This window comes from Streptomyces sp. NPDC020681, from assembly GCF_044334895.1.
GTDB lineage: Bacteria > Actinomycetota > Actinomycetes > Streptomycetales > Streptomycetaceae > Streptomyces.
Genome location: NZ_JBIRTX010000001.1, coordinates 400,070 through 457,740 on the forward strand (window position 1 = coordinate 400,070; position 57,671 = coordinate 457,740).

At 70.2% G+C, this 57,671-nt stretch carries 40 protein-coding genes and 1 riboswitch (2 of these 41 running past the window's edge); of the genes, 20 read left to right on the top strand and 20 right to left on the bottom strand.

Going from position 1 to position 57,671, the window contains the following annotated elements; genetic code table 11:
* Both scpA and meaB read left to right on the top strand, forming a co-directional pair.
* Positions 1-1,084, top strand: partial view of a methylmalonyl-CoA mutase gene (gene scpA / locus ACH4YL_RS01610; protein ID WP_398503687.1) — the end only. 1,103 nt of this gene lie to the left of the window's left edge; 1,084 of the gene's 2,187 nt are visible here — the last part of the coding sequence; its start codon lies off the left edge, out of view; the stop codon is at positions 1,082-1,084.
* A gap of 4 nt (positions 1,085-1,088) precedes the next feature.
* Positions 1,089-2,084, top strand: a complete 996-nt coding sequence (gene meaB, locus ACH4YL_RS01615; protein ID WP_398503689.1) for a methylmalonyl Co-A mutase-associated GTPase MeaB — start codon at positions 1,089-1,091, stop codon at positions 2,082-2,084.
* Positions 2,085-2,149: 65 nt separating this feature from the next.
* Here meaB and metE read toward each other — a convergent pair whose 3' ends face one another.
* A complete protein-coding gene (gene metE / locus ACH4YL_RS01620; RefSeq protein WP_398503691.1) occupies positions 2,150-4,462 on the bottom strand; it encodes a 5-methyltetrahydropteroyltriglutamate--homocysteine S-methyltransferase in 2,313 nt (770 codons plus the stop codon).
* Positions 4,463-4,585: 123 nt separating this feature from the next.
* A riboswitch (cobalamin riboswitch) is annotated at positions 4,586-4,821 on the bottom strand.
* Between the two features lie 76 nt (positions 4,822-4,897).
* Between metE and ACH4YL_RS01625 the strand changes: the two genes are divergently transcribed.
* Positions 4,898-5,650, top strand: a complete 753-nt coding sequence (locus tag ACH4YL_RS01625; protein ID WP_398503693.1) for an ArsR/SmtB family transcription factor — start codon at positions 4,898-4,900, stop codon at positions 5,648-5,650.
* A gap of 86 nt (positions 5,651-5,736) precedes the next feature.
* On the opposite strand, the gene ACH4YL_RS01630 is transcribed toward ACH4YL_RS01625, so the two are convergent.
* Positions 5,737-6,963, bottom strand: a complete 1,227-nt coding sequence (locus ACH4YL_RS01630; RefSeq protein ID WP_398503695.1) for a DUF2993 domain-containing protein — start codon at positions 6,961-6,963, stop codon at positions 5,737-5,739.
* A gap of 136 nt (positions 6,964-7,099) precedes the next feature.
* On the opposite strand from ACH4YL_RS01630, the gene ACH4YL_RS01635 reads away from it, so the two are divergent.
* On the top strand, positions 7,100-7,681 hold the full coding sequence (locus ACH4YL_RS01635; protein ID WP_398503697.1) for a putative glycolipid-binding domain-containing protein: 582 nt from the start codon (positions 7,100-7,102) through the stop codon (positions 7,679-7,681).
* A 22-nt stretch (positions 7,682-7,703) separates the two neighbouring features.
* Here the strand turns inward: ACH4YL_RS01635 and ACH4YL_RS01640 are convergent, their stop codons facing one another.
* Positions 7,704-7,973, bottom strand: a complete 270-nt coding sequence (locus ACH4YL_RS01640; RefSeq protein ID WP_398503699.1) for a hypothetical protein — start codon at positions 7,971-7,973, stop codon at positions 7,704-7,706.
* Positions 7,970-8,752 (bottom strand): phytanoyl-CoA dioxygenase family protein, encoded by a 783-nt coding sequence (locus ACH4YL_RS01645; RefSeq protein WP_398504366.1) that lies wholly within the window; start codon positions 8,750-8,752, stop codon positions 7,970-7,972. The genes ACH4YL_RS01640 and ACH4YL_RS01645 overlap by 4 nt, the downstream gene beginning before the upstream one ends.
* Before the next feature lie 160 nt (positions 8,753-8,912).
* Here ACH4YL_RS01645 and ACH4YL_RS01650 point away from each other — a divergent pair, with 160 nt between their 5' ends.
* A complete protein-coding gene (locus tag ACH4YL_RS01650) occupies positions 8,913-9,698 on the top strand; it encodes a helix-turn-helix domain-containing protein (RefSeq protein ID WP_398503701.1) in 786 nt (261 codons plus the stop codon).
* Here ACH4YL_RS01650 and ACH4YL_RS01655 read toward each other — a convergent pair.
* Genes ACH4YL_RS01655 through ACH4YL_RS01675 form a run of 5 tightly spaced genes read right to left on the bottom strand, consistent with a single transcriptional unit; the run spans position 9,686 to position 16,749 of the window.
* Positions 9,686-12,595, bottom strand: coding sequence for a glycoside hydrolase family 2 TIM barrel-domain containing protein (locus ACH4YL_RS01655; RefSeq protein ID WP_398503703.1), 2,910 nt, complete (start codon positions 12,593-12,595; stop codon positions 9,686-9,688). The genes ACH4YL_RS01650 and ACH4YL_RS01655 overlap by 13 nt on opposite strands.
* Entirely contained in the window at positions 12,595-13,440 is an 846-nt protein-coding gene (locus ACH4YL_RS01660; RefSeq protein WP_398503705.1) for a carbohydrate ABC transporter permease, read from the bottom strand. The genes ACH4YL_RS01655 and ACH4YL_RS01660 overlap by 1 nt, the downstream gene beginning before the upstream one ends.
* A gap of 10 nt (positions 13,441-13,450) precedes the next feature.
* Complete coding sequence (locus ACH4YL_RS01665; protein ID WP_398503706.1) at positions 13,451-14,410, bottom strand: carbohydrate ABC transporter permease; 960 nt, start codon at positions 14,408-14,410, stop codon at positions 13,451-13,453.
* A 1-nt stretch (position 14,411) separates the two neighbouring features.
* The gene (locus ACH4YL_RS01670) at positions 14,412-15,692 is read right to left on the bottom strand and encodes an extracellular solute-binding protein (RefSeq protein ID WP_398504367.1); all 1,281 of its coding nucleotides are present in this window, start codon (positions 15,690-15,692) and stop codon (positions 14,412-14,414) included.
* Between the two features lie 37 nt (positions 15,693-15,729).
* Positions 15,730-16,749 carry a carbohydrate kinase family protein gene (locus ACH4YL_RS01675; RefSeq protein ID WP_398503708.1) on the bottom strand — a complete coding sequence of 340 codons (1,020 nt, stop codon included), beginning with the start codon at positions 16,747-16,749 and terminating at the stop codon, positions 15,730-15,732.
* A gap of 136 nt (positions 16,750-16,885) precedes the next feature.
* On the opposite strand from ACH4YL_RS01675, the gene ACH4YL_RS01680 reads away from it, so the two are divergent.
* From ACH4YL_RS01680 to ACH4YL_RS01715, 8 genes are all read left to right on the top strand, one after another.
* Positions 16,886-17,635, top strand: coding sequence for a DeoR/GlpR family DNA-binding transcription regulator (locus ACH4YL_RS01680; RefSeq protein WP_398503710.1), 750 nt, complete (start codon positions 16,886-16,888; stop codon positions 17,633-17,635).
* Complete coding sequence (locus tag ACH4YL_RS01685; RefSeq protein ID WP_398503712.1) at positions 17,632-18,972, top strand: 6-phospho-beta-glucosidase; 1,341 nt, start codon at positions 17,632-17,634, stop codon at positions 18,970-18,972. The genes ACH4YL_RS01680 and ACH4YL_RS01685 overlap by 4 nt, the downstream gene beginning before the upstream one ends.
* A 10-nt stretch (positions 18,973-18,982) precedes the next feature.
* A complete protein-coding gene (locus ACH4YL_RS01690; RefSeq protein WP_398503714.1) occupies positions 18,983-22,081 on the top strand; it encodes an alpha-mannosidase in 3,099 nt (1,032 codons plus the stop codon).
* Between the two features lie 87 nt (positions 22,082-22,168).
* Positions 22,169-22,297: a hypothetical protein gene (locus ACH4YL_RS01695; RefSeq protein ID WP_398503715.1), complete on the top strand. Its 129-nt coding sequence runs from the start codon at positions 22,169-22,171 to the stop codon at positions 22,295-22,297.
* A gap of 167 nt (positions 22,298-22,464) precedes the next feature.
* Positions 22,465-23,319: a hypothetical protein gene (locus tag ACH4YL_RS01700; RefSeq protein ID WP_398503717.1), complete on the top strand. Its 855-nt coding sequence runs from the start codon at positions 22,465-22,467 to the stop codon at positions 23,317-23,319.
* A 9-nt stretch (positions 23,320-23,328) separates the two neighbouring features.
* Positions 23,329-25,797, top strand: coding sequence for an FHA domain-containing protein (locus ACH4YL_RS01705; protein ID WP_398503718.1), 2,469 nt, complete (start codon positions 23,329-23,331; stop codon positions 25,795-25,797).
* Between the two features lie 5 nt (positions 25,798-25,802).
* On the top strand, positions 25,803-26,411 hold the full coding sequence (locus ACH4YL_RS01710; protein ID WP_398503720.1) for a hypothetical protein: 609 nt from the start codon (positions 25,803-25,805) through the stop codon (positions 26,409-26,411).
* On the top strand, positions 26,411-27,424 hold the full coding sequence (locus tag ACH4YL_RS01715; RefSeq protein WP_398503722.1) for a serine/threonine-protein kinase: 1,014 nt from the start codon (positions 26,411-26,413) through the stop codon (positions 27,422-27,424). The genes ACH4YL_RS01710 and ACH4YL_RS01715 overlap by 1 nt, the downstream gene beginning before the upstream one ends.
* Here the strand turns inward: ACH4YL_RS01715 and ACH4YL_RS01720 are convergent.
* Positions 27,421-28,719 (bottom strand): streptophobe family protein, encoded by a 1,299-nt coding sequence (locus ACH4YL_RS01720; protein WP_398503724.1) that lies wholly within the window; start codon positions 28,717-28,719, stop codon positions 27,421-27,423. The two genes, ACH4YL_RS01715 and ACH4YL_RS01720, sit on opposite strands and share 4 nt — an antisense overlap.
* A 153-nt stretch (positions 28,720-28,872) precedes the next feature.
* Here ACH4YL_RS01720 and ACH4YL_RS01725 point away from each other — a divergent pair, with 153 nt between their 5' ends.
* Positions 28,873-30,186 carry a DUF6777 domain-containing protein gene (locus tag ACH4YL_RS01725; protein WP_398503726.1) on the top strand — a complete coding sequence of 438 codons (1,314 nt, stop codon included), beginning with the start codon at positions 28,873-28,875 and terminating at the stop codon, positions 30,184-30,186.
* Here ACH4YL_RS01725 and ACH4YL_RS01730 read toward each other — a convergent pair.
* The 3 genes from ACH4YL_RS01730 to ACH4YL_RS01740 form a co-directional block, all read right to left on the bottom strand.
* Positions 30,183-31,100 (bottom strand): GNAT family N-acetyltransferase, encoded by a 918-nt coding sequence (locus ACH4YL_RS01730; protein WP_398503728.1) that lies wholly within the window; start codon positions 31,098-31,100, stop codon positions 30,183-30,185. The genes ACH4YL_RS01725 and ACH4YL_RS01730 overlap by 4 nt on opposite strands.
* A 48-nt stretch (positions 31,101-31,148) precedes the next feature.
* Positions 31,149-32,603, bottom strand: a complete 1,455-nt coding sequence (locus tag ACH4YL_RS01735; protein WP_398504369.1) for an amino acid permease — start codon at positions 32,601-32,603, stop codon at positions 31,149-31,151.
* A gap of 146 nt (positions 32,604-32,749) precedes the next feature.
* Positions 32,750-33,706: a hypothetical protein gene (locus tag ACH4YL_RS01740; RefSeq protein ID WP_398503730.1), complete on the bottom strand. Its 957-nt coding sequence runs from the start codon at positions 33,704-33,706 to the stop codon at positions 32,750-32,752.
* 349 nt (positions 33,707-34,055) lie between these two features.
* On the opposite strand from ACH4YL_RS01740, the gene ACH4YL_RS01745 reads away from it, so the two are divergent.
* From ACH4YL_RS01745 to ACH4YL_RS01760, 4 genes are all read left to right on the top strand, one after another.
* Positions 34,056-34,490 carry a DUF6299 family protein gene (locus tag ACH4YL_RS01745; protein ID WP_398503732.1) on the top strand — a complete coding sequence of 145 codons (435 nt, stop codon included), beginning with the start codon at positions 34,056-34,058 and terminating at the stop codon, positions 34,488-34,490.
* A gap of 224 nt (positions 34,491-34,714) precedes the next feature.
* Complete coding sequence (locus ACH4YL_RS01750; RefSeq protein ID WP_398503734.1) at positions 34,715-38,194, top strand: beta-N-acetylglucosaminidase domain-containing protein; 3,480 nt, start codon at positions 34,715-34,717, stop codon at positions 38,192-38,194.
* An 82-nt stretch (positions 38,195-38,276) separates the two neighbouring features.
* Positions 38,277-41,558 (top strand): GH92 family glycosyl hydrolase, encoded by a 3,282-nt coding sequence (locus ACH4YL_RS01755; protein ID WP_398503736.1) that lies wholly within the window; start codon positions 38,277-38,279, stop codon positions 41,556-41,558.
* Between the two features lie 52 nt (positions 41,559-41,610).
* Positions 41,611-42,777: a lactonase family protein gene (locus tag ACH4YL_RS01760; RefSeq protein WP_398503738.1), complete on the top strand. Its 1,167-nt coding sequence runs from the start codon at positions 41,611-41,613 to the stop codon at positions 42,775-42,777.
* Positions 42,778-42,841: 64 nt separating this feature from the next.
* On the opposite strand, the gene ACH4YL_RS01765 is transcribed toward ACH4YL_RS01760, so the two are convergent.
* The 6 genes from ACH4YL_RS01765 to ACH4YL_RS01790 all read right to left on the bottom strand — a co-directional run bounded on the left by ACH4YL_RS01765 (position 42,842) and on the right by ACH4YL_RS01790 (position 52,401).
* Positions 42,842-45,877, bottom strand: a complete 3,036-nt coding sequence (locus tag ACH4YL_RS01765) for an alpha-mannosidase (protein ID WP_398503740.1) — start codon at positions 45,875-45,877, stop codon at positions 42,842-42,844.
* Positions 45,878-45,907: 30 nt separating this feature from the next.
* A complete protein-coding gene (locus tag ACH4YL_RS01770; RefSeq protein WP_398503742.1) occupies positions 45,908-47,917 on the bottom strand; it encodes an endo-beta-N-acetylglucosaminidase in 2,010 nt (669 codons plus the stop codon).
* Positions 47,914-49,191: a glycosyl hydrolase gene (locus ACH4YL_RS01775; protein ID WP_398504371.1), complete on the bottom strand. Its 1,278-nt coding sequence runs from the start codon at positions 49,189-49,191 to the stop codon at positions 47,914-47,916. Before ACH4YL_RS01775 ends, ACH4YL_RS01770 begins: the two co-directional genes overlap by 4 nt.
* A gap of 82 nt (positions 49,192-49,273) precedes the next feature.
* The gene (locus ACH4YL_RS01780; RefSeq protein ID WP_398503744.1) at positions 49,274-50,134 is read right to left on the bottom strand and encodes a carbohydrate ABC transporter permease; all 861 of its coding nucleotides are present in this window, start codon (positions 50,132-50,134) and stop codon (positions 49,274-49,276) included.
* Complete coding sequence (locus tag ACH4YL_RS01785) at positions 50,131-51,102, bottom strand: carbohydrate ABC transporter permease (protein WP_398503746.1); 972 nt, start codon at positions 51,100-51,102, stop codon at positions 50,131-50,133. The genes ACH4YL_RS01780 and ACH4YL_RS01785 overlap by 4 nt, the downstream gene beginning before the upstream one ends.
* A gap of 12 nt (positions 51,103-51,114) precedes the next feature.
* Positions 51,115-52,401 (bottom strand): ABC transporter substrate-binding protein, encoded by a 1,287-nt coding sequence (locus ACH4YL_RS01790; RefSeq protein ID WP_398503748.1) that lies wholly within the window; start codon positions 52,399-52,401, stop codon positions 51,115-51,117.
* A gap of 309 nt (positions 52,402-52,710) precedes the next feature.
* On the opposite strand from ACH4YL_RS01790, the gene ACH4YL_RS01795 reads away from it, so the two are divergent.
* Positions 52,711-53,715: a LacI family DNA-binding transcriptional regulator gene (locus ACH4YL_RS01795; protein ID WP_398503750.1), complete on the top strand. Its 1,005-nt coding sequence runs from the start codon at positions 52,711-52,713 to the stop codon at positions 53,713-53,715.
* Between the two features lie 28 nt (positions 53,716-53,743).
* Here the strand turns inward: ACH4YL_RS01795 and ACH4YL_RS01800 are convergent, their stop codons facing one another.
* Positions 53,744-56,284: a SpoIIE family protein phosphatase gene (locus tag ACH4YL_RS01800; RefSeq protein ID WP_398503752.1), complete on the bottom strand. Its 2,541-nt coding sequence runs from the start codon at positions 56,282-56,284 to the stop codon at positions 53,744-53,746.
* A 145-nt stretch (positions 56,285-56,429) separates the two neighbouring features.
* Between ACH4YL_RS01800 and ACH4YL_RS01805 the strand changes: the two genes are divergently transcribed.
* Positions 56,430-57,671, top strand: the 5' portion of a protein-coding gene (locus ACH4YL_RS01805) for a glycosyl hydrolase 2 galactose-binding domain-containing protein (RefSeq protein WP_398503754.1). 1,485 nt of this gene lie beyond the right edge of the window; 1,242 of the gene's 2,727 nt are visible here — the first part of the coding sequence; its start codon is at positions 56,430-56,432; the stop codon falls past the right edge of the window.

Below are 57,671 nucleotides of genomic sequence, written 5' to 3' on the forward strand. Positions count from 1 at the left end.
CAACGCGCTGGACGAGGCGCTGGCCCTGCCGACCGACTTCTCCGCGCGGATCGCCCGCAACACCCAGCTGCTGCTCCAGCAGGAGTCGGGCACCTGCCGGGTCATCGACCCGTGGGGCGGCAGTGCGTATGTCGAGAGGCTCACGCACGACCTCGCCCGGCGCGCCTGGCAGCACATCGAGGAGGTCGAGGCCGCGGGCGGCATGGCGAAGGCCATCGACGCGGGCATCCCGAAGCTGCGCGTCGAGGAGGCCGCGGCCCGTACGCAGGCACGCATCGACTCCGGGCGCCAGCCCGTCATCGGCGTGAACAAGTACCGGGTGGAGACCGACGAGCAGATCGACGTCCTGAAGGTCGACAACTCCTCGGTGCGCACGCAGCAGATCGAGAAGCTGCGGCGGCTGCGTGCGGAGCGCGACGAGAACGTCTGCCAGGACGCGCTGCGGGCGCTGACCGGGGCGGCGGACCGCGGCGACGGCAATCTGCTGGCGCTCGCCGTGGACGCGGCGCGCGCGATGGCGACGGTCGGCGAGATCTCCGACGCCCTGGAGAAGGTGTACGGACGCCACTCGGGACAGATCCGTACGATCTCCGGTGTGTACCGGAACGAGGCAGGGACGTCACCCGCCGTGGAGCAGACCCGCACCCTGGTCGAGGAGTTCGAGGAGGCCGAGGGCCGCCGTCCGCGCATCCTGGTCGCCAAGATGGGCCAGGACGGCCATGACCGCGGCCAGAAGGTGATCGCGACCGCCTTCGCCGACCTCGGCTTCGACGTGGACGTCGGCCCGCTGTTTCAGACGCCGGCCGAGGTGGCCCGCCAGGCGGTCGAGGCGGATGTCCACATCGTCGGCGTCTCCTCGCTGGCCGCCGGGCATCTCACGCTGGTGCCCGCGCTGCGCGAGGAGCTGGCCGCCGAGGGCCGCGAGGACATCATGATCGTGGTGGGCGGGGTGATTCCGCCGCAGGACGTCCAGACCCTCCACGAGGCGGGCGCGGCCGCGGTGTTCCCGCCCGGCACGGTGATCCCGGACGCCGCGCAGGGCCTGGTGAAGACCCTGGGCGCCGCGCTCGGCCACGAGTTGTAGGCCCATGCCACCGACGATCGACATCGATACGTATGTGAAGGGTGTGCGTGACGGGTCGCGGGCGCACATCGCCCGCGCCATCACGCTCGTGGAGTCCACCCGGGCCGATCACCGCGGCCTCGCCCAGCAGTTGCTGACCGAGCTGCTGCCGTACTCCGGTACGGCCCGGCGGGTCGGGATCAGCGGCGTTCCGGGCGTCGGGAAGTCCACGTTCATCGACGCGCTCGGCACGATGCTCACCGGTCTCGGGCACCGGGTCGCGGTGCTGGCCGTCGACCCGTCGTCGAGCCGTACCGGCGGCTCCATCCTCGGTGACAAGACCCGGATGGAGCGGCTTGCGGTGGACCCTGCCGCGTTCGTGCGTCCATCGCCCACCTCGGGCACGCTCGGCGGCGTGGCCAAGGCGACCCGCGAGACCATGATCGTGATGGAGGCGGCCGGTTACGACGTGGTGCTGGTGGAGACGGTCGGCGTCGGCCAGTCGGAGACCGCCGTTGCCAACATGGTGGACTCGTTCCTGCTGCTGAGCCTCGCGCGCACCGGCGACCAGCTCCAGGGCATCAAGAAGGGCGTGCTGGAGCTGGCCGATGTGATCGCGGTGAACAAGGCGGACGGCCCGCACGAGCGCGATGCCCGGTCCGCCGCGCGTGAACTGGCCGGTGCGCTGCGGCTGATGCACTCACCCGACGCCGCCTGGACTCCCCCGGTGCTGTCCTGCAGCGCCCGTGAAGGAACCGGGCTCGATGTGGTCTGGGAGCGTCTGGAGCAGCATCGTTCGCTGCTCGACTCGACCGGGCGGCTCGCGGCCAAGCGCCGTGACCAGCAGATCGACTGGGCGTGGACGATGGTCCACGACGAGCTGCGCGACCGGCTGCGCAGCCATCCGCAGGTGCGGGCGCTCGCTCCCGGCCTCGAACGGCAGGTACGGGACGGCGAGTTGACGGCCACGTTGGCCGCCGAACGCATCCTGGCCGCGTTTCAGCGGTCTGACACCCGGTAGCGGGCAGGGGGCGGGATGCGGCCCGCCCCCTGCCGTACCGGTCGGGCACTCCGGTCAGCCGCCGGTCAGAGCGCGGACCTCATGTCGCGGGCCGCGGCCACCAGATGCTCCAGCGAGGTACGGACCTCGTGCCAGCCCCTGGTTTTGAGGCCGCAGTCCGGGTTGACCCAGAGCCGTTCGGCCGGAATGGCCTCAAGTCCCTTGCGCAGCAGGGCCGTTGCCTCCTCGGCGCTGGGCACCCGCGGTGAGTGGATGTCATAGACGCCGGGCCCCACCTCGCGGGGATAGCCGGCCTCGGCGAGTTCGTCGGCGACCTGCATATGGGAGCGGGCGGCCTCCAGGCTGATGACATCGGCGTCGAGGTCGCCGATCGCGGCCAGGATGTCGCCGAACTCCGCGTAGCACATGTGCGTATGGATCTGTGTGTCCGGCCGCACTCCGCCGGTGGCCAGCCGGAACGCCTCCGTCGCCCAGGCCAGGTACGCCGCCCGTCCGGCGCTGCGCAGCGGCAGCGTCTCGCGCAGCGCGGGCTCGTCCACCTGGATCACCGAAGTCCCGGCCGCCTCCAGGTCGTTCACCTCGTCGCGCAGCGCCAGCGCGACCTGGCGGGCGGTCTCGGCGAGCGGCTGGTCGTCGCGGACGAAGGACCAGGCGAGCATGGTGACAGGGCCGGTGAGCATGCCCTTGACCGGGCGGTCGGTCAGCGACTGCGCGTACCGGGTCCAGCGCACGGTCATCGGGTCGGGCCGGGAGATGTCGCCGGCCAGGATCGGCGGCCGGACATAGCGGGTGCCGTACGACTGGACCCAGCCGTTCTGGGTGGCGAGGCAGCCGCTCAGCTGCTCGGCGAAGTACTGCACCATGTCGTTGCGCTCGGGCTCGCCGTGTACGAGCACATCGATGCCGGCCTTCTCCTGGAAGGCGACCACCTCGCGGATCTCGGCGCCGATGCGCTCCTCGTACTGCTCGGCGGTGATGCGGCCGGCCCGCAGGTCCGCGCGCGCGGTGCGCAGTTCGGCGGTCTGCGGGAACGAGCCGATCGTGGTCGTCGGCAGCAGCGGCAGCCGCAGGCGCGAGCGCTGGGCCGCCGAGCGCTCGGTGTACGGCAGGGTGCGCCGGGTGTCCGCGTCGGTGACGGCGGCCGTGCGGGCGCGCACAGCGGGGTCGTGGGTCAGCGCAGAGGCGGCACGGGAGTGCAGATCGGCGCGGTTGGCGGCGAGTTGGGCGGTGATGGCGTCGGCGCCCTCGGTCAGTCCGCGGGCGAGCGTGACGACCTCGGCGGTCTTCTGCCGGGCGAAGGCGAGCCAGCGCGCGGCCTGGGTGTCGACATCGCGTTCCGCCGCGGCGTCGAGCGGCACATGGAGCAGTGAGCAGGAGGGAGCCACGTCCACCGTGCCGGCGAGCCCGAGCAGGGTGGCGAGGGTGACCGTCGACCTTCCGAGGTCGTTGATCCACACATTGCGGCCGTCGACGACTCCGGCCACGAGCCGCTTGCCCGGCAGACCGCCGACGGCGGCGAGGTCCTGGAGGTTGGCGGCGGCGGGCCCGGTGAAGTCGAGCGCCAGCCCCTCGACCGGCGCCTTCGCGAGTACCGGCAGCGCCTCGCCGAGCCGGTCGAAGTAGGAGGCGACGAGGAGCTTCGGGCGGTCGTCGCGGGAGCCGAGGTGGCGGTAGACGCGGGTGGCGGCGCTCAGCACGGCAGGCGGTTGGTCCTGCACGAGCGCCGGCTCGTCGAGCTGCACCCACTGCGCACCCGCCGCCCGCAGGTCGGAGAGCACCTTCTCGTACACCGGAAGCAGCCGGTCCAGCAGGGTGAGCGGCTGGAAGTCGGCGGGGACGCCGGGCGCGGGCTTGGCGAGCAGCAGATAGGTGAGGGGGCCGACGACGACCGGCCGGGCGGTGGTGTGTCCGAGCGCGATCGCCTCCTTCAACTCCGCGACCTGCTTTGCGGAGTCGGCGGTGAACTCGGTGCCGGGGCCGAGTTCGGGGACGAGGTAGTGGTAGTTGGTGTCGAACCACTTGGTCATTTCCAGCGGCGCGACGTCCTGGGTGCCGCGGGCCATGGCGAAGTAGCCGTCGAGCGGGTCGGCTTCGACGGCCGCGCGGTGACGGTCGGGAATAGCGCCGACCATGACGCTGGTGTCCAGCACATGGTCGTAGTACGAGAAGTCTCCGGTCGGCACTTCGTGGATGCCGGCGTCGGCGAGCTGCCGCCAGTTGGCCCGGCGCAGGGCGGCGGCCGTCTCCGTCAGCGACTGCGCGCCGACGCGGCCCTTCCAGTAGCCCTCGATCGCTTTCTTCAGTTCGCGGTCGGGGCCCTGGCGCGGGTAGCCGTGGACGGTGGCCCGGGAGCCTGGGGATGTGGAGCTGGTGGTCACGGAACTCTCCTTCGCGAGTACTCGTCCATGACCTCGGAGCACCGCGGAACGCGAAGGAGGGGCAGCTGCCTGCGTCTGCCCGTACCGCCGACCCTCCCGCGAGGTCACCGAGATCTCCGCGCGCGTTCGCGCACGGGCAGTGGCAGGTCTTCGGACTCGCGGGCGCGCCGTCGACGAAGGAATTCCTCGTACGAAGGCATCTACTGGCCGTCGCTTCCCAGTCCCGTGGTCCGGGGCCAGTGCGTAAGACGGCGGTCGTTCCCACTCACCGCTGCGGGGCAGTTCCGGACTCTCACCGGATTCCCTCTTGCGACGCGCCTGCCTGGAGGGCAGGGCGAACCAGCTGCGAGGTCAGCCTAACCGCCGATCCGGCCGGGACCCACGGATTTGCCGGACCATTGACAGGTGACCAAAAGGTCACCTATTTTGGTGAGCGTGGACGAAGTGTTCAAGGCACTGGCGGACCCGACGCGACGCAGCCTCCTCGACGAGCTCTTCCGGGAGGACGGGCAGACGCTCAGCGCGCTCGAGGCGCGGTTCGACATCACCCGCTTCGGCGTGATGAAGCACCTCAAGCAGCTCGAAGAGGCGGGCCTTGTGGTGACCAGACGCCGCGGCCGGGAGAAGCTCCACTTCCTGAACCCCGTGCCCATCCGGCTCGTCCACGACCGGTGGGTGAGCAAGTACGCGGAACCGTGGGCCGCTGGCCTCAGTGGCCTCAAGAGCCGACTGGAGAGTCCGATGGAGAAGATCTTCGAGATTTACATCCGCACCACACCGGAGCGACTCTGGGAGGCGATCACCGACCCCGAAATCCGCAGCAAGTACAACTTCGGCGGGAGGATCAAGGCCGACTGGAGGCCCGGCGGGCGCTTCGAGATGAGCCATCCGAAGGCCGAAGGCCTGCTCGGCGAGGGCGAGATCCTCGAGATCGATCCGCCGCGCAAACTCGTGCAGAGCATGGTCGCGCTGTGGAGCGACGAGGTGAAGAGCGAGGGCACGACCAGGGTCACCTGGGACATCGAGCCGGTCGGCGACTCCTGCCGACTGGTCGTCACGCACGACCAGCTGCGCGACGGCGCCAACGACGAGCTGTACGGCGGCTGGCCGATGATTCTCTCCGGCCTCAAGACCTGGCTGGAGACGGGCGAGCTGCTCACCACGCCCGGTTCGCAGATGTACTCCTGACGCGGCGGCGGATCGTGGCGGACAGGCACTCCGGTACGAGCGCCCGATGAACGCACCCGTACCGGAGAAGCCGTCCGGCCGGCGCGTCAGGAACCGGCCTTGCCCAGCCGCAGACCGGAACCGACGACGCGCGCCTTGATGCCCTGCTCCTCCACCGTGACATCGCTCAGCTCCAACTCGCGGAGCGAGCGCGGCAGTTCGAAGGAGAGCGAGAGCCGCTCCGACAGCTCCGGCGGCTTCAGCGCGAGCAGGCCCTTCACCAGGGCGGGATCGACGCCCACCTTCTCGAGCAGCTGCGGATGTTCGATCACCACGTCGACCAGGTTGACCTTCATCAGCCGCTCCGCGAACTTCGGTGCGCCGGTGAGCCGGTTCAGCTCCTCCTCGCTCTTCAGCGCCCTGCGCACCTGCTCCTCGGACACTCCGAGCCGCTTGACGATCGCCGGCACCGAGAGCAGCGCCTTGGCGCGGGCTCCTTCGCGGCTGATCAGCTCGGCCGTCTCACGGTGCAGCCGCAGGCCCGAGTGCTCCGGGTCCTTGCCGGGCCGGTAGACGGCCACGCCGGGAATGTCGAGCTGCATGCCGTCGATGGTGGTGGTCAGCGAGCTGCCGTTGTCGCGCCGGATGCGGGCTTGGGCCTGTACGCGCACGTCCTGTCCGGCGACGGCCAGTTCGCCGTTCATCCGGACTCCGTCGACTCCGCTGCCGGTGAACTTCAGCTGCGATGCGCCCAGTTCGCGGTTGAGGTCGTCGAAGGAGAGCAGCACCTCGCCGTCGAGCTTGCCGATGACCGCGCCCTTGATCGAGGTCGGGGCGTCGCCGACGATGCGTACATCTCGCACGGTGGCTCGCACCTCGGCCAGCGAGACCCGGTCGGCGGAGACGTCCGGCACGGTGACGTCGACACGGCCGATCCGCTCGCCGAGCACCTGGGTCAGGAAGGGAAAGCCCTGGATGTCGACTTCGGGCCGGGTGGCGAGCCCGAGCGACTTCTGGAGCTTGTCGGCGGCGCGGCTCTGCGCATACGCCTCGGCGACGCGGTCGGCGAGCAGCAGACACACGGCGCACAGGGCCGTCGCGAGCGTCACCTTCACCAGCGCGGGCAGCGCACCGAAGCGGCTTCTGCCCCGGTGGTTGGGCGGCTCCCAGTCGTCCTCGTCGTCGAGGTCCGACCTGAGCCCGAGCTGCAGCGGGTCCCTCGGGACGTAGTCGGCGTAATCCGGTTCCGGATCTGCCAGTTGGGCGAGTTCGTCGTACGGACTGCGCGGTGGGACAGAGGGTGAATGCGTGGATATGCGTGTGGGGGGTCGCATCGCCTCATCCCACCATGCGGACCACCCTCGAACGCAAGTCCATCAGTGCGTTCGCAATGGTTTGAGCCAAAGATCGACGCTCCGACGACCGGCATCCCGCCCGGTACAAGGGCTTTCGGCCCGCTAGCCTGAGACCATGGTCACATCTCACGTTCTCACCTGGGAAGTCACTGCCAGTCAGGGCTACGAGACAGCCTGGACCGAGTTCTCCGGCACGACCCTCCAGGCGCGCGGCCGGGCGGTCGGGACGCGGCCGGAGGTGTACTGGATTTCGTACCACCTGGACACCGGCGACGACTTTGTGACCCGTGAGCTCCAGGTGCGCGCCGCGACCTCCACCGGTTCGCACGAACTGCACCTGCTGCACGACGGCGCCGGCCGGTGGACGGCAGACGGCGAGCCGCTGCCCGAGGTCGACGGCGCGCTCGACTGCGACCTGGGACTGTGCCCGCTGACCAACACGATGCCGGTGCTCCGGCACGGACTGCATCTCGGACCCGGCGAGCGGGACTTTCTGATGGCCTGGGTCTCCGTACCGGATCTGACCGTGCACGCGTCGGAACAGTCGTACACCCACCTTCGGCGCAGCGGGAGCGGTGCGCGCATCCGCTTTGTGTCGGGCGACTTCCGCAGCGACCTGGAGTTCGACGCAGAAGGACTCGTGACCGACTATCCCGGTCTGGCGCACCGTATGTCGGGGAACGCCGGACGGCCGTGACCCCGCGGGCCGTTCGGCGGTATCAGACCGTCTCGTGCAGCTTCTCGAAGAAGAACTCGTGCTTGAGGAACGACGTGTCGTACTCGTGGCCGGCCTGCGGCGGAATCAGCTGGGAGGCCTGGAACAGCCGCCAGCCGTCCTCGAGCGCGCGCACTCCGGACTCGTACGGCGGCTCGTCGCTGTCGCCCGTGGTCGGCCTGGTGCGGCCGGTGCCGTCGTAGCGCGCCCAGCCGACCACCTCCGAGTCGAGCGCCGACGTCGCCAGGTAGAGGACGAGGACCTGCTGTCTCATGCGGTGCTCCCGATCGTCGGGCGGTTGGCCACGCGGGTCGCCCAGTAGTCGATGTCGAAGGTGTCGTCGCCGGTCAGGGCGCGCCAGAGGCGCACCCGGTTGTAGATCTCCAGCCGGCCGGTGGCGGGTTCGTACCACGGGAAGCCGGTGCGCAGTTCTTCGGCGACGGCCGGATCGGCGAGGTCGCTCGTGTCCCACAGGCGCACCTGCGGCACAGTCGGATTGAAACGGATCTTGAACATGAAGCGGCGGGTGCCGCTGTCGTTGCGCCGTCCGCCGTGCCACAGGCCGTGGTGCAGCAGCACCACGGTGCCCGCGGGGCAGGTCAGCCGGGTCTGGCCGCGCAGATTCTGGTAGCGCCCGGTGTCGCTCTCGTTGGTGCGGCGCAGATGGCTGCCCGGCACGCTGAGGGTGCCGCCCATGTCGGCGGTCACCTCGTGCGGGTAGTACATGAGCTGGACGTCGAAGGCGTCGGGGCGTACGTCGATGATGGCGTCGCCGTGCAGCGGCTGGGCGTTGCCCTCGCGGGGCTCGCGGATGTGCACGGCGTGGTGGTCGACGGTCGGCGCGGGTCCGACGAGGCTCTTCAGGGCCCCGGCGACCGCCGGGAGTTCCACGAGTCGGCGGGCGAACGACCCCTCGGGGAAGGCCTGGTCGAGCGGAGTGCCGTACGGCACGTCGGGGATGCCCTCGGACAGGACCTCGATCGCCCGGTCGTTCATCTCCTGCGGCACGACCGCGTCCAGCCGCAGCGAGCCGTGCGCGACGAACCGCGCCATCTCGGCGGAGGTGAGCAACCCGGTCCTTGCACCGGTGCTCGTACTGGCGCTTGTACTGGTGCTTGCTCTGGCACTTGTTCTGGTTGACATACGGCGAGCCTAGAAACCAACTACGGGCCTGTCGTGGGTTGCAATCATCCACCGCTGGTAGATTTTCACCATGGACCGGGTGGAGATCAGGCTGGACGAGGCCCCGCGCGTGGCGAACATCGGCGTCGGAGTGCACGGCACCCACGGCCCGCACGACGTCTTCCGGCTGGCCGGTCTGTGGCAGCTGCATCTGTACGGCTACGAGGGCGAACTCGTCCTCGGCGGCACGGTCCACCGGATCCGTCCGGGCCGGGTCAGCCTGATCCCGCCCGGCGAGGAGGCGCACTTCCACTACCGCGGACGGTCGGAGCATCTGTACGCGCACGTATCGCTCTTTGACTCGGGGGCGCGGCACACCGTTCCGGTGATGCAGGACGCCGGCGCCGGTGCACCGCTGCTGTCCGCGCTGCTCCGCGGCGGCGTCACGGCCATGCCCGGCCTGCCCGCGAAGGCGGCGGCCGCCGCGTGGGCGGCGCTCTGGCAAGTGGTGGAGCTGAGCACGACCGCGCGCGCCGAAGGCCCGCCGCCCGCGGTCGCCGCCGCCATGGCCCACATCGAGGCCCATCTGGCCGAGCCCTTGACGGTTCCGGAGATCGCGCGGGCGGCCGGAGTCTCGCACAACCACCTCACCCGGCTGTTCCGCGCCGAGACCGGCCTCACCGTGGTCGCCCATGTCCGCCGCAGGCGGCTGGAACGGGCGCGCCATCTGCTGCGCGCGTCGACGCTCGCGATTCCGGCCGTGGCGGCGGCCGTGGGCATCCCCGACCTGCAGGCCTTCAACAAGGCCTGCCATCGCGAACTCGGCGCCTCACCGCGCGCGGTGCGGGCTTCCGACGCGCCCGTCTACACCCGGTAGAGGGCCCATGACCAGCGATGGGTTCCCGCGCCGACCAGATAGCGCGGCAGCGTGTCGGGCCCGCAGGAGGCGGTGCCGAGACCGCGGTGTGCAGCGTCGATATGGACCACCGGGCAGGCGCGCGGGGTGAGTTCGTCGTGATGGGCCGCCGCGGCGAGATCGTGGTCCCGGTGGCGCCCGACAGCGACCTGCCGCGGGCCGTCGAGCCGCACCGCCAGCCCCGGGGCGTCGACGCCGGCAGGCATCAGCGAGAAGCCGCGTACGCCGTGCCGTCCGCCGCTCTCCTGAGGACGAAGATACGGCGTGAACAGGGCGTCCACCGTGGCCCGATGATGCCCGACGGCTCCGGCCGCGCACCGGTCCGGATACGACTCCCAGGGCCCCTGCCCGTACCACTCAATGCAGTCGAGTTCGCTGACCGTCTCGAAGACGGATCCGACGCGCGCCACATCGGACACGCCTTCCGGCAGGACCGCGGTCTCCTCGATGAGCAGTCCTCCGCGGACCGGAGTGAAGACCTGCTCGTGCAGGACCGTGCCTGCCGTCGTGTCGTACGTGGAGCTGACCGACACCCGGTCGCCGTCCCGGGTGATTGACACCGGCTTGCGGACCAGGCTGTCCAGGCCGAGCCCGCGCCAGTGCTCCGCCGCGCCGCCCAGCAGATCGTTGTCGGTCGGCGCGCGCCACAGGCTCAGTACGGGCGGTGAGGTGAGCAGCGGATGCACGAGCAGCCCGGCGTCGTCGACCTCGACGCGGCCCTCGGCAGGGGTGAGATGGAAGGGCGACGGCTCGCGCAGCCGGATCTGCGGAGTGCACACCTCCGTGCCGCTCGGGGCCCACGGCTCGTCGACAGCCGTGCTCACCCGCAGTGTCAGCCAGGTCTCGCCGCTGTCGGCGGGCAGCGCCGCCAGCAGGTTTTCGGGGAGCGGGAGCGGTGCGCGGCCGCCGGGCGGCACGTCGGGGAGCTGGGCGGGTGCGGTCGACTCCCCCGCGTTCTCGGCGGAGAGCAGCCATTCGGCGCGCAGCCGGAACAGGTCGCGGAAGTGCTGATGGTTGTGGACGCTCAGCGTCTCGCCGTCGTACGACAGCCGTACGGGCGCGGCCAGTTCGCGGTGTTCGTACATCGCGGGCTTGGGTGTGCGGTCGGGAAAGAGGAGCCCGTCCGCGCAGAACGCGCCGTCGTTCGGCGTGTCGCCGAAGTCGCCACCGTAGGCCCAGCGGTAGCCCTCTGCGGTCACTCCGTTCGCGTACGCGCCCTCGCCGGCCCGTCCGGCGGGGCGGCCGTCGGACAGCCGTTGCAGAATGCCGTGGTCCCACAGCTCCCAGATGAATCCGCCTTGTAGGCCCGGCGTGGACTCGATGGCGGACCAGTGGTCGGCGAGGGTGCCGTTGCTGTTGCCCATGGCGTGCGAGTACTCGCAGAGGATCAGCGGTTTGGTCTGCGTGCCCGAGCGTGCGTGGGCGACGATCTCGTCCAGGGACGCGTACATCGGGCAGAGGATGTCGCTCGCGATCTCGGTCGATGACCAGTTTGTCTTCGCCGCGCCTTCGTACTGAAGCGGCCGTGTCGGATCGTGGCGGCGCAGCCAGCCGGCCGCGGCGTCGTGGTTCGCGCCGTAGTCGCTCTCGTTGCCCAGCGACCAGACGATGACACTGGGACGGTTCTTGTCGCGCAGCGCCATGCGCGAGACACGGTCGACGAAGGCGGGCAGATAGCGCGGGTCGTCGGCGATCTCGTGTGCGTGGTCGTGGCTCTCGATGTCCGCCTCGTCGACGACATAGAGGCCCAGTTCGTCGGTGAGGTCGAGCAGGGCCGGGTCGTTGGGATAGTGCGAGGTGCGTACGGCGTTGAAGCCGAAGCGCTTGATGGTCTCCAGGTCGGCGCGCATCTCGTCCTTGGTGACGGTGCGGCCGGTCAGCGGGTGGAAGTCGTGGCGGTTGACGCCGCGGATGTAGACGCGTTCGCCGTTGATCAGCAGATCGCGGCCGCGGATCTCGATGTCGCGGAATCCGATGCGGTGGTGCGAGCGGTCGGCGACGGTGCCGTCCGGGCGGTGCAGCCGCACGGTGAGGTCGTACAGGGCGGGCGTCTCGGCGGACCAGCGGGTGACGCCTGGTACCCATGCGCACAGTTGCGCCTCGCCGAGGAAGTCCGAGACGCGGTCCTCCTCCTGGTTGGCGCCGTCGAACTCCGCGTTCTGGATGAGCTCGGCGCCGTCGAGTTCGCCGCTGATGTGCCAGCCCCGCGCGAGCGGGCCGCGCACCTGGCAGTCCACTCGCAGCGAACCGCCCTGGTCCGCCCGGACCTTGACGTCCGCGAGATGCAGCGGGTCGGTGGCGTACAGCAGCACGGAGCGGGTGATGCCGCCGTGCCACCACTGGTCCTGGTCCTCGATGTGCGAGGCGTCGGACCACTTGACCACCGTCAGCCGTACGGTGTTGGGCTCGCCGGGCCGTACGGCACCGGTGATGTCGAACTCGCTCGCCAGGTGCGAGTCCTTTCCGATGCCCATGGACCGGCCGTTGACCTCGACGATCAGCACGCTCTCGGCGGCTCCGACCTGGAGGACGATGCGACGGCCCGCCCACTCGGCGGGAACGTCGAACTCGCGCTCGTGCACACCGGTCGGGTTGGCGGCCGGCGACAGCGGCGGGTACTCGGGCCAGGGCATCTGCACATTGGTGTACTGAGGCAGATCCTCGGTGTCCTGCATGGTCCAGACGCCGGGCACCGCCAGCTCCGACCAGTGGTCCGCGAGCGGTGCGCCGGGCGCCGGCAGCAGCTGGAAGCGCCAGCAGCCGTCCAGCGAGACGCTGCCGGGCCTGCGGTCCACCGCGTGCATCGGCAGCCGGTTCCACGAGGTGATCTCGGGCGATTCCCAGGGACGTACATCCATCAGCGGATGGCTCCCTTGGCCAGGTCGGCGATCATCTGGCGGGCGCCGACGGCGAAGACGATCAGCAGCGGGATCAGCGCGAGCAGCGCGCCGGTCATGACCATCCCGTAGTCGGTCGTGCCATGAACGCCGTTGAGCTGTGACAGCGCGACCTGGAGCGTCACCTGGTCGGGGTTGACCAGGGCGATCAACGGCCAGGCGTAGTCGTTCCACTGGCCCATGAAGGTGAAGATGCCGAGGAAGGCGAGGCCGGGGCGGACCACCGGCAGGGCCACGTGCCAGTACTGGCGCAGGAAGCCGCAGCCGTCGAGCTTGGAGGCGTCCATCAGTTCGTCGTGGATCGCGCGCTTCATGTACTGGCGCATCCAGAAGATGCCGAAGGCGTTGGCCGCGGCCGGCACGACGAGCGCGGTGAGCGAGCCGATCCAGCCGATCCGCGCCATGATCACGAACTGCGGAATGGCCTGGAGCTGGGCGGGCACCATGAAGATGCCCATCATGATCACGAACAGCGCCCGGCGGCCGGGGAAGTGGAACTTCGCGAAGACGAAGGCGGCCAGCGAGTCGAAGAACAGCACGAGGAACGTCACGGAGCCCGCGACGATGAGGGAGTTGAGCATCGAGCCGAAGAAGTCGACATTGTCGAAGAGGGCGCTGACGTTCTCGCCGAAGTGCGAGCCGGGCAGCAGCTTCGGCGGGAACTGGAAGATCTCGCTCGTCGTGTGCGTCGACATCACGACGGTCCAGTAGAACGGGAACAGCGACAGGAGTACGCCGCCGATCAGTGCGAGGTGCAGGACGATGCCTCTGGGCCGGGTGCCCTTCATGGACCTGGTTCCGAGCATGGCGGCCTCCCTACTTGTCCCGGCGCGAGACCAGGCGCCAGTTGATGATCGAGAAGACGGCGACGATCAGGAAGATGCCCCAGGCGATGGCGGCGCCGTAGCCGAAGTCGTTGTTGTCGAAGGTCTGCTGGAAGAAGTAGAGGACCATCGTCTGGCCGGCGTTGTCGGGGCCGCCGGCGAAGGTCGAGGTGTTGCTGGTGGTCTGGAGCAGCACCTGCGGCTCGGAGAAGGACTGCAGTCCGGTGACCGTCGACACGACGAGCGTGAACAGGATGACCGGCCGCATCAGCGGCACGGTGACGCGGAAGAAGGTCTGCACCGGCCCTGCGCCGTCGACGCGTGCCGCCTCGTACAGCTCGGTCGGGATGGTCTGCAGTCCGGCGAGGAAGATGATCGCGTTGTAGCCGGTCCACTGCCAGGTCATCAGCGAGGCGATGGCGACCTTGATGCCCCAGGGCGTGTTCAGCCAGGCGATCTGGTCCAGGCCGAGACCTTGCAGGACGGCGTTGACGAGGCCGAAGTTGGTGCTGAAGACCGAGCCGAAGATGATCGCGATCGCCACGACCGAGGTCACGTTGGGCAGGAAGTAGGCGAAGCGGTAGAAGCTCTTCAGCCGCACCGCGGAGTTGAGCATCACCGCCGCCACCAGGGCGATGAAGAGCATGGGCAGCGTCGCGATCGCCCAGATGATCAGGGTGTTGCCGATCGCGTGCCAGAACTGGGTGTCGCCGAGCAGATAGCGGTACTGCGACAGGCCCGCGTACTCCATCTCGCCGAGGCCGTCCCAGCGGTGGAAGGACAGATAGAGCGAGAAGCCGACCGGTATCAGGCCGAAGCAGAGGAACAGCAGATAGAACGGCGAGATGGCGAGGTAGAGCCGCCAGTAGCCGCGTACGGAGTGGGACTTGACGGGTGGGGCCTCGGGTGGCGAGACCGGTGTGGGAGTCACCAGGGCGGGCGCGGTGGCCATCTCAGCTCACCCCCAGATGGGATGCGATGCGCCGGCATTTGCTCATGGCGTCCTTCCAGGCTCGGTCCGGGTCCTTGCCCAGGGTGTGGACCTTGATGAGCTCGTCGTTGACCGGCTGTTGCAGCGCGACGTCGTACGGGCTGTTGTAGGCGACGGGGATCTTCGCGGCGGCCGGGCCGAAGACGTCGATGGTGACCTGCCCGCCGAAGAACGGGTCCGGGCCGCGCATGGCCTTCTGCCCGTACGAGGCGGGAGTTGACGGGAAGAGCGAGGCGTCGACGAATCCGCGGGTCTGGTTGTCCGCGCTCAGCAGCCAGCTGATGATCTCGAAGGCCTGCTCGGGTTCCCGGCACGCCTTGGTGACGGCCAGGAAGGAGCCGCCGATGTTGGCCGCTCCGCCCGGCATCTGGGCCACCCGCCACTTGCCCTTGTTCTTGGGCACGGCCAGTTTGAGGTCACCGGCCGCCCATGAGGCGTTGAGCTGGCTGGGGAGCTTGCCCTGTTCCATGGCGGCGTTGCTGTCGGGCGTGCCGCTGACGACCTTCGATATCAGGCCGCGGCGGCGGGCCTCGATCGCCATGGCCCAGGCGTCGGTGACATGCTTCTGGTCGCCGATGAAGTGCCGGTCCTTGTCGACGAAGCGCCGGGTGCCCTGGTTGAGGGCGTTCCCGAAGATGGAGAGCGGGTCGATGAGCAAGTAGGCGCCGGGGATCTTCTTCTTCAGCACCTCGCCGGCCGCGAAGAACTTCTCCCAGGTGTCCATCTCGGCGAAGACCTCGGCGGGTTCCGTCGGCAGTCCGGCCCTGTCGAAGACATCGGCGCGGTAGTAGTGGACGACGGGTCCGGTGTCGATCGGAAACCCGATCATGCGCCCGTCGGGTGCGACGCCCTGGTCCCACTTCCACGGCAGGTACTGGTCCTTGAGCCGCTCCGCGCCGAGGGTGCGCAGATCGATGAACTGGTCCGCGTTCGGGAGGTACGAGGCCATGTCCTCGCCCTTGAGCCCGGTGATGTCCGGGACGTAGGCGCGGCCGGCCATCGTGGTCATCAGCTTGGACCTGAAGTAGCCGCCGATCTGTACGGGCTGGAGTTCGACCTCCGTGAAGCGGGACCGGGCCTGGGCGACGACCTTGTCGCTCAGGCCTCCGGTCCAGTACCAGAGGGTCATGTTGCGGCCGGACGAGCCGCGGGGGACGGCGCAGCCTGCCGCAGCGGAGCCGAGCGCGGCTGCGGCCGACGTGGCCAGTCCTGCGCGCAGCAGCCCTCTTCGGGAGAGGTGCACTGCTCCCACCGCCTTTCGGTGTGTTCGGGGAGGGGTGTCAGCGGGGGGTGACGGGCGGATGGTGCGGGGCCGGACCGGGGTCGTCCGGGATGCGGTCGGCCAGGAAGCCGTAGGCACGCGAGAGTTCGGGATCGTGGGAGCCGGTGGTGTGCCACCAGCGGGCGATGCCGTGCCAGCCGGGCGCGGCGAGCGCGCCGGTGTGCCGCTGTACGGAAAGTCCCGCGGCGAGCGTGGCGAAGCGCAGCCGGTCCGCGAGCGGCCAGCCGCCGAGGGTGGCGGCGACAAAGCTCGCGCCGAAGACGTCGCCCGCGCCGGTCGCGTCGACGGCAACGATGTCAAGGGCCGGGACCTGGGCATGTTCACCGGTCGTCTGGTCGACGGCGAGCGCTCCCGACCGTCCGCAGGTGATCACCGCGACGGGTGTCAGATCGGCGAGTGCGGCCAGGGCCGCGGCCGGGCTGTCCGTGCGCGTGTAGCCCATGGCCTCGGTGTCGTTGGGCAGGAAGGCATGGCAGAGCGAGAGCTGGTCGAGGAGTTCGCCGGACCACTGCTCGCTCGGGTCCCATCCGACGTCGGCGAAGATCAGCGTGCCGGCGGCCGCGGCTTTGGCCAGCCACTTCTGCGGTTCGGCGTCGATATGGACGAGTGCGGTGCGGGCGGGCGGCGGGTCCGGCAGGAGTTCGTCCTGGGTGTGAGCGGGCGGGCTCCCGTGGGTGACGAGGGCGCGGTCGTGGTCCTGGGCCAGGGCGACGGTGACCGGGGTGTTCCAGCCCGGGGCCGTACGGGACAGGGAGAGGTCGATGCCCTCTTGTTCGGCGAGGATCTTTCGGCAGTAGGTGCCGTAGTAGTCGTCGCCGAAGACGGTGGCGAGCGAGGTGTCGAGGCCGTAGCGGGCGGCCGCGACGGCGAGATTGGCGATGCCGCCGGGGCCGCTGCCCATCCCGCGGGTCCAGATTTCCTCGCCCGGGGTCGGCGGCCTGCCGAGTCCGGTGAGGACGAGGTCGTAGAAGAGCAGGCCGGTGAGCAGCACGTCCGGCGGCCCGGTCTCCTCGTCCATGTGCGCGTCCTCTCGTCCAGGCTCGTCAAAGGTCTGCAAGGTGTGCACAGGATCGTGCGCCCACCGAGCAGAATTGGCAAGACTTGAGCACGAAGATGCATAGAAATGCTTGAGATTGACGAGTACCGTTCCTGGTGTGCTGGCTGAGCGACGACATCAACTCATCCTGCGGGCCCTGAGATCAGGCGGCCCCGCAGCCGTAACCGACCTGTCCGAGCAGCTTGGGGTGAGCCCCGCCACCGTGCGGCGCGACCTGGTCAAGCTGGAGGAGGAGGGCCTGCTGACCCGGGTCCACGGCGGGGCCGCGATCGAGGAGGGCGATCAGCCCTTCGCGGAGGTCGCCGAGATGCGGGTGCCGGAGAAGGACGCGATAGCGGTCCGGGCGGCGTCCATGGTCGAGGACGGGCAGTCCGTGCTTCTCGACATCGGCACCACGGCGTACCGACTCGCCCGGCAGCTGCACGGCCGCCGGCTGACCGTGATCACCAGCAACCTGGTGGTGTACGAGGAGCTGGCCGACGACACCGGGATCGAGCTGATCCTGCTCGGTGGAATGGTCCGGCGCGAGTACCGCTCGCTCGTCGGATTCCTCACCGAGGACAACCTCCGTCAGCTGCATGCGGAGTGGCTCTTCCTCGGCACCAGCGGCATCCGCCCGGACGGCCAGGTCATGGACACCACGGTCGTCGAAGTCCCGGTCAAACGCGCGATGATCGCGGCCGCCGACGCGGTGGTCCTGCTCGCGGACGCCGGCAAGTTCCCGGGCACCGGCATGGCGAAAGTGTGCGGCCCCGGCGCCCTGGACACAGTGGTGACCAACGCCCCTGCGGACCCGGCGACCAGCGCGGCGTTCGACGAGGCAGGAGTGAAGGTGGTTGAGGTATGAGGCTGACGATCCTCGGCGGCGGCGGCTTCCGGATGCCGCTGGTGTACGGCGCTCTGCTCGGCGACCACGCCGACGGCCGTATCACCCAGGTCGTCCTGCACGACCTCGACGCCGGACGGCTGGCCGCCATCGCCCGGGTGCTGGCCGACCAGGCGGCGGGTGTGCCGGACGCGCCGCGGGTCACCGTGACCACCGATCTCGACGAGGCGCTGCGCGGTGCGGACTTCGTCTTCTCCGCGATCCGCGTCGGCGGTCTCGAAGGACGCGCGGCCGACGAGCGCATCGCGCTGGCCGAGGGTGTGCTCGGCCAGGAGACCGTAGGCGCCGGCGGCATCGCGTACGGGCTGCGCACCGTCCCGGTCGCCGTCGACATCGCACGCCGCATCGCGCGGCTCGCTCCCGACGCCTGGGTCATCAACTTCACCAACCCGGCCGGACTGGTCACCGAGGCCATGGCACGCCATCTCGGCGACCGGGTGATCGGCATCTGCGACTCACCGGTGGGCCTCGGCCGGCGGGTGGCTCGTGCGCTCGGCGCCGACCCGGATTCGGCCCGGATCGACTATGTGGGCCTCAACCACCTGGGCTGGCTGCGCGGTCTGCGCGTCGACGGCCGCGACGAACTCCCCCGGCTGCTGGCCGACCCGGAGCTGCTGGGCTCCTTCGAGGAGGGCAAGCTCTTCGGCCCCGAATGGCTCCAGTCGCTCGGTGCGATCCCGAACGAGTATCTGCACTACTACTACTACAACCGCGAGGCGGTCCGCGCCTACCAGGATGCGAGGCAGACCCGCGGAGCCTTTCTGCACGAGCAACAGGCGCGGTTCTACGCCCAGATGGAGCGGCCGGACGCCCCGGCGCTCACGACCTGGGACCGCACCCGCGCCGAGCGCGAGGCCACGTACATGGCACACAACCGCGAGGCCGCCGGAGCCGGTGAACGCGATGCCTGCGATCTGGAGTCCGGCGGCTACGAGAAGGTCGCACTCGCCCTGATGCGGGCCATCGCGCACAACCAGCGCACCACGCTGATCCTCAACGTCCGCAACCGCACGACCCTTTCCGTGCTGGACGCCGAAGCGGTCATCGAGGTCCCCTGCCTCGTGGACGCCAACGGCGCGCAGCCCGTGTCCGTGGCTCCCCTGCCCCTGCACGCCACCGGCCTGGTGACCTCGGTCAAGGCCGTCGAACGCTGCGTGCTCGAGGCGTCGGAGAGCGGCTCGCGCACCACAGCCGTGCAGGCGTTCGCGCTGCATCCCCTCATCGACTCCGTGACCGTCGCCCGCCGTCTCGTCGACGACTACACCAGCGCCCACCCCGGTCTCGCGTACCTGAAGTAGGAGCCCGCTCATGCACGACGAACGCCGCCGCATCGAGGAGCGCGTCGAGCGCCTTCTGGAGCAGCGCATCCAGCCCGCGGTCCACGCCGCCGCTGTCCCCTTCGAGGTCGAGGCATGGGAGGCGCCGGACGAGCCGGTGCCGTTCGCCGAGGCCGCGTCCCAGACGTACGAACCCTTCGCGATGGGCACCCCGTGGGGCCCGCCCTGGGGCACCACCTGGTTCAAGGTGCGCGGCGAGGTCCCGGCCGAGTGGGCGGGCCGGCGCGTCGAGGCCGTCTTCGACCTGGGCTTCGTGGGCGACTGGCCGGGCAACCAGGCCGAGGCGCTCGTCCACACCCTGGACGGCAGCCCGCTGAAGGCGGTCAATCCGCAGAACCAGTACGTCCCCGTCGCCAACCCGGCGAGCGGCAAAGAGCGGGTCGACTACCTCGTCGAGGCGGCGTCCAACCCCGACATCCTCGCCAATGACTTCCGCGGCCCCACCCCGCTCGGCGACAAGGCCACGGCGGGCCGCAAACCTCTCTACACCTTCGCCCGCGCCGATCTCGCCGTACTCGACGAGGACGTCTGGCATCTCTCGCTCGATCTGCAGGTGCTGCGGGAGCTGATGCTGGAGCTCGGTGAGCAGGACCCGCGCCGGCACGAGATCATGCACGCCCTCGACCAGGCCCTGGACCAGCTGGACCTGGACGACGTCTCCGGTTCGGCGGCGGCCGTCCGTGCGGCGCTGGCGCCCACCCTCGCCAAGCCCGCCCACAGCAGCGCGCACCTCATGTCGGCGGTCGGCCACGCGCACATCGACTCGGCCTGGCTCTGGCCCATCCGCGAGACGAAGCGCAAGACCTCCCGTACGTTCTCCAACGTCACGGCGCTCGCCCAGGAGTACGACGAGTTCGTCTTCGCCTGCTCGCAGGCGCAGCAGTACGAGTGGGTCCGCGACAACTACCCGCAGGTCTGGGACCGCATCAAGAAGGCCGTCGCGGACGGCCAGTGGGCACCGGTCGGCGGCATGTGGGTGGAGTCCGACGGCAATCTGCCCGGCGGCGAGGCCATCGCACGGCAGCTCATCCACGGCAAGCGGTTCTTCATGGAGCACTTCGGCGTGGAGACGAAGGGCGTCTGGCTGCCGGACTCCTTCGGCTACAACGCCGCTTATCCGCAGCTGGCGAAGCTCGCGGGCAACGAGTGGTTCCTCACCCAGAAGCTGTCCTGGAACCAGACCAACAAGCTGCCCCACCACTCCTTCTGGTGGGAGGGCATCGACGGCTCCAGGATCTTCACCCACTTCCCGCCGGTCGACACGTACAACGTGGAGTTCTCCGGCAAGGAGATGGCCCACGCCGTACGCAACTACCAGGACAAGGGCCGGGGTACGACGTCACTCGCGCCGTTCGGGCACGGCGACGGCGGCGGCGGTCCCACCCGCGAAATGCTGGAGCGCGCCCGGCGGCTCGCGAACCTGGAGGGCTCGGCCAAGGTCCGGGTCGAGCATCCGGACGCCTTCTTCGCCGCGGCCCGCGAGGAGATCCCGGCCGATCAGGTCTGGTCCGGCGAGCTCTACCTGGAGCTGCACCGCGCGACGTACACCTCGCAGGCCCGCACCAAGCAGGGCAACCGGCGCAGCGAACACCGGCTGCGCGAGGCGGAGTTGTGGGCGGCGACGGCGGCGCTGCACGTGCCCGGCTACGCGTATCCGTACGAGCAGTTGGACCGGCTGTGGAAGACGGTGCTGCTGCACCAGTTCCACGACATCCTGCCCGGCTCCTCGATCGCCTGGGTGCATCGCGAGGCGGAGGCGGAGTACGCGCGCGTCGCCGAGGAGCTGGAGTCGCTGACGCGGTCGGCGGTCGGCGCGCTCGGTCCGGGCGGCCCGCGTGTCTTCAACACCGCGCCCCGCGCCCGTACCGAGGTGATCACCGTCCCGGCCGAGGCGGCTGCTGGACCGGGCGGCGCGTCCCGACTGTCCGACGGCTCGTCGGCCGTGCTGGTCGAGGTCCCCGCATCCGGCAGCGCGGACATCGCCACGGCCGCGGTTCCTGACCCCGTTCCCGTCACGGTGACGGATCGAGTCCTCGACAACGGTCTCGTGCGCGTCGCCTTCGCCGACGACGGCACACTCTCCTCCGTACGCGATCTCGCCGCCGACCGCGAAGTCCTCGCCGCGCCCGGCAACCTGCTGCGGCTGCACACCGATCTGCCCAACTACTGGGACGCCTGGGACATCGACAAGCACTACCAGAACCGCTTCACCGATCTGCTGGACGCCGAGTCGGTCACCGTCGTCGAGAGCGGCCCGCTGGTCGGCGCGGTGCGGATCGAGCGCGCCTTCGGCAAGGGCTCACGCATCACACAGACCGTCATCGTGCGGGCCGGCAGCCGCCGTATCGATGTCGAGACCGAGATCGACTGGCACGAGGCCGAGAAGATCCTCAAGGCCGCCTTCCCGATCGACGTCCGCGCCGAACGGTCAACCGCAGAGATCCAGTTCGGGCATGTCCACCGGCCCACACACACCAACACCAGCTGGGAGGCGGCCCGTTTCGAGGTCTACGGCCATCGCTGGGTGCATGTCGGCGAACCCGGCTACGGCGTCGCGGTCATCAACGACTCGACGTACGGCCACGATGTCTCCCGCACCACCCGCGACGACGGCGGCACGACGACCACGGTCCGCCTCAGCCTGGTCCGCGCGCCGCGCGTCCCCGACCCGGAGGCCGACCAGGGCCTGCACCGATTCACCTACGCGCTGCTGCCGGGCGCGACCGTGGAGGACGCCGTCGCGGAGGGCTATGCGCTCAATCTGCCGCTGCGGGTGGCGCCGGCGGCCGGTGCCGTCGCGCCACTGGTGACCAGTGACGATCCCGCCGTCACCGTGGAGGCGGTGAAGCTGGCGGACGACCGCTCCGGCGATGTGGTCGTACGGCTCTACGAGTCCCACGGCGGCCAGGCGCGGGCGACACTGCGCACCGGGTTCGCGCTCGCCGGAGCCGAGATCACGGATCTGCTGGAACGTCCTCTGGCGGGCGAGCCGGTGGCTGTCGACGGCGACTCGATCGCACTGACGCTGCGGCCGTTCCAGATCCTGACGCTGCGCCTGAAGCGGGCGTAGCCGCGCCGGCCATCCGCTCGAGGACCGCGCGCGAACGCGAGGTGCCGTCCCTGATGGCCGAGGCCCGGTGGGACACGGCGATCGCGCATGCGCTCGTCGTGCCGGCCGGGCCGGGTGGAGAAGGATGTAGCGGCCATCTTCGGCAGGCTCGGCCTACCGTCGTCGGAGAACAACAACCGTCGGGTGCTCGCGGTGATCCGCTATCTGCGCTCGTAGCCGGTGTCTTGGGGGCGCACTCGGGTCGCGCGCCTCTGGGGCGCAGGGGGTTCGGGGGCGAAGCCCTGAATTGGCCGGTTCCGTTCGTGCGGGGTACCGACGCGTACTCCGCGTCCGATAGACGTTCATCCGCGGTAAACCCGACACCAGCCCGCGGAGGTCGCCCCATGGTCCAAGGCCGGAGCAGCATCGCACAGGGCAAGAGCCGGTTCGACGACATCTACGACGAGCCCGACCCGCGCGCGTACTTCCGTACGCTCGCACCGTTGTCGTACGAGATTCCACACCAAGCCCAGCCGGTTTTCCGTCACACGCTCGCCGAGCGCGCGGCTGCCCATGGCGCGGGCGGTGGCCAGGTCACCGTTCTCGACGTGTGCTGTTCGTACGGCATCAACGCCGCGCTCCTCAACCACGATGTGACGCTCGACGAGCTGTACGCGCACTACACGGGCCGCGAGGCCGAATCACTGACCACCGCCGAACTCATCGAGTGGGACAAGCAGTTCTACGCGGAGCGTCGCCGCCCGGAGGCGACGCCGGCCATCGGTCTCGATTCCGCGGGCCGGGCCGTCGACTACGCGCTGGCCGTAGGCCTGCTCGACCAGGGGTACGCCGAGAATCTGGAGCAGCACGCGCCGAGCCCCGGGCTGCGGCGCGCGGTCGCGGAGACCGGGCTGATCACGGTCACCGGAGGAATCGGCTATATCACCAGCCGCACCTTCGACGCGCTGATGCAAAGTGCGCGGCTGCCGGTCTGGGTGAGCGCGTTTGTGCTGCGCACCGTCCCGTACCAGCCGGTGATCGCGGGTCTGGCCCGCTACGGCCTGGTCACCGAGTCGGACCAGTCCCGGACCTATCCGCAGCGGCTGTTCACCGGTCTGGCCGAACGCCGCCATGCCGTCGAGCAGACGCTCCTGACCGGTCACGACCCGTCCGGCCTGGAGACACGAGGCCGCTACTACACGCATCTGTACCAGTCGCGACCCCGGGCAGCCTGGGCGCGTACCGGTACAAATAGTTAGAATTCGAACATGGGAGAGCGGCCTGTCGCGTCGACTGCGCCCGAACTCGTCCTCGAAACCGACGCGGGCTCCACGGTGATGAGTCCGGGCCGGGACTACCACGTCGGGCGCGACCCCTTGAGCGACATCGTCATCGACGATGCCCGGGTGTCCTGGCACCACGCGGTGCTGCGGCCCAACGGCGGGCACTGGACGCTCGAGGACGAGGACAGCACCAACGGCACCTTCGCCGAGGGCCGGCGCGTCCACGAGTGGGACGTGGGACCGGGCAGCGTCATCCGGTTCGGCAATCCCGCGGACGGTCCGCGGGCGGTCCTCGTCGACCCGCATCCAGCCGCTCCCGAACCGCTGCCGGCCGCTCCGGAACCGCAGGCTCCGGCTCCGGAACCGAAGGCTCCGGCTCCCGAACCGAAGGCTCCGGCTCCCGATCCGCGCGCTCAGGCTCCCGAACCGCGGGCGTCGGCGCCGGACCGCCCGTCCGGCGTCTTCATGCCGTCCACGACCGGCACCTTCCGGCAGCCGACCACCGTGCGCCCGCTCCCGGTGCACACGGTCCGGATCGGCCGCGGCGCGGACAACGACCTGGTCATCGACGATCTGATCGTCTCGCGCCGCCATGCGGAGCTGCGGGCGCACCCGGACGGCACGTACGAGATCGCCGACCTCGGCTCGCACAACGGCACGTTCCTCAACGGCGGGCGCGTCGAAAGCGCCCAGATCTCGCCCGGTGACATCGTCGGCATCGGCCACTCGGCGTTCTGCCTGGTCGGCGACCAGTTGCAGGAGTACGTCGACACCGGCGAGGTCTCGCTCGACGTACAGGATCTGGCGGTCACCGTGGACCGCGGCCGCAAGACACTGCTCGACCATGTCTCCTTTCCCGTCGGCGAGAAATGCCTGCTTGCCGTGGTCGGGCCGAGTGGCGCCGGAAAGTCCACGCTGCTCAACGCGCTGACCGGGCTGCGGCCCGCCGACCACGGCACCGTCCTGTACGACGGGCGCGATCTCTACCGCGACTACGCCGAGCTGAGGCAACGCATCGGCCTGGTGCCGCAGGACGACATCCTGCACTCGCAGCTGACCGTGCGCCGTGCGCTGGGATACGCCGCCGAGCTGCGCTTCCCGCAGGACACGGCGAAGACGGAACGGCAGGCCCGGGTGGCGGAAGTGGTGCGCGAGCTGGGTCTTGAGCAGCGGGCGGGACAGCCGATCCACAGCCTGTCCGGTGGGCAGCGCAAGCGGGTGAGCGTGGCGCTGGAGCTGCTGACGAAGCCTTCGCTGCTCTTCCTCGACGAGCCGACCTCGGGACTCGACCCCGGCATGGACCGCTCGGTGATGCACATGCTGCGCGGTCTCGCCGACGACGGGCGGACCGTCATCGTGGTCACGCACAGTGTGCTCAGCCTGGATGTGTGCGACCGGCTGCTGGTGCTCGCGCCCGGCGGCAAGATCGCGTACTTCGGGCCGCCGGAGGACGCGCTGCCCTTCTTCGGCTTCGAGCAGTGGCCGGAGGCCTTCGAGGCGTTCGAGAACGACCGGGAGAGGGACTGGGCCGGAACGTACGGCGCCTCGCCGTTCCACCGGCAGTACATCGCGGGCTCCACCGCCCTCCCGCGTCTGCCGCAGAACGCGGAAGCCGACTTCGTCGCGCCGCCGCCGAAGGCGCAGAGCTGGGGCTCGCAGCTCCGCACGCTGGTGCGCCGGTACGCGGCCGCGCTCGGCGCCGACCGGACGTTCCTGGTCATCATGATCGCGCTGCCGTTCGTGATGGGCGCGATGACCCGCGCGCTCGCCGGCAGCCGGCTCACCCAGGAGACGGCGATGAACGCACTGCTCATCCTGTGCGTGGGCGGCGTGCTGACGGGCGCCGCCAATGCCGTACGGGAACTGGTCAAGGAACGGGTGATCTACCGGCGCGAGCGGGCCGTCGGGCTTTCCAGATCCGCGTATCTGATGTCCAAGGTCGTGGTGCTCGGCACCATCACGGTGCTCCAGGCCGTCGTCCTGACCCTCGTCGGTCTCGTCGGCGTCGACCTCAACGCGCCCGGCGGCAAGGGTGTGCTGATGCCGCCGCTGGTGGAGATCACCCTGGCCGTGGCGCTGCTGTCGTTCACGGCGATGATGCTCGGCCTGCTGGTGTCCGCGCTGGTGCGCAAGGAGGAGGTCACCATGCCGCTGCTGGTGCTCCTCGCCATCGTCCAGGTCGTGTTCTGCGGGGCCCTGCTGAAGCTGGACGGGGTCCCGGGCATCGAGCAGCTGGCGTGGCTGATCCCGTCCCGCTGGGCGCTGGGCGCGATGGCGGGCACGATCGGCCTGTCCAGGATCGTCCCTGGCAAGCTGACGACGGATCCGCTCTTCGAGCACTCCGCGGGCGTGTGGCTGCTCAACATGGGAATGCTGGTGGTCCTCTCGCTGGTCTTCGGATACGCGGTCGCCAAGCTGCTGCGCCGCCATGAACCCGCCGTGATGCGGAAGTAGGCGCGATGACGATCGAGGACTTCCGTGCGACGCATGTCGTCCCGCACGACGGGCTGGCCGCCTGGGAGGCCCCGGACGTGTCCCGGCCGACCGAGCCGCTGGACCCGCTGCTTCCGGTGCGGCTGATCGACCGGCGCGGGGACTGGGGCCGGATCGTCTGCGCCAACGGCTGGTCCGCATGGGTGGACGGCCGGCTGCTGGTCGCGGTGCCGCAGGAGCCGCCGGCGGCCGGTCAGCCGCTCGCGCGCACCGCCGATCCGCGTCCGCTGTTCGCTCGGGTCGAGGAGTCGCTGAGCCAGTACCGGCGCGCGGCGGAGGACCTCGCGGCAGGGCGGCTGGACGGCGAGGCCTTCCGCCGCCGTACCAGGGGTCTGCGGGTCGGAATGGTCGTCGACGGCGAGTCGGTCTGGCTGTACGACGCGGAGCACGAGCGCTGGGTGTACTGCGACGGGACGCGGCTGAGCACCTACGCGGCCTCGGCGGAGCCAGTGGGTCCGGAGGCGACCCAGGTCGTGGATCCGCGGCAGCCGCCGCCGGAGGAGCCCGGGGACACCCGTGTCGTACCGCCCGCCGGGCCGGTGACGGGACCGTCCGGGCAGCCCGGTGACGTCTGATGGCCCGCGACCCGAGTCTTCCGGCCGGACGGCCGTCCGAGCTCATCGGGAAGCAGATCGCGGGCTATCGCGTCGAGCGGGAGATCGGCCGCGGCGGGATGGCGGTCGTCTACCGCGCGAAGGACCTGCGGCTGGACCGTACCGTCGCGCTCAAACTGCTCGCGCCCGAACTCGCCCGCAACGACACCTTCCGCAAGCGGTTCACGCACGAGTCGCATGTCGCGGCCGCCATCGACCATCCGCATATCGTGCCGATCTTCGAGGCGGGCGAGACCGACGGGATCCTGTACATCGCCATGCGCTTTGTCGCAGGTCAGGATCTGCGTGCGCTCCTCGACCGGAAAGGGCCGCTGTCGGTGCGGGTCGCGGCCCGTATCGCCGCGCAGGTCGCCTCAGCGCTGGACGCCGCGCACGACCACGAACTGGTGCACCGGGATGTGAAACCGGGCAACATCCTGGTCGCCGAGGGCACCGACAAGGACCACCCGGAGCATGTCTATCTCACGGACTTCGGGCTGACGAAGAAGTCACTGTCGCTGACCGGGTTCACGCACGTCGGGCAGTTCGTCGGAACGCTCGACTATGTCGCGCCCGAGCAGATCTCGGGACGGCCGGTGGACGGCCGCTGCGACGTCTACAGCCTCGCGTGCGTCGTGTACGAGTCGATGGCCGGGGCTCCGCCGTTCCAACGCGACGACGACATGGCGCTGTTGTGGGCGCATCAGTTCGATCCGCCACCGCCGTTGACCGACAAGCGGCCCGATCTGCCGGCCGCTGTCGACGCCGTGCTGGCGAAGGCCCTGGCCAAGAGTCCGGACGAACGGTACGACTCCTGCCTGGAGTTCGTGGGGGCGCTGCGCGTCGCGGCGGCGGGCGGAGTGCAGGAAAGCCATCCGCCGACACTGGTGGATCTGGCCGCCGCTGCCTCGTCGAAGGTCCGTGAGGTAAAGGACCCGCCGCTGCCGCCACGCTGGGCGCGGCCGGTCTTTCCGGAACTGCCAGGCGAGGGCTAGGGCTGGTCCGGTTGAGGCTTGTCCGGGTCCACCTCGCCGCGGCGGTGGACCCGGAGCGCGAGCAGGCTCCCCAGGAATCCGGTGGCCAGTCCCCACAGCGCCGCAAGTCCCAGCGCCGACCAGAGCCGCGGCCGCAGCGACACCTCACCGGCGAGGCCGCCGCCGATGTCCCCGATGCCGAACAGTGACAGGCCGTAGTGCGCGAAGACCCGCGCGACGAGACAGATCGTCAGCACCGTGAGGACGAGTGCCACCGCCATGTGCACGGCGTGCTGCCACGGCCGCATCCGCGCGGGTGAACGTACGGCCATCAGAAACGCGGCCGCCAGCAGCAGCACCGCGGCCACCACCATCAGCCACCAGACACGGCTGTCGTATTCGGAGAGCGTGCTCAGATTGAGCGTGGACTGCTCGGGCGTGCGCAGCACCTGGTCCAGCACCTTCGGCATGGGCAGCCCGAAAGGCCCCTCCACCTTGCCCTCCCAGGACGCGCCGAGGCCGAGCGTGAAGGCGAGCCAGGTGAGGTTCGGAAGTCCCAGCAGGATCACGGCGAAGGTCTCGGCCGCGTGACCCTGCGTCGCCGCCACCACCAGGCCGATGACCAGGCCCACCGCGACGCAGGCGAGCAGCAGCGCGACCATGGCGTATGCGGCGGGGCGTACCGATTCCTGGAAACGCAGCAGCCGGGGCGGGAGCGGGGCTCCTCTTGAGACGAGCAGGGCCAGCACGATCAGGCCCGCCAGCCACAGCAGTCCGAACACGAGCGTGAGGGCGATGTCGGCGCGGAAGCCGACCTTGGGCGAGGCGTCGAGCAGCTCGCCGATGTCGGAGACCGCTCCCTCGCCGAGCGGGATGTCGAAGGTGTGGCGCGCCAGCAGCGACAGGGCGATCAGCGCGACGGCCCACACGGCTGCCAGCCTCCCGGCCCAGCCCGCCAGTTCACGGGCGCCGGCCACGGCACGGTGCCGCAACGGCCGCAGAAAGCCGGCGGCGACGACCAGCGCGCCCGCGAGGGTGACGGACAGGGGCAGCACGGTCAGGCCCGCTCGGGTGTCGGCGATGACGCCGGCGTCCCCGGAGAGCTCGACCGTGCCGCCGACCGCCATCACGACCACGGCGGCCACGATGCTCCAGAAGGCGCTACCGGGGAGGTCGGCCGCGCCCGCGGCCCACAGCCCGAGAGCGGCCGTGAGAATCAGGGCCACGAGGGTGGCGAGCACCGCCACGAGGGCCTCGCGCCAGCCGTGTGAGGCCCGTACGGCGCGGTTCTGGTCGCTGGTTCCCTGCTGACTCACGCTGCCACGCTAAGCAGCCATCGGGCGCTCCGCCCGCCGGGAGGGCCGACCGCGTCGGCTTGCGGGGCGGACGAGTACGGAGCACACAATAGGCAGGAATGCGGGTAATCGTTCCCTTTCTCGCCTTTGTCCTTACGTCGGGAAGAAGAGACCGTGAGCGCACAGCCTCCGCCCTCCGAACGCCCCACCGGTCCCCCGTCCGGCCCTCTCTCGGGCCCGACGCAGCAGGGGCCGACCCCGCCGCCCTCCGAACCACCCGGCCCGCCGCCCGGCCCGCCGAGCGGCGGCGGCACAGCGGGCGGCTCAGGGGCAGGCGGCGGAGCGGGCGGCCCGGACCAAGGAGGAGGCGCCGACAGGCCCTGGTGGCGCTCCATTCCCATCGTGGCCGGTGTATCCATCGCGGTCGTCGCGGCCGTGGTGCTGGCCGTGGTCCTCAGCCGGCCCGACAGCGGTTCCGGCTCGGGCGGCGAGGTCTTCCTCCAGGCGGCGGGCACGAGCGGACCCGATCCGTACACCCCCTCGACGTCCCGCGACGAAACTGCCGCCGACCCGCAGCCCGCGCAGCCGACCACGACCACGTCGGACGCGGCGGCGAACGAAATCCGCAGCGTGCCGGGTTCGGACCCCGGTCTGTACGGCGGCACCCGCAAGATCGCCAGCTGCGACGTCGAGCAGCAGATCACGTACCTGCAGGAGGACCCGGCCAAGAACGAGGCGTTCGCCTCCACCCTGGACATCGAGCCGAACACCGTTCCGGCCTATCTGCGCTCGCTGACCGCGCTGACGCTGCAGCGGGACACCCGGGTCACCAACCACGGCTACAAGGACGGCGCTTCGACCCCGTATCAGGCAGTGCTGCAGGCCGGTACGAAGGTGCTCGTCAACGACCACGCCGAGCCGCGGGTGCGCTGCGCCTGCGGGAACCCGCTGCTTTCGCCGGTGGAGCAGGAGGGCTCGGTGAAGCGGGTGGGTAACCCCTGGCCCGGATACCGTCCCGGGAACGAAGTGATCGTCAAGCCCACGGCCGAGGTGGTGAAGGTCTTCGTCGTCTACGACCCGGACAGCGGCACCTGGTTCTCCCGCAAGCCGGGCGGCAAGGTTGCCGACGACAAGAAGACGAAGCCGCCGGTGCACCGGCCGACCCCGGGCGTGACCACGCACATCCCGTGCCCGCCCGGCCGCGGAGGAACGCCGGATCCGAAGTCGTCCGCGACCTGCCCGCCGACCTCGCCGTCCTCGCGGCCTCCGTCGTCCCCGCACACGTCGCCGCCCACCTCGCCGCCGACGTCTCCGCCGACCTCGCCGCCGAGTTCACCACCTTCGTCACCGCCGACTACGAAGCCTGTGCAGCCTCTGCAGCCGGACGAGGAGTCGTCGGCGTCGTCCGCCCCGGCGCCCGCGTCGCCCGCCGATTCGTCGGCCTCCGGTCCCTCGGACGCCGGCGGCGCCGGCCCTCCCCTCGTCTAGCCGAGTTCCAGAGTGGTGACGCCGAAGACGCGCTCCTGCCGGATCTCGGGTACCGGCCCCGTGTACATCCGCACGAACTCGGCCTGCGGGGTCAGGCCACGGGCCGTGACCAGGGCGTCGGCCGCCTTCTGGGTCTCGGGGACGTCGACGCTGACCACCTCGTCCGGGCCGAGGTGCGCGGTGAGTGCGTCGAAGAGGCCTTCGGCGTCCTCGGGCGTGTCGGCGAACAGCGGGCCGATGCGCCGACCGTCGCGGGACGGCCGGATCACTCCGTAGCCCGTGAGCCTCCCGTCCCGCAGCGCGGCGTACGCCGTGTGCCCGGCGGTCGACAGCCAGCGGGCTACGAAGCCGCTCCGGTCGGCCGGGAAGCATGTCCGGTCGTACGCGGCGATGGCTTCGTGGTGCGCCGCGGTGACCGGCACAACTCCCGCGCCCGGTGCGCCGGACCGCTCGGGACGGCCGCCGTAGCGGATGGTGCCGTTGGCCGATGTGAATCCGGAGCGCCGGTAGTTGGCCTCCTGGGCGGGTACGGCGTCGAGGCCGATGGTTCGGGCGCCGGCGTGCGGGACGGCGGTCCGCCAGGTCGCGATGCCGAGGCCCTGGCCGCGGTGGTCGGGATGGACGAGGTAGTAGCCGAGAAAGGCGTACTCCGGCGAGTAGTTGACGACCGAGACGGCCGACACCGCACGGGCGCCGATGCGGCCGATGAAGAAGCCGTCCGGGTCGGTGGGATGGAAGCAGGCAACGTCCGAATCGCCGGGGTTCCACGCCTCCGCGGCGGCCCACTCCGCCACCTCGTGCCATTCCTCCGACGAGGCGCGGCCGACGGCGAGTCCGCCGGGTCCCGCCGTGGCGTCGGAGGTGCCGTTCTGGCTGATGGAGTGTGACTGAGGGGCTTCGCCGAGGGGGTTCATTTCTTGCTGTTGTCCCTTCCGGAGCTGTGCGGTCGGTGGAGGAGTCGGTCAGATCAGGTCCATGGCGGCCACTTCGTCGGGACTGCCGTAGCTGACCGGTCCCTGGAAGCGCCGACGGGCGGTGGCAAACCACCACACGGTAGCGATGAGCAGCACCACTCCCAGCGCGATCGGCGCGTAGTTGAAGGTGGTGCCGGTGATCGGGTAGGTGTGCGGGAGCATGAACAGCACGCTGCTGAGCACGATCCAGGTCACGGCGACCCGGGCCACGGGCTTGCCCCAGCGCCCGAGGTTCCACGGTCCCGGCTCGAACTCGTCGCTGAGGCGCAGCCGCAGGAAGATGGGCACGGCGTAGGCGAGGTACAGCCCGACGACATTGACGCCGACAATGGCGGTGAAGGCGGTGTGCGACCACCACGCCGGAATGATCAGCACCAGCGAACAGGCGGCGGCCAGCCAAACCGCCTTGACCGGAGTGCGTGTTCGCAAGGACACGGAATGCCACAACCGGGAGCCCGGCATCGCGCCGTCGCGCGAGAAGGCAAAGATCTGACGGGTATTGCTGGTCATGTTGGCGAGGCCACAGAAGAGCATCGCGCCGATCACAACCAGCAGGAGCAGCTTGGCGGCGGTCACGCCGAGCCCGTCAATGAGAATCTGCACGGGCGGGGCGGCGGCACTCGCTGTAGCGGAATAGTCGCGGATCGCGTACACCAGCGCGAGCATGAGGATCAGTCCGGCGACGGCCGAGTAGCCGATGGCGCGCATGATGCCCTTGGGCGTGTTGACAGTTGCCTTCACAGTCTCTTCCGACATGTGGAAACTGCCGTCGAAGCCGGTGAACGTCCAACTGGTGACCAGGAGACCCAGCATTGCCGCGTACACGCCATTGCTGAAACCGGTGCTGTTCACGAAATGGGTGACGAACGAGGCGGACTGATGGTGTGACGGCACCAGGGTCAGACTGACCACGATCACGACCATGCCGGTCAGCAGCCACCACACGGAGATCCGGTTGAGGGCCGCGACCAGTTGCACGGTGTAGGTGTTGGCCAGTCCCTGGATCAGCAGGATCACGGCGGTGATGAGGACCGTGCGCTGGCCGGTCACCTCGTAGCCCGGCCACTGCATGGCGAAGAACGCCTGGATGAAGGTGGCGGCGGCGTAGCCGGTGGCGGCCGTGCCGCCGACCTGGCCGACGAAGTTGAGCCAGCCCGTGTACCAGGACCAGGCTCCGCGGTGCCGCTTGGCGAGCTTGCCGGCGGAGAAGTACAGTGCGCCGCTCGTCGGGTAGGCCGAGGCTATTTCGCCCATCGCTGCACCGACGAACAGCACCATCACCGACACGGCTATCCAGCCGAAGACGAGAATCCGTGGCCCGCCGGCGCCCATGCCGAATCCGAAGGCGGAGAAGATTCCGGAGATGATGTTGATGATGGTGAACGAGATGGCGAAGTTGTCGAATGCGCGAAAACGCCGGGTGAGCTTTCGCGGATATCCCATTGCGTGCAGTGTGGCGTCGTCGTCGAGCGCGACGGCGGCGTCATCGTGATGACGGTTCCTTAACCTGGAGATGGTCGTTCGCTCGAACACAACAGGGGGCCTTTCCATTGGGGGGTTGAGAGGGGGGTAAAGGGCCCGAAGGGAAATCAGGCGGCACTGGGAACGGGAAGTCCGCAGGAGCGTCTCGCTCTGGTCAACTGCTCGCCGGGAGCGCCGAAAGCACTCCACGGCATGCGCGAGGCATACGGTCCCATGGCCGTCAGCACTTCTCTCGCCTCGAATTCCCGCTTGGCCATATACAGCGCATGCGCCAGATACGACAGGTCCAGGACCGGGGTGAACCGGTAGCCGGACACCTCGGGAAACCAGCTGTTGTAGCTTCCCGTCGCCGCGGCCAGCCACTGGGGCTGCTGCCACATCCGGTCCGCCAGCAGGACGGAGGGGTCGTACTCCTCCACGAGCGCCACGAGCGGCAGCAGCCGGATCGCCGACCAGGCCGGTGCCCGGTGGCTCAGGAACGAGGCGACGTCCCAGCGCGCGCTCGCCGTGCCGCCGTACCGGGTGAAGAAAAAGGCGAGAAAGCGGTGGTGCGCCTCGCGGTGCCACGGGTCGAGCCGCAGGATGTGCGCGAACAGGTGCCAAGGGCCCGGTGGTGAGGTCAACAGCCCCTGGGGCGCAGGGTCGCGGGGCCGCCGGATACGGGCCAGGGCCAGCTGTACGACCCAGGGCGTGGGATCCTCCGGCAGCATCTGGGCCGCACGCTCGCTCGCCGCCTGCGCGATGCCGACGAGCGTGCCGGTACGCGGGTCCGCCGCATCGGCCATCCGCAACGCCCGCAGCATCGCCACCCGCGACCAGAGCAGTGCCGATTCCGGGCCCGGCTCCTCGGCCAGCCAGCGTTCGGCGAGATCGGAGTCGGCCGCCTCGGACGCCAGCACCAGTGAACGATGGGCCCGGACTTCGAAATCGTCGCGGACCTCCGTGAGCGCGTCGTGCGCACTCAGGTAGCGGCCGGCCTTCACATCGATGCAGGCACGTGCCAACTGACGGTCGTCGGCTGCCGGATGCCAGACATACTGCCCCTCAAACGAGCCAGCAGCCACGATCCCCTCCCCGTTCCTTGCAGACGGCGCACCCGTGCGCATTCCGGCCAGGCCGAATTCGGCACGCTCGCCGTCGTAGATCCACCGGCGGGACCACACCCTACTCATCATCAAGTCGCGGCGAAAACAGTTACCCACGGGATCTGCTTCAGCTTTATTGCGTTCCACGCATTGAAGGCGCAAGTGGCTGGCATATGCGTTTTCCCGGCGGCTCCCGGAAGGGTGAACTCGCATGCATGCCTCATATGTTGAACCCTTCACCAGTTTCGTCCGCGAAGTCATGGGCAATCGACTCGTCCGTTCGCGCAGATGTCCGCCACCTCTGTCGCGGACGCTCGTTGGGACCGGCATGATCACTGCTCGACGCGTATCGCTTCTCTCGTCGGCCCTCATCGCGGCCACCCTCGCGACCGGCCTGACGGCCGGCAGCGCAAGCGCCCGATTCGCCCCCGACACCGTCACCATCGACCCCACCGGGCAGATCGCCCGGGACGGCACGATCACGCTCAGCGGCACCTACCGCTGCACGCCCCGCTCCGGCTCGGTCCTCATCGGCTCCAAGCTGATCCAGGGACCGTCGCAGGCCGGCATCGGCGGCACCGTGGCAACCTGCGACGGACAGGAGCACGCCTGGCGCAACACCGGCAATACCGACCTCACCTTCACCGCCGAGGCGGCCCGCGGCGAGGCCACGCTGCTGGAACTGAAGACATCCGGCGGATTCATCCCGGTGCCCGTCGTGCTGGCCACCCACAACAGCGAACTGGCACTCCATCAGGGCTAGTCCAGCGACTCCGCGAGAACTGACCTCAATTCAACTCCGCACCGGCCCCGCCTGCGTCTTCACCTCGGCAGGCGGGGCTCGGCATGTCTGACCTGCGAGCCCCGACGCGCCGCCGCGGGAGGGGTCACTCGAACGGTTACTGAACACCCCGGAGCCCTTGACAACGATGTCAACCAGTGGTCCAGTCCTGGCCATCGAGACCTCGACGAGGAGGCGGCACAGCGATGGCGATCGGATCGACAACCGCGGCACTCCGGCCCCCCTGGCGCCCCCGCGGCGCACATGTCGTCGCGCTCGCGCTCTCGCTGCTCATACCCGCCGACACGGCGGCCGCGGCCGCCGTGCATCCGGTCGCCGGCAATCCGAAGCGCTCCCCGCAGGTGTTCCCGAAACCCCGGTCGCTGAAGAGCCGCACGGACAGCGTCCGCATCCCGTCCGCCGTGACGCTGGTCGCCGGGGCGGACACCGACGCCGCCGCGCTCACCGTGGTCCGCTCGGTGCTGCGCGATGCCGGCGTCCGCACCATCGAGCAGGTGGACGACCACACCCCGGTCCGCGGCGGGCGGTTCGTCGTCCATGTCGGCGGACACAAGGAGAACGCCGCGACCAACGACGCGCTGAGCGCACTCGGCGTCCAGGGCGCCGAGATGATGGCGGCCGAGGGCTATGTCCTCGCGGTCGGTGAGGGCCGGGACGGACGCGACCACATCGTGCTGAGCGGGGTGGACACGGCCGGTACGTACTACGCCGCGCAGACGCTGCGTCAGCTGGTGCACGGTCCGCGGCTGCGCGGAGTGGTGATCCGCGACTGGCCCTCGCTGCGCCGGCGCGGCGTGGTCGAGGGCTTCTACGGACCGCCGTGGTCGCACCGGCAACGCCTGGCCGACCTCGACTGGTTCGGCCGGCACAAGATGAACTTCTACGTCTACACGCCGAAGGACGACCCGTATCTGCGGGCCGAGTGGCGCAAGCCGTATCCGGCCGCGGATCTCGCCCGCATCGGAGAGCTGGTGCGCCGCGCCCGGGCGAACCATGTGGAGTTCGGCCATGTCCTCTCCCCCGGCCTGTCGGTCTGCTACTCCAAACCGTCCGAGGCCGACGCGCTGACCGCCAAGTTCGAGTCGCTGTGGGCGCTGGGCGTACGCAGCTTTGTCGTCGCCTTCGACGACATCGACTACCAGCGGTGGAACTGCGACGAGGACCGGGAGATCTTCGGCACCGGACCGGCGGCCGCCGCGGGCGCACAGGCGCATCTGACGAACGCGGTGCAGAAGGCGTTCATCGCCGAGCACCCGGAGGCCGAGCCCTTGCAGATGGTGCCCACGCAGTACTGGGGCAGCGACAGCACCGACTACACCCGGCGCCTCGCGCAGGAGCTCGATCCCGAAGTCGTCGTCCAGTGGACCGGCGTCGATGTCATCGCGCCGAGGATCACAAGGGCCGATGTGGCGGCCGCGCGTGAGGTGTTCGGGCATCCCGTCCTGCTGTGGGACAACTACCCGGTCAACGACTATGTCCAGGGGCGGCTGCTGCTCGGGCCGTTCACCGGGCGCGAGGCGGGACTCGGCGAGTCCGCCATCGGGCTGACCGCCAACCCGATGCCGCAGGCCCAGGCGTCCAAGACCTCGCTCTTCGGCGTGGCCGACTACGCCTGGAACGACGCGGCGTACGACCCCGAGCGGGCCTGGGCAGCCGGTCTCGACGAGCTCGCCGGCGGCGACGAGGGCACCGCGGAGGCCCTGCGCGCCTTCGCGAGCGTCCACTACTCCTCCCGGCTCGACCCGCGGCCCGCCCCCGAACTCGCCGCGCGGATCGAGGAGTTCCGTCGCACCGGAAGGGCCGCACCGCTCTACCGTGCGCTGCGTGCGGTCCACGAGTCGCCGTCAAGGCTGCGTGACCGGCTGGAGGATCCCGGCTTCCTCACCGAGACCGGTCCCTGGCTCGACGCCACCGAGGCCTGGGGCCGGGCGGCGCTCACCGCGCTGGACATGCTGACCGCTCAGCGGGCGGGCCACGGCGCCGAGGCGTGGGCGGCCCGGCAGTCGTTGCCTTTACTGATCGCCAAGGCGAAGTCGTTCACGTGGGTCGGGCTCGACCCGAACCGGAGGGTGCCGGTCGAACTCGACCCGGTCATGGAGGAGTTCGTCCGCTGCGCGCTGGAGGAGAACACCCGCTGGCTGGGCCTCTCCCAGCCGTCGCCGGTCACCAACCTGCCGCCGCTCGACGGCCGCTTCCCGGCCTCCCACATGACCGACGGGGATCCGGGAACGTACTTCTGGGGCGCGGCCGCCGCTGGGGCCTGTCGTCTGGATCAGGCCGGATCAGTGAGCGGGGTCTGGTGCCGTGGATCGCAAGGCGGAGGAGGGAGGCATGGCGGAGCCATGCCGACTGACGACAACGCGGCGAGGCGCGGTGCCAGGGCACGCGAGCCCGGCAAGATCCAGCCGACAGGCCCCGGGCCGGGGCATGTCGCCGGGGTCGACCTGGGCCGCCCGCGGCCGGTCACCGACGTCGAGGTGGCGATGGGCAAGAGCGGCAGTCCCGACGACTACATCCATGAGGGCGTCGTCGAGTACTCGGCCGACGGCTCGACATGGAAGCAGGGCCCGGCGTTCGCGGGCGAGGCGACCGTGCGGGCCGAGCTGCCGGCCGGGGCCGTGGCGCGGTATGTCCGGCTGCGCGCGACGAGGGCGCAGGAAAACTGGGTGGCGGTAAGGGAGTTCACCGTCGGCCGCGGCGATGCGGTCACAGTCTCGGGCACGCCCGCTCCGGCCGCGGGCAGCGGATTCGCACTCGCCGCCGACGAGAACGCGGGCACGGCGTACGAGGCGGCAACCGCCCCCTCCTCCGGCGACGCGCTCACGGCCGCCCTGCCCGGGGCACGCGAGCTGCGCCGGGTGCTGGTGCTCCAGCCCGGCACGGACACCGCGGACGGCATGGTCCAGGTGCACACCGCCAAGGGCTGGGCCACGCTCGGCCCGCTCTCCGGCCGGGGACTGACCGAACTGCCCGCCCGCGGACTGACCGCGGACGCGGTGCGTGTGCGCTGGGCCGAAGGCCGCAGGGCGCCGCAGGTGTCGGAGATCCTTCCGGTGTACGCCGACGCCGCGCCTGCTTCGGTCGCCTTCGCACCCGCCAACGCGACCTTGGACACCGGCGGTTCGGCGGCGGTCACCGCCACGCTCACCTCGACCCGCTCCGAGGATCAGCGGCTCACCGTCGAGGCGGACCCGCCGCAGGGCCTCACGGTCGAACCGGCCCGCCGTGAGCTCAGCCTGCCGCGCGGCGGCCGAACGGAGATCAAGCTGCGGTTGAGGGCGGCAGAGAACCTTGCGACCGGCACATACCGGATCCCGGTCACCGTGCGCGGCAAGCACGGCACCCCGCCCGCCACCACGACCCTCACTGTGACGGTCTGGCCGCGCACCTCGGCCGCGAATGTGGCGCTGGCGACGGCCGGAGCGAGCGCCGACGCCTCACAAGTGGAGGACGACGCACCGCAGTTCGCCGCCGCAAAGGCCATCGACGGCGAGCACTGGACGACGGCGGCGACGGTGACGGACAGCCCGGGCGGCACGGAGTCGGTGCGGCTGGACGCTCCCGGGACCCGGTTCGTACGGATGCAGGGGCTCGGGCGGGCGTCCGGCTTCGGCTGTTCCGTCTACGAGTTCGAGGTCAATGCCGTCGCCGAAAACGGCGAGTGAGCGGGCCATTGACATGCTTCGGACGACCATGAAAGCTTTCCCGCACTCAGTTCGGACAACGTTGTCAGCAAGGGGCGCTCGGATGCGACGTTCAGCGAGTTGGATACGTACGAGAGCCGCCCGGGTGGTGGTGGCCGCCCTGCTGGCGGGCGGCATCAGCGGCCCGGCCACATCGGCCGCCGCCGAGCCGCCGGCCTCGCCCACCAGCCTGGTCAACCCCTTCGTCGGCACGCAGAACTTCGGCAACACCTTCCCGGGCGCGAGCGCTCCCTTCGGCATGGTCCAGGTCAGCCCGGACACCGGCGGCCAGGGCGGCTACGACTACCAGCAGGACAAGATCCACGGCTTCAGCCAGACCCATCTGTCGGGCGTGGGCTGCGGCGTGGCGGGCGAGTTGCCGATCATGCCGACCACCGGCGCGGTCAGCAGCGTCAACCCCGACGACTACCGCTCGACGTACTCGCACGACAACGAGAAGGCCGAGCCCGGCTACTACCGGGTCAACCTGAAGTCGTACGACATCGACGCCGAGCTCACCGCCACCCAGCGCACCGGCTGGCAGCGCTACACCTTCCCGTCCACCGGCGCAGCCAATGTGCTGTTCAACACCGGTAAGGCCAACCAGCGGGTGTACGAGTCCGAGGTGCATGTCGTCGGCGACCGCACGGTCGAGGGCCGGGTCGACGCCGGCAACTTCTGTGCCGGCAAGGACCGTCACACCGTCTACTTCACCGCCACCTTCGACCGGCCCTTCACGACTCACGGCACCTGGCGCGGTTCGACGCCGGAGCCGGGCGGCAGGGACGCGGCCGGCGAAGGCGGCAACGGCGCGTGGGTGTCCTTCGACGCGAGCGCAGACCAGGACGTCGTGGTCAAGGTCGGCCTGTCGTACACCGGCGTCGAGGGCGCGCGGAAGAACCTGGCGGCGGAGACGCAGGATTCGTACGACTTCGACGCGACCCGCGCGCAGCTGCACCGCGCCTGGGAGGAGCAGCTCGGCTCGGTGCGCATCGCGGGCGGCTCGAAGGAGCGGCAGAGCGCCTTCTACACCGCGCTCTACCACGCGCAGATGCACCCGAACGTGGCCGGTGACGTGGACGGCCGCTATGTGGGCTTCGACCGCAAGACCCATACGGCGAGCGGCTACACGCCGTACCAGAACTTCTCGCTGTGGGACACCTACCGGCCGCAGAACCAGCTGCTGCAACTGCTGGAGCCCGGCGTCGCCCGCGATGTCGCGCTGTCCGTCGTCGCCATCGGCAAGGACGGCGGCTGGCTGCCGCGCTGGGCGCTCGCCAACAGCGAGACCAACATCATGACCGGCGACCCGGTGACGCCGTTCCTCGCCGAGGCCTGGTCGAAGGGGCTCTTGGCCGGGCACGAGGAGGAGGCTTACGGCCTGCTCAGGAAGAACGCCACCAGCACGCCGCCCGCCGAATCCCCGTACAACGGCCGCTCCGGTGTGGAGCACTACAGCGAGCGCGGATACCTCCCCTCCGGCCTGGACCTGGGCGAGGACTGCGCCGACAAGGGCGGCGACAACGACTGCAACCACCCGGCGTCCGCGACGCTCGAGTACGCGGCCGCCGACGCGTCGCTTGCGCTGATGGCGCGTGCGCTCGGCCATGACAAGGACGCGCGGATGCTGGCGGCGCGCGGCCAGTGGTACCGCAATCTGTGGGACTCCTCGATCTCCCAGTTCCGGCCGCGCACCGCGCAGGGCACCTGGATGACGCCGTACGACCCGGTCGAGGCGGGCCACCAGTTCCACGAGGGCGGCGCGTACCAGTACCAGTGGCTGGTGCCTCAGGACCCGGCCGGGTTGGTCGAGTTGATGGGCGGAAGGAAGGCCACGGAGAAGCGCCTCGACGCCTTCTTCGTCCATGACAAGCTGCTCACCGACCCGGCCGGCACCGCGCGCAACGACTGGATCTCGCAGCCGTACGACTACTACGGCAAGCCGACCTACAACCCGAACAACGAGCCGGATCTGCACGCTCCTTACATGTATCTGTGGGCGGGCGCGCCGGCGAAGACCGCGACGGTCACGCGGGCGGCGATGACGCTGTTCACCACCGGTCCCGACGGCATGACCGGCAATGACGACCTGGGCACGATGTCGGCCTGGTACGTCTTCTCGTCGCTGGGGCTGTATCCGACGATGAGCGGCGCGGACTTCCTGGCGCTGTCCAGCCCGCAGTTCGAGTCGGCCACCGTCACGATCGGCGCATACGGCCGCAAGCAGGGCGGCACGCTGAAGATCACGGCTCCGGGCGCGAGCGACGAGCGACGGTTCGTCCAGAAGGTGGCGCTGAACGGCCGCAATGTGGCGGCCACATGGCTGGACTGGGACGCGATCGCGCACGGCGGACGCCTCGACCACCGGCTGGGCACCGAGCCCTCGTCCTGGGGCACGGACCGGAGCGCCGAGCCGCCGTCGGTCAACGCGAAGGCCGGGGCCGACCGCAGGCATCATCTCGACGCCTCGCTGCGCACCGCGTCGGACGCCGTGCCGGCGGGCGGCAGCGCGCAGACCGCACATCTGGCGGTGGACGTCCTGGCCCAGTCGCCCGGTGATGTGCGGGTCTCGGTCGCGGTGAACGCGCCCGCGGGCTGGTCCGTGAAGGCGCCGTCGCAAGTGACGCTCAAGTCCCGCCATCTGCCGGTGCAGACAACGGTTCCGCTGGCCGTCTCCGTGCCTCCCGGGGCCGCGACCGGCTCGTACTCGATCCCGGTCACGCTCTCGGCGAAGGGCATGAAGAGCGTCGTGCGCACCGCGACCGTCGAGGTGAAGACGGCGGCGACTTGCGCCCAAGGCGCCGCCGAGCAGTGCGCGGTGGATCTGTCGACGGCCGTGAACCACGACGGCACGGCCACCAAGGACCAGTCGGGGCAGGGCGACTTCGACGGCGGAGGCTGGAGCTACGACGCCGATCTGCTGCCGCGGCCCGGTCCGGTGACCTGGAACGGGGTGACGTACCAGGCGACCGATCCGTCCGGGACCGCCGCCAACTTCGTGGAGGCCCGCGGCCAGGCGCTGTTGCTGCCCGAGGGCGCCCGATCCTCGCTCCGGCTGGTCGGCGCCTCGCACAACGGGCCGGTGAACACCACGCTCACCGTCCGCTACACCGACGGCACCAGCAAGGACATCGCGGTCACCATCGGTGACTGGGCCGGTTCCGCTCCGTCCGGCAGCACCGTCGTCCTCGACATGCCGCACCGCATCAAGAACGGCCAGGGCGTCGACGGCCCGCCGGTGCGGCTGTTCGGCGACAGTGCGCCGCTCGACGCCGCGAAGACGCTGCGCTCGGTCACGCTGCCGGACGATCCGCGGGTCGAGGTGTACGCCATCACGCTGAACTGAGCCGCCGCCCCAGCGGCTCTCTCTCCCCCCCCACAGAATCCCGAGGCAGCCCATGAGCAGCAGAGCAGCACCGGCGGCGAGCCAACGTCCCACGACGACCGGCCGGCGGCGGTTCATCGGCGCGGTGGCGGCCGCGGCGGTCACCGCCGCGGTGCCCTCGACCGCACATGCACGCCCGCGCGGCCCGCGCCGCCTGTTCCTCGGCACCTACACCTCGGCCGCCGGTGGCGGCACCGGTATCGGTCTGGCCGCATACGACGACCTGACCGGCCGGATCACCGCCACCGGCACCGTCGAGGGCGTCGGCGACCCGTCGTTCCTCACGCTCCACCCGTCGGGCGGCACGCTCTACACGGTCAACGAACAGCAGGAAGGAGGGGTGACCGCGGTCCGGCTGTCCGACGACGGCCGGCACCAGGTGCTCGGCACGCGCGGCACCGGTGGTGCGGCACCGTGCCATCTGTCCGTACATCCCGGTGGGCGCTGGCTGCTGAGCGCCAACTACCTCTCCGGCAGTGTGGCCGTGCATCCGATCGAGGCGTCCGGCGCACTCGGCGCGCGCACCGCGCTGGTCACCCACTCCACGCCGCCGCCCGGGCCCGGCCAGCAGGGTCCGCACGCGCACCAGATCGTCACCAGCCCGGACGGCGGCCATGTCCTCGCCGTGGACCTGGGCACGGACACCGTGTACACCTACCGGCTCGACACCGAGCGCGGGACACTGGCCCCGGTCTCGTACGCGACGCTCCGGCCGGGAGCCGGGCCTCGGCAGCTCACCTTCCATCCGTCGGGCCGGTTCGCCTATCTGGCCAACGAGTTGGACAACACCGTCGTCGTCTGCGCCTACGACCCCGCCACCGGCACGCTGACTCCCGGCGAGCCGCAGTCCACCGGCACGGGTCCGGGCACCAGCTATCCGGCGCAGTTGGTCGTCACGCGCAGCGGCCGGTTCGCCTTCCTCGCCAACCGCGGGCACAACAGCCTGACGCGCTATGCGATCGAAGACGGCGGATCACGGCTGCGGCTGCTGGACACCGTGCCGGTGGGCGGCGACTTCCCGCGGCACATCGCCTTCTCACCGTCGCAGAATCTGCTCTTCGCGGCGAACCAGCGCTCGAACTCGGTGACGGTCTTCCAGGTCGATCACGCCGGAGGAGAACTCCGGCCCGTGGGAAACCCGTTTCAAGCCCCGGTAGCGGTCTGCGCGCTGCCTCTCTAGTCCACCGGCCCCATGCGGCAGCACGCCCCGTGCACGTGCACGGGGCGTGCTGCCGTTGTCGGAGTCAGGCCCCGCGGCGGGCCAGCCGCAGAGTGACCAGCTCGAAGGGCCGCAGCGTCAACTGAACCGCGCCGTCCACCAGTTCAAGAGCGGTGACCTCTCCCAGCGTCCGCTCCAGCAGGTCGGTCACCGTGACGCCGGCCGCGTCGAAGGCCGTGGTGACACGGGCCTTGGCGCGTCCGCCGCTCGATTCGTAGAGACGCACCACCACATCGCCGCTCTCGTCGTCCGCCAGCTTGACCGCGCTGACGACCACCGCCCCATGGTCGACGGTCACCAGCGGCGCCACCTCGCCGCGGCCGGTGACCCGGCGCTCCGGCAGATTGATGCGGAAGCCCTCGCGCACGGCGTCCGCGATCGCCGCGCCCGGCACCAGCGCGTGCCGGAACCGGTGCACGCCCTGGTCGGTCTCCGGGTCCGGGAAGCGCGGGGCGCGCAGCAGCGAGACCCGGAGCGTGGTCGTCGTGCCCGCGTCCGAGGCGCGTACGGCACGGGTGACGTCATGGCCGTACGTCGAGTCGTTGACCAGCGCCACGCCCCAGCCCGGCTCCTCCATGTGCACGAAGCGGTGGTTGCAGGCCTCGAACTTGGCCGCCTCCCAGCTGGTGTTGGTGTGCGTGGCGCGGTGGAAGTGGCCGAACTGTGTCTCGGACGCGTACCGCTCGGCGTGGATGTCGAGCGGGAAGGACATCTTCAGGAACTTCTCCGTCTCGTGCCAGTCGACCTCGGTCTCGATGTCGAGGCGCTTGGCTCCGGCGGCCAGCGTCAGCAGCTGGGTCACCGTCGAGTCGCCGAAGCTGCGGATGACCCGGACCATCGCCGCCGTCCCGGACGCGACCGCGGTGACCTCGTCGGCCTGGGTCAGGTCGGTGACGGTGTTGCAGTAGAAGGCGTCGACGTCCCAGGCGTCCCACATGTTCGGGAAGTCGGGATGGATCTGGAGGAGGTTGGCGGCAGCGCCGGGCGCCACCGTCTCGCGCTCGGCGCCGATGTCGTACGCGGAGACCACCAGGCCGCGGGCGTCGATCTCCACCTCCAGCAGCCCGTTGTTGAGGACATGGCCACCGCCCTCACGCGGCGAGAGCCGGACGCCGCCGCCCGCGGTGGCAACGGCCGCTCCGCCGGCCGCGACTCCGTGGCGCTCGTGGGGCGCCGCGTTGAACACCAGCTCCGCGCCGCCGGCCGGGTCTCCGGCGAGTGCGCGCTGGGCGGCGTCGATGATTCCGTTCAGTTCACCGGCCACCGCCGCGTAGGTCTTCTCCGCCTCCCGGTGCACCCACGCGATCGACGAGCCGGGCAGGATGTCGTGGAACTGGTGCAGGAGCACGGTCTTCCAGATCCGGTCCAACTGCTCGTACGGATAGGGGAATCCGGCCCGTACGGTCGCGGTCGCCGACCACAGCTCGGCCTCGCGCAGCAGTGACTCGCTGCGGCGGTTGCCCTGCTTGGTCTTGGCCTGGCTGGTCAGGGTCGCCCGGTGCAGCTCCAGATAGAGCTCGCCGACCCACACCGGCGGATGGGGATACTCCGCCTCCGCCTTGGCGAAGAACGCACCGGGGCTCTCCCAGCGGACGGTGGCCGAGCCTTCGAGGCTGCGCAGCCGCGCCGCCTTGGCGACCATCTCCCGCGTGGTGCCGCCGCCTCCGTCGCCCCAGCCGGTGGGTGCGAGCGAGTGCCTGGCGACTCCCTTGTCCTTGAAGTTCCGTGCGGCGTGGGCGATTTCGCTGCCCTTCATCGAGCAGTTGTAGGTGTCGACGGGCGGAAAGTGCGTGAAGATCCGTGTGCCGTCGATGCCCTCCCACTGGAAGGTGTGGTGCGGAAACTTGTTCGTCTGCGACCAGGAGATCTTCTGCGTGAGCAGCCATTTGGAGCCGGCTGCCTTGATGATCTGCGGCAGGCCGGCGGCGAAGCCGAAGGTGTCGGGCAGCCATGCCTCGTCGTTCTCGATGCCGAACTCGTCGAGGAAGAAGCGCTTTCCGTGCACGAACTGCCGGGCCATCGCCTCCGAGCCGGGCATGTTGGTGTCCGACTCGACCCACATGCCGCCCGCCGGCACGAACCGGCCTTCGGCGACGGCCGCCTTGACCTTGGCGTAGACCTCGGGCCGGTGCTCCTTGATCCAGGCGAACTGCTGTGCCTGCGACATGGCGAAGACGAAGTCGGGCTCGTCCTCCAGCAGCGCGGTCATGTTGGACGTCGTACGAGCCACCTTGCGCACGGTCTCGCGCAGCGGCCACAGCCAGGCCGAGTCGATATGGGCGTGCCCGACGGCGCTGATGCGGTGCGCGGACGGCTCGGCGGGCGTCGCCAGGACTTCTTCGAGGCAGCCGCGCGCCGCCCCGGCCGTACCGCCCACGTTCTGCAGATCGACGGCGTCGAGCGCCCGGCCGACGGCGCGCAGGAGCTCCCACCGGCGCGGACTGTCGACCGGCAGCTCCTGCATCAGCTCGCCGAGCACCTCCAGGTCCAGGACGAGATTCCACACGGTCTCGTCGAAGACGGCCAGGTCCATGCGGGCCAGTTTGTACTGGGGTTCGCTGCCCGCGGTCTCCTTGTCGCCGAGCTGGGTCGGCAGGAACGGGTGGTAGTCGAGGATCACCGGGTTGGACGCGGCCTCGATGTGCAGCCGGACGTCCTCGCCGCCCTGGACCGGCGCGCCGACGCGCACCCACTGGTTGCGCGGATTGAGGCCCTTCACCGGTGTGCCGTCGGTGCGGTAGACCAGGCCCTCGCACTGGAAGCCGGGCATGTTCTCGTCGAAGCCGAGGTCGAGCAACGCCTCGACGGTCCGGCCCGCCCACTCGGGCGGCACGGTTCCGGTCACGGTGAACCAGCTGGTTCCCCACGGAGCGCCCCACCGCTCGCCGACCGCGATCGGCTTCGCCTCGGCGGCCAGGCCTTCGGCGACCGGGACGGGCTCGCCGGGCGCGTTCCAGACCGCCACGTCGAGCGGTACGGACTCGGGGTGGACGGCGGGTCGGATGCGTTCGTCGAGTACACGCCTGAGACGGTTCTCGACGAGGCTGCGGTCGTCATGCATGCGGGGCTGCTCCGTGGGTGAGGGTGCTGGCTACCAGGTGTGGGTGGTTGTGCTGACGGTGGAGACGGTGAACAGCTCCCCGACTGAGCGCAGTTCGAACCTCGCCGCGGTCTCGCCCTGCTCGGGGACGAGACCGCCGACGTGGAACGCGGTCTGGCAGGTGCCGCCGAGGAAGCGGCGCGTGCCGTCGGGGAGTATCCGGTGCAGCTCGTAGTGGCGTACGTCGCCGGGGGTGCCCTGCCACGCGAAACGCAGGTTGCCACCGTCGGCGCCGGTGATCCGCAGGCCGGCCGGGGCCGCCGGAGTGGTCGCCGCGTCCCGGACCGCGAGCCGTCCGAGCCGCCAGCGCACCGGCCCGCTGCCGGTGAGCCGGACGCCCAGCGCGTGGACGGTGCCGGACAGGCCCGTCAGCCGCACGGTCGAGGTCCCCCAGCCGGCACCCGAACTCACCGGGAAGTAGGTGTACGGAGGTGCCTCACCCGCACCGCCCGGCTCGGCGGTGGCGACGGCCAGTTCGACCGTCACGCTGCCCGCGTCGGCCCGGTGGGTCAGCTCGACCACCGTGTCCGCGGTGAGCGGCAGCCGGGTCGCGTACAGGTCCAGCGTGGTCGGCGCGTCGAGAGCGCCGTCGACGAGCAGGCTGCTGCCGCCGCGCCAGGCGTCCGCGAAGTCGAAGCCGACCGAGGGCCGTTGGCCGGACGTTCTGACCACCCACTGGCGGGACGGCATCCGGTCCTGCAGGCCGAGATGGTTCCACTGGGCGTCGGACGTCACCTTCCCGCCTTCGTACCAGCGCAGCCCGTGCCCGGTGTTGAAGACGGTCGCGAACGGGACCTTGTTCACGGTCGAGCGGTCGGCGACGGCGAGCGCCGGGGCCCGCCAGTCGTCGTTCGGGTCGGGCTGCGCGGGGTCGAGCGACCGGCCGCTCCAGAACCGGTCGTCGGCGGCGTGGAACTGGGCCGGCGTGCGCCCCGCGGGCAGGTGGTTGCGGGTCCACTCGGGCCGGTAGAAGCCCAGTGAGACGACATCCGCCGTGTTCTCGGGGACGATCGCGTCCCAGTCGAGGGACGAGTTCCAGCCGTTGGCCTCCACGTCGACGCCGGCCCACAACTCGTAGCGGCTGCGGCCCAGTTGCTGCGCCAGCTGTCCGGACGACGCCAGGGAGCTCTTCGACCAGCGGAAGTCGAGGAACATCGAGTCGGCGGCCTGGAAGAAGGGCTGGTTGCGGTCGTTGAGCGCGCCCTGCCAGCTCACCGATCCGCTCACGGTCATCGCGTCGTACCAGGCGATGCGCAGTCCCGCGGCCGTGCCGAGGCTGTTCAGCTCCTTCACGAAGCCGAGCATGTCGGCGGCGAGCGCGCTGTTGCCGCCCGCGGTCTCGGCGTTGATGAACCAGCCGTCGAACCCGTAGGCCGTCGCGACGTCGACGAGTTTCGCGGCGATCGGGAAGTGCCCGGCGGAGTCCTTCTGCACCAGGTCGCGAGTCCACTGGAGCTGCCCGCCGAAGGCGGTGGGCGGCAGGAAGACGCTGCCCAGCACCGGCACACCGTGGCGGTGGGCGGCGTCGACGATCGGGGCGTTGGGCGCGAGTATCAGCCCCTCCCCCGACGACCCGCCCCAGAACACCAGCTCGTCGACGTACGACCAGTGGGTCGGCGCGTAGTAGTCGGCGGTGGCCGCGCCCTGGGACGGGTTGCTCGAGGTGGGTCCGAAGGAGACGAGCGACTGGATACGGGCCTGTCCGGCCCGGGCGGTGTCGTTCACGGGCGTCGGAGTGAACCGCTCGGCGAGCGGCACTGCGGCGGTGTTGAACGGCAGGTCCGCGTCGTCCGCGGCGCGCCAGGTCTTGAGGCTGCGCCAGGTGATGCCCTGGCCCGGGGTGCCGGACGGCAGCGAGTCGGGGTACCAGTAGGAGGCGTACGGCCGGCCGGTGGCTGCTCTGGCCGCGGCCGAGGCGGCGGTGCCCGGGAGAAGAGTGGGCGCGAGTGCGGCGGCGGCCGACGCGGAGAGGAAAGCGCGTCGACTGAGGTGGGGGGTCATGGTGTGCTCCTTGGTGAGGGAACAACGACGTGGTCCGGGGTGACCAACTCGGTGATGCCACGCGCCGCCAGATGCTCCTTGTCCTCGCTGCGGCTCGCCAGGACCGTGGTGGGGCGCGCCCCGTCCGCGGTGAGCCGGGCGAACGCCTCGAAGACCGGGCCGCCGGGTGCGCAGACGGAACGGTGCGGCGCGCTGTCGTCGTCGCCCGCGTCGACGACGAGCGCGAGGGTGCGGGGGTCGGGACCGTACTGCTGGGCGCGCTGTTCCTCGACGATGCGGGCGATGGCGTGACCGGCCGGTTTGACCTTTCCATCGTTGGTCAACAGGCCGAGGCTGTACTCCAGTTCCGGAAAGTCGGCCAGTTCGCGCGACACGTCGTGCGAGCACCACCAGGTGACGCCCCAGACGTCCGCGCAGTCCAGCGCGTTCACGACAGTCGCCTCGGTGAAGGCGGCGGCGTGCTCGGCCGCGATGAGTGGTGAGGGCGCGCCGACCTCCTGCAGCCAGACGGGCCGGTGCGGGTCGAGCGCCCACGCCTTGGACAGTTCGATCATGTACGCGGCATGGTGCTCGGTCGCCGTGCCGGTACGGCCGTGGCGCTGCGCGGTTCCGTTGAACACCCAGGAGTGCACGGCGGTCAGGGCCCCGACACGGGCCGCGTGCGCGGGCGTGAAGGGGTGGTCGTCCTGGTACCAGGCGGCGTCGTACTCGGCGTGCAGATGGAGTCCGCCGGGCGCGCCCTCCTCGCAGGCGTCGAGCATCCGCCGGAGCCAACTCCCCGCCTCGGAGGGCGAGATGCGGTCCGGGTCCGGATGGGGCCCGCTGGAGAACTGGTTGATCTCGTTGCCGACGGTCATGCCGATGAAGTTCGGCCGGTCTGCGAGCGCCGCGGCGAGGGTGCGCAAATACGCGGCCTGTCCGCGGACCACGTCCGGGTCGGTGAAAATATTGCGCCGGTGCCAGGTCTGCGTCCATGCGGGCAGAAAGTCGAAGCTCGACAAGTGCCCCTGCAGACCGTCCACATTGACGTCCAGGCCGCGCTCGGCGGCCGCGTCGGCGAGCTGCACCAGCTGTTCGACGGCGCGCGGCCGGATCAGCGTGCGGTTGGGCTGGAAGAGCGGCCAGAGCGGGAAGACCCGGATGTGGTCGAGGCCGAGGCCGGCGACGGCGTCCAGATCGGCGCGTACGGCGTCGAGGTCGAAGTCCAGCCAGTGGTGGAACCAGCCCTGGCTGGGCGTGTAGTTGGCGCCGAAGCGCGGCACGGACGTGCTCATACGGCTCATACGGAAGAGGTGTCCTCGTTCTGTGGTGCGGCGCGGGTGGGTTGGGGCAGCCCGGGGCAGGACCCGGAAGGGGTCAGCCCTTGACCGCGCCCTCGCCGACGCCGCGGAAGAAGAAGCGCTGCAGACAGGCGAAGAGGATGATCAGCGGGAGTACGGCGATGATCGTTCCGGCCGCGACCAGTCGTTCGTCGTTGGCGAAGGTGCCGTGCAGATAGTTCAGGCCGATGGTGAGCGTGAAGTTCTGCGGATCGCTGAGGACGATGAGCGGCCAGAGGAAGTCGTCCCAGGCGCCCATGAACGAGAAGATCGCGACGACCGCGAGCGTGCCCTTCACCGACGGCAGCGCGATGCGCAGGAACCGCTGCCAGGCATTGGCCCCGTCGACGAACGCCGCCTCCTCCACCTCGTGCGGCAGGTTCAGGAAGGCGTTGCGCATGAGCAGGACGTTCATCGCGCCGATGCAGCCGGGCAGCAGCACAGCTATCAGCGTGTTGTTCAGACCGAGCTCCCGCATGGTCGTGAACTGGGCGATGATGATGCCCTCGACGGGGACGAGCATCGCGAGGACGAAGGCGAGCGTGGCGGCCCGGCGTCCTCGGTAGCGCATCCGGGCGAGCGCGTATCCGGCCAGTGCGGCGCCGACACAGTTGGTGAGCACGTTCGTGCCGGCGACCTTGAGCGAGTTGAGCGCGTAGTCCCACACCGGGATCGTGTGGGCGACCCGGGTGTAGTTCCCGAAGGTCGGATCGCTCGGCAGGAACGTCGGCGGGGAGCTGTAGATGTCCTCGTGCGGGCCCTTGAGCGAGGTGGACAGCTGCCACACGAAGGGCCCGACGGTCAGCGCCAGTACGGCGAGCAGCAGCAGATACCGCAGGGCCAGCTGCCTGCGCGGGATCCGCCTGCCGTCGGCGTCCGTGACGTTCATGAAGCTCATGCGTCCTCCCTGCGGTCCGCGCGGAGCACCAGCAGCATCAGGGCGATGGTGACGACGAAGACGACGACCGAGATGGCCGAGGCGTAGCCGACGCGCCCGGACAGGCCGGTGCCGACGCGCTGGACGAGCATCACGAGCGTGGTGTCCTCACCCGCCGGCCCGCCGCTGGGTCCGGCCATCAGATAGACCTCGGAGAACACCTTGAAGGCGGCGACCGAGGAGAGGGCCCCGACGAGGACCATCGTGGAGCGGACGGCGGGGACGGTGACGGTGACGAACCGGCGTACCGGGCCGGCTCCATCGACGGCGGCGGCCTCGTGCAGCTCGCGCGGCACGTTCGCGAGCGCGGCCAGATAAATGATCATGTAGTAGCCGAGGCCCTTCCAGACCGTGACCGCCATCGCGCTGAACAGCAGCAGCCACTGGTCGCTGAGAAAGCCGACCTTGCCGACGCCCACCGCCTCCAGTACCGCGTTGATCAGTCCCCGGTCGTCGAGCATCCACACCCAGATCAGGCCGACGACCACGATGGACGCGACGACCGGGGTGTAGAAGGCCGAGCGGAAGAAGGTGATGCCGGGGATGTGGCGCTGCACGAGCATCGCCAGCAGCAGGGGCAGGATCACCAGGGCGGGCACCACCACGAGGACGTACAACGTGCTGTTGCGCAGGCCGATCCAGAACATGTCGTCGTGGATCAGCTCCTCGAAGTTGGCGAAGCCTACGTACTCTCCGGGGATCAGGGTCCGCCGGTCGGTGAAGGCGTTGACCAGCGTGCTGAGGAACGGATACAGGCTGAACGCGCCGACGATCAGCAGGCCGGGCGCGGCGAACAGCCAGGGGCTGAGCGGCAGTTGACGCCTGATCCCGCGGGTGGGCGGGCGGCCGCCGGAGCCGGGGCTCCGGACGGCCTGTCCCGCCGTGGCGACTTTGGAGGTGATCGCTTCGGAGGCGGTGGGGGTCTTCATCGCGGGCTCGGCTCAGCTCTGCTGGAGCAGCCGGTCGGAGGCCTTGACAGCGTTGTCAAGCGCTTCCTTGGGGCTCTCCTTGCCCTGGAGCGCCCGTGCCACCGCGTTGCGCAGCTCGGTCTTCATCTGGTCGCTGAACAGCACGGGCGTGTAATTCACCGCGGTCTTCAGGGACTTGGCGGCGGCGATCCGCACCCGGGTCTCGTCGGTACCGTCCTCCTTGGTGAAGTACGGGTCGTCGAGCGAGCCGGCGGTGCTCGGGAAGATGGCGACCTGCTTCGCGAACTCCATCTGCCGCGTCGCGTCGGTCACGAAGTGCGCGAAGGCGACGGCGGCCGGCTTCTGCTTGCTCCGCGAGTTCACCATCACGCCCATCACATACATGTTGACGTGGCCGGTGCTGCTGATCTGGTCGGTGATGCCGATGTTCTTGTAGAGGCTCGGCGCGTCCTTCTTGAACTTGCCGAGGTCCAGGGCGCTGCCCGGGTTCATCGCGACGGCCTCGGTGAGGAACTTCTTGCCGGAGGACTCGGGGGTGGCGATCAGCGCCTGCGGGTCGAGCGCCTTGGCGTCGTACAACTCCTTGTACCTGGTGAGGAGTTCGACGCCCTTGGCGTCGTTGAAGGCGAAGCCGGTGCCTTCCTTGTTCATCAGCGGGACGTCGTAGCGGCCGAAGTCCTCGATGGTGGGGATGTTCGCGAGAGTGGCGATCTTGCCCTTGCTCTTCTCGGCCATCGTCAGACCGGCCTGGAAGACATCGTCGTACGTCTTCGGTGGCTGGGCGGGATCGAGTCCGGCCTCCTGGAAGAGGCGCTTGTTGTAGAAGAGCGGTCCGGTGTTGAGGTACCAGGGGAAGGCGTAGTTGCCTTCCATCCCCGGTATCCGGTGGCTCTGCCAGGCACCTTCCAGGTACTCCTTGCGGTACTTGGCGGCCGCCTTGTCGAGGTCCAGTGCGAGTCCTGCCTTGGCCAGTGGCGCGACCAGGTCCGGCGAGACATTGACGACGTCGGGCAGGGTGCCGCCGGCCGCGTCGGCGCTGATCTTGTCGGCGTAGCCCTCGGCGGGCCGGTCGACCCACTTCACGTCGGTGCCCGGGTACTGCTTCTCGAAGTCGGCGATCAGACCGTTGAAGTAGTCCTTGAAGTTGGCCTGCAGATTCCAGGTCTGGAAGGTGATGTTGCCTTCGACCTTGCCGGAGGCATCGGTCGAGGCGGCGTCGGTGTCGCCGCCGCAGGCGCTGAGCGGCAGGACGATGGCGATGACGGCGGCAGTAGCGAGTGCCCTGCGGGAGATGCGCACGGTGAACGGCTCCTTTGCTCGGATCAGACGCGCGAACGGACGCCGGAGCTGCGGGCCGCCGGCTGTTTACGTCCCGCAGACCCTGCAAGTGGACTGTGGGTAAAGTCAATACGCTCGCCTCAACTAATGCGCTTGAGTCAGCATTAGTCCAGTTCAGAAGAGTGCAGTCGGACACTTGCGGCAATCAACTAATGCGCTTTAGGGTACGAGGGCTCAAGCGCATTAGTACGCTGGGCGAGACACAGGGTGAAAGGGGCACATGTGGCCGCGGAAACGCCGTCCGGGCGACCCCGGGCGCGCCGTCCGACGATGAAGGACATCGCCCGGCGCGCCGGAGTCTCGGAGAGCGCCGTGTCCTTCGCGCTCAACGACCGGCCGGGCGTCTCCGACATCACCCGCGACCGGGTCCGCCGCGTCGCCGAGCAGCTGGGCTGGCGGCCGAACACGGCCGCCCGCGCGCTGTCCGGCGAGGGCGCCGCAACGGTCGGCCTGGTGGTGGCGCGGCCCGCCACGACGCTCGGCGTGGACTCGTTCTTTCTGCAGCTGATCTCCGGCATCCAGGAGGTCCTGGCGACGCGTCAACTGGGCCTGCTGTTCCAGATGGTGGAGGACGTGGAGGCCGAGTGCGCGGTCTACCGGCGCTGGTGGGCCGAGCACCGGGTCGACGGAATCCTGGTGGTGGACCCGCGCACCGACGACCCGCGTCCGGCGCTGCTGGACGAACTGGGCCTGCCGGGCGTCGTCATCGGCGGACTGCCCGACCAGCATCCGCATCTCTCGCAGGTGCGCGCCGACGACACCGGCGCGATGGCCGCCGTCGTCGGCCGGCTGTACGAGCTCGGCCACCGGCGGATCGTGCACATCGCGGGCCTTTCCTCACTCGCCCACACCGACCGGCGCATCCGCTCTCTGCACGCCGAGGCCGAGCGGCGCGCCCTGGCCGAGGTGCGCTCGGTCACCACGGACTACTCCGACACGGAGGGCGCGGCGGTGACCCGCCGGGTGCTTGCCTCGGACACGCCTCCGACCGCGCTCATCTACGACAACGACGTGATGGCCGCGGCCGGCGCGACCGTGACGTCGGGCCTCGGTCTCACCGTCCCCGGCGATGTGTCGATCGTCTCCTGGGAGGACTCGGTGCTGTGCCGGATGGTCCATCCCTGGCTGACGGCGCTCTCCCGCGACACGATCGCCTTCGGCCGGCTCGCGGCCCAGGAACTGACGGCTCTCCTCGACGGCGGCCCGGCCCGCGCGGTCCAGGTCCCGCTCCCCCGCCTGATCGAACGCGAGAGCACGGCGCGCGCGGCCTCCTGAGACGTACGGGAGCGCGGCGATGTCCGGCCTACGTCGAGCGTGCGGCCAGCAGCAGGGCGATGTCGTCCGGCCGGTCGATCGCGTGGCTTGCCTCGCGGATCAGCCGGTCCGCCGTGTCGGCGAGGGACAGCAGGTCGCACTCGGCCAGGGTGCTGCGCAGCCGCTCGATGCCGAGGTCGATGTCGCTGCCCGGCGTCTCCACCAGGCCGTCGGTGAACAGTGCGAGAACCGCGCCCGGTTCGAGGCTCAGGTCGGTGACGGGGTACGTGGCCGCCGGGTCCACGCCGAGGACCACACCGCCGTCGAGGTCCAGGACCTCGCACTCGCCGTCCGGGTGGCGCAGCAGGGGCTGCGGGTGACCGGCGCGGACCGCGTGGGCGAGGCCGGTCGCCGGATCGAAGGCGATGTAGCAGCAGCTGGCGAACTGGCCGGGGTCGAGGTCGATGAGCAGCCTGTTGGTGCCGCTCATCACCTCCTCCGGATCGTGGCCGCTGAGCGCGAAGGCCCGTACCGCACTGCGCAGTTGGCCCATGGTCGCGGCGGCGGCGACACCGTGTCCCTGAACGTCTCCGATGACGAGCGCCAGCCCGCGGCCGGTCTCCACGACGTCGTACCAGTCGCCTCCGACGTCCATGCCCTGCGTGCCCGGCAGGTAGCGGCCGACGGTGCCGACCTTGTCGCGTACGGGCAGCCGGTGCGGCAGCAGGGCGTCCTGCAGCCCGCGGGCGAGCGCGGCTTCGGTGTCGTAGCGCTGGGCCCGCTCCAGTGCCTGTGCGATCAGCCCGGCGAGCGCGGTGAGGACCGTGCGCTCTTCGGGGCTGAAGCCGCGCGGCTGGTCGAAGCCGAGGATGCAGGAGCCCACCGGCCGGCCCGACGCGATCAGCGGCAGAAAGGCCCTGGCGCCGACATGGGCGTCCAGCGGGATGCCGGGATAGGCGGCCGCAAGGTGTTCCATCGACTCGAAGAAGATGGGCCGCCCCGTGGTGAGCGTTTCGACGCCGGGCAGCCGGGCGTCGAGCGCGACGCCGTCGAACCGGTCGAGGAAGCCCTGCGGGAAGCCGGTCTCCCAGGCGAGGTAGAGGTGTCTCTCGTTGAGCAGATAGATCGCCAGCTGACGGCCGCCGAACGCGGGCAGCAGTTCCTCGGTGACCACCGCCGACACCTGGCGGGCCGTGACGGCCTCTGTCAGCGCGATGGCCAGGGCGACCGGGCGGTACAGCGCCGACGCGCGGTCGGCGGGTGAGCCGAGCCCCGCGCCGGGCGTGACGACGGAACTCGGCGTGTAGTCCGGCCGGTCCGCCGCGGCGATGGTCGCGGTCAGGCCGTCGTGACCGGGATACAGGGACACCGAAAGCCACTCTTTGTCGGCGCGGCGAGCCATGAAGTGGACGGGCGAGTGGGACAGCAGAGCAGCCCGGTAGTGGTCTTCGTAGGCCGGGTTGCCGAGCCACGGCACCGCCTCCCACAGGACGCGTCCGGCCAGCTCGGACCGCCCCTGGCCGAGCAGGGTCTCGGAGCTCTGGTTGAGGTAGGTGATCCGCCCGAGCCGGTCGAGCGAGAAGATCCCGCGCGGCAGCCGGTCGGTGGCCTCGGCGACGATCGGCCCGGTGCCGAGGTCGACCACGAAGCCGGTGATGCGGGGCTCGCCTCCGCCGGGTCCGGGCGTGGGCACACGGCGGCCGGACATTTCAAGCAGATGCGGACGGCCGTCCGGCCCGCGCAGTCGCATCCTGCGGGCCACCGGCCGGCCGGACTGGGCCGCCTGGCGTGCCACGGTCCACAGCCCGAAGACGTCCTCCGGCGACAGCCGCTCGACCAGCGATTCCATGGTGCCGCGGAAGCCCTTCGGATCGGCACCGAGGATCGTGCAGAGCTCGTCGTCGGCGGTCACCGCGCCGGAGTCGAAGTCCCACTCGAAATGGCCGATGCGCACCGGAGGCGTGGTGGGCGACGGCAGTTGCACGGACGCCGGTTCGCCGTCCCACCGGATGGGTGAACCGTGGCTGCTCAGTTCCGCGAGCGCGGCGCCGAGCCGCCGGGCGATGTTGTGCATCCGGTGGCGGTCGGCGTTCGAGACCGGGCGTCCGGGCGTGGCCAGCCGCAGCACCATCAGCACGCCGAACTTCTCGCGGCCACTGACCACCGGCACGTACAGCGAACCGAACGGGAACGGCAGGCCCGCCATGAGCTGGGGGTAGAGGCGCATGGCCTCCTCGGCGTCGGCGAGGAGGACGGCCTGACCCGAGCGGTGGGCCTCGGCGACCGGGAAAGGCCGGTTCACATGCATGCGCCACCAGGGCCGCATCAGCTGCACCGGCAGCCCGGCGAGCACGGCCAGCCGCAGCAGCCCGGGGGTCTCGGAGCGCAGATATACCCCACCGCCGTACCCGCCGACCGCTTCGATCGCGCTCACCGAGGCCTGCGCGAGCACCAACGACAGTTCGTCCGGCGTCCGGCCGTTGCTCATCGGTGTCCCGGCCGTCGCCCCGCCCCTCTTCGGCGGAGAGTGCCCGGCCGCGCCGTACCAGGTCACACAGTCAGCATGCTCCCCGGCTGCCGTACCGCGCATCTCCTTGGCATCAGGAGTTTCTTTTACGCCGTCTCCGTGACACGGAGCGAGCGCCTCATCGACATGGACCACTCAGATTCCTAGCGTCCAGCCAGTTAGTTATGTTTCCTAACTTCCTTGAGTCACTGAATCGCGGGAGATCACCGTGGCCCACCGCCCCGCGCTGCCCCGGCGGCTGACCGCCGCGGCCGGCGCCCTCGGCCTGCTCCTCGCTCTGCACACAAGCTCGACATCGGCCACACCGGTCCCCGCCGCCGAGGTGCCCCGCGGTCCGGCGGTGACGCAGATCGCGGCCGCACCGGGCAGCAGCACACCGCTGTCGGGCTATGCCATTCAGTCGACGGCCAAGGTCACCGACTCACCCGCCGTAGTCTCCAAGCCCGGCTATCCGGCCAGTGGCTGGGTGCCGGCCGGGCCGCGCTCCACCGTCCTCGCGGCGCTGCTGGCGGCCGGGACGTACGCGGATCCGTTCTACTCGACCAACCTGAAGAAGATCCCGGCCGCCGACTTCGACGTCCCGTGGTGGTACCGCTCGGACTTCACGGTCGCGGACACCTCGCAGCGTACGTATCTCGACTTCAGCGGTGTGATCTCCGCCGCCGACGTCCATGTCAACGGGAGCCTGGTCGCGGTCAAGGATGCTGTGGTCGGCGCGTACACGCACCACGAGCTGGACATCACCGAACTGGTGCGGGCCGGCGGCAACACCGTCGCGTTCCGCGTCCAGCCCAACAACCCGCTGAAGAACCTCACCATGGGCTGGATCGACTGGGTCCAGCCGCCGCCGGACGAGAACATGGGCATCGTGCGCGATGTGCTGGTGCGCCGGGGCGGCCCGGTGGCGCTGCGCGACACCCATGTCATCACCGACCTCGACGTGCCGTCGCTCTCCGCCGCCGAGCTGACCGTCAAGGCGCAGGCCCGCAACGAAACGGCGGCCCCCGTCACCACGACCGTCTCCGGCACTCTCGGCGCAGGCGCGGCCTTCAGCCAGGTCGTCACGCTCGCCGCCCACCAGACGAAGACGGTCACCTTCTCCCCCGCCGACCATCCCCAACTGCGGCTCCAGGCACCGCGCGTGTGGTGGCCCGCCGCGATGGGACAGCAGCCGCTGTACGACCTCGAAGTCACCGCCACGGTCGTCCGGACCGTCTCCGACACCGCGCGCACGACGTTCGGCATCCGTGACGTCCAGGCGCCGCGCAACGCCGACGGCGCCCGCCAGTACCGGATCAACGGCCGCCCGCTGCTCATCAGGGCCGGCGGCTGGTCCCCCGACCAGTTCCTGCGCTGGGACCGCACATATGCCGAGGACCGCATCAAGTACGCGCTCGATCTCGGCCTCAACACCCTTCGGCTGGAAGGCCATATCGAGCCGGACGAGTTC

Bases quoted from the DNA above. Each gene is read 5' to 3' on its own strand.
- ACH4YL_RS01755 (WP_398503736.1), top strand. From the start codon at position 38,277: ATGCGACGTTCAGCGAGTTGGATACGTACGAGAGCCGCCCGGGTGGTG.
- ACH4YL_RS01745 (WP_398503732.1), top strand. From the start codon at position 34,056: ATGATCACTGCTCGACGCGTATCGCTTCTCTCGTCGGCCCTCATCGCG.
- ACH4YL_RS01650 (WP_398503701.1), top strand. From the start codon at position 8,913: ATGGACCGGGTGGAGATCAGGCTGGACGAGGCCCCGCGCGTGGCGAAC.
- ACH4YL_RS01695 (WP_398503715.1), top strand. From the start codon at position 22,169: ATGCGCTCGTCGTGCCGGCCGGGCCGGGTGGAGAAGGATGTAGCGGCC.
- ACH4YL_RS01635 (WP_398503697.1), top strand. From the start codon at position 7,100: ATGGTCACATCTCACGTTCTCACCTGGGAAGTCACTGCCAGTCAGGGC.
- ACH4YL_RS01685 (WP_398503712.1), top strand. From the start codon at position 17,632: ATGAGGCTGACGATCCTCGGCGGCGGCGGCTTCCGGATGCCGCTGGTG.
- ACH4YL_RS01780 (WP_398503744.1), bottom strand. From the start codon at position 50,134: ATGAGCTTCATGAACGTCACGGACGCCGACGGCAGGCGGATCCCGCGC.
- ACH4YL_RS01785 (WP_398503746.1), bottom strand. From the start codon at position 51,102: ATGAAGACCCCCACCGCCTCCGAAGCGATCACCTCCAAAGTCGCCACG.
- ACH4YL_RS01630 (WP_398503695.1), bottom strand. From the start codon at position 6,963: ATGCGACCCCCCACACGCATATCCACGCATTCACCCTCTGTCCCACCG.
- ACH4YL_RS01660 (WP_398503705.1), bottom strand. From the start codon at position 13,440: ATGCTCGGAACCAGGTCCATGAAGGGCACCCGGCCCAGAGGCATCGTC.
- ACH4YL_RS01645 (WP_398504366.1), bottom strand. From the start codon at position 8,752: ATGGCGCGGTTCGTCGCGCACGGCTCGCTGCGGCTGGACGCGGTCGTG.
- ACH4YL_RS01715 (WP_398503722.1), top strand. From the start codon at position 26,411: ATGGCCCGCGACCCGAGTCTTCCGGCCGGACGGCCGTCCGAGCTCATC.
- ACH4YL_RS01775 (WP_398504371.1), bottom strand. From the start codon at position 49,191: ATGAGCACGTCCGTGCCGCGCTTCGGCGCCAACTACACGCCCAGCCAG.
- ACH4YL_RS01705 (WP_398503718.1), top strand. From the start codon at position 23,329: ATGGGAGAGCGGCCTGTCGCGTCGACTGCGCCCGAACTCGTCCTCGAA.
- ACH4YL_RS01770 (WP_398503742.1), bottom strand. From the start codon at position 47,917: ATGACCCCCCACCTCAGTCGACGCGCTTTCCTCTCCGCGTCGGCCGCC.
- ACH4YL_RS01675 (WP_398503708.1), bottom strand. From the start codon at position 16,749: ATGGACGAGGAGACCGGGCCGCCGGACGTGCTGCTCACCGGCCTGCTC.
- ACH4YL_RS01750 (WP_398503734.1), top strand. From the start codon at position 34,715: ATGGCGATCGGATCGACAACCGCGGCACTCCGGCCCCCCTGGCGCCCC.
- ACH4YL_RS01730 (WP_398503728.1), bottom strand. From the start codon at position 31,100: ATGAACCCCCTCGGCGAAGCCCCTCAGTCACACTCCATCAGCCAGAAC.
- ACH4YL_RS01710 (WP_398503720.1), top strand. From the start codon at position 25,803: ATGACGATCGAGGACTTCCGTGCGACGCATGTCGTCCCGCACGACGGG.
- ACH4YL_RS01760 (WP_398503738.1), top strand. From the start codon at position 41,611: ATGAGCAGCAGAGCAGCACCGGCGGCGAGCCAACGTCCCACGACGACC.
- ACH4YL_RS01640 (WP_398503699.1), bottom strand. From the start codon at position 7,973: ATGAGACAGCAGGTCCTCGTCCTCTACCTGGCGACGTCGGCGCTCGAC.
- ACH4YL_RS01800 (WP_398503752.1), bottom strand. From the start codon at position 56,284: ATGCGCGGTACGGCAGCCGGGGAGCATGCTGACTGTGTGACCTGGTAC.
- ACH4YL_RS01665 (WP_398503706.1), bottom strand. From the start codon at position 14,410: ATGGCCACCGCGCCCGCCCTGGTGACTCCCACACCGGTCTCGCCACCC.
- ACH4YL_RS01690 (WP_398503714.1), top strand. From the start codon at position 18,983: ATGCACGACGAACGCCGCCGCATCGAGGAGCGCGTCGAGCGCCTTCTG.
- ACH4YL_RS01700 (WP_398503717.1), top strand. From the start codon at position 22,465: ATGGTCCAAGGCCGGAGCAGCATCGCACAGGGCAAGAGCCGGTTCGAC.
- ACH4YL_RS01735 (WP_398504369.1), bottom strand. From the start codon at position 32,603: ATGGGATATCCGCGAAAGCTCACCCGGCGTTTTCGCGCATTCGACAAC.
- meaB (WP_398503689.1), top strand. From the start codon at position 1,089: ATGCCACCGACGATCGACATCGATACGTATGTGAAGGGTGTGCGTGAC.
- ACH4YL_RS01765 (WP_398503740.1), bottom strand. From the start codon at position 45,877: ATGCATGACGACCGCAGCCTCGTCGAGAACCGTCTCAGGCGTGTACTC.
- ACH4YL_RS01655 (WP_398503703.1), bottom strand. From the start codon at position 12,595: ATGGATGTACGTCCCTGGGAATCGCCCGAGATCACCTCGTGGAACCGG.
- ACH4YL_RS01795 (WP_398503750.1), top strand. From the start codon at position 52,711: ATGAAGGACATCGCCCGGCGCGCCGGAGTCTCGGAGAGCGCCGTGTCC.